Annotated in this window: 51 protein-coding genes and 2 pseudogenes (1 of these 53 only partly in view); 28 read left to right on the plus strand and 25 right to left on the minus strand. The window is 62.6% G+C overall.

Annotated features, from left to right (window positions below; translation table 11 throughout):
• Positions 1-84: 84 nt before the first annotated feature.
• Both istA and istB read left to right on the plus strand, forming a co-directional pair.
• Positions 85-1,347 carry an IS21 family transposase gene (gene istA, locus JQC81_RS09650; RefSeq protein WP_203271607.1) on the plus strand — a complete coding sequence of 421 codons (1,263 nt, stop codon included), beginning with the start codon at positions 85-87 and terminating at the stop codon, positions 1,345-1,347.
• Entirely contained in the window at positions 1,344-2,201 is an 858-nt protein-coding gene (gene istB / locus JQC81_RS09655) for an IS21-like element helper ATPase IstB (protein WP_203271608.1), read from the plus strand. Before istA ends, istB begins: the two co-directional genes overlap by 4 nt.
• A 50-nt stretch (positions 2,202-2,251) precedes the next feature.
• On the opposite strand, the gene JQC81_RS09660 is transcribed toward istB, so the two are convergent.
• The 7 genes from JQC81_RS09660 to JQC81_RS09695 form a co-directional block, all read right to left on the minus strand.
• The gene (locus tag JQC81_RS09660) at positions 2,252-2,575 is read right to left on the minus strand and encodes a hypothetical protein (RefSeq protein ID WP_203271609.1); all 324 of its coding nucleotides are present in this window, start codon (positions 2,573-2,575) and stop codon (positions 2,252-2,254) included.
• 730 nt (positions 2,576-3,305) lie between these two features.
• Entirely contained in the window at positions 3,306-3,680 is a 375-nt protein-coding gene (locus tag JQC81_RS09670) for a winged helix domain-containing protein (RefSeq protein ID WP_203271611.1), read from the minus strand.
• A complete protein-coding gene (locus JQC81_RS09675) occupies positions 3,673-3,873 on the minus strand; it encodes a hypothetical protein (protein WP_203271612.1) in 201 nt (66 codons plus the stop codon). Before JQC81_RS09675 ends, JQC81_RS09670 begins: the two co-directional genes overlap by 8 nt.
• A 99-nt stretch (positions 3,874-3,972) precedes the next feature.
• The gene (locus JQC81_RS09680; RefSeq protein ID WP_203271613.1) at positions 3,973-4,224 is read right to left on the minus strand and encodes a helix-turn-helix transcriptional regulator; all 252 of its coding nucleotides are present in this window, start codon (positions 4,222-4,224) and stop codon (positions 3,973-3,975) included.
• Between the two features lie 272 nt (positions 4,225-4,496).
• Positions 4,497-4,706, minus strand: a complete 210-nt coding sequence (locus JQC81_RS09685; RefSeq protein ID WP_203271614.1) for a hypothetical protein — start codon at positions 4,704-4,706, stop codon at positions 4,497-4,499.
• A gap of 189 nt (positions 4,707-4,895) precedes the next feature.
• Positions 4,896-6,095, minus strand: coding sequence for a tyrosine-type recombinase/integrase (locus JQC81_RS09690; protein WP_203271615.1), 1,200 nt, complete (start codon positions 6,093-6,095; stop codon positions 4,896-4,898).
• Between the two features lie 266 nt (positions 6,096-6,361).
• Complete coding sequence (locus JQC81_RS09695) at positions 6,362-6,781, minus strand: hypothetical protein (protein ID WP_203271616.1); 420 nt, start codon at positions 6,779-6,781, stop codon at positions 6,362-6,364.
• 148 nt (positions 6,782-6,929) lie between these two features.
• Between JQC81_RS09695 and JQC81_RS09700 the strand changes: the two genes are divergently transcribed.
• Positions 6,930-7,283: a RidA family protein gene (locus JQC81_RS09700; RefSeq protein WP_203271617.1), complete on the plus strand. Its 354-nt coding sequence runs from the start codon at positions 6,930-6,932 to the stop codon at positions 7,281-7,283.
• 35 nt (positions 7,284-7,318) lie between these two features.
• Here the strand turns inward: JQC81_RS09700 and JQC81_RS09705 are convergent, their stop codons facing one another.
• The 3 genes from JQC81_RS09705 to JQC81_RS09715 all read right to left on the minus strand — a co-directional run bounded on the left by JQC81_RS09705 (position 7,319) and on the right by JQC81_RS09715 (position 9,751).
• On the minus strand, positions 7,319-8,116 hold the full coding sequence (locus JQC81_RS09705; protein ID WP_203271618.1) for a glycosyltransferase family 2 protein: 798 nt from the start codon (positions 8,114-8,116) through the stop codon (positions 7,319-7,321).
• 78 nt (positions 8,117-8,194) lie between these two features.
• Positions 8,195-8,809 (minus strand): glutathione transferase GstA, encoded by a 615-nt coding sequence (gene gstA, locus JQC81_RS09710; protein ID WP_203271619.1) that lies wholly within the window; start codon positions 8,807-8,809, stop codon positions 8,195-8,197.
• A gap of 117 nt (positions 8,810-8,926) precedes the next feature.
• The gene (locus tag JQC81_RS09715) at positions 8,927-9,751 is read right to left on the minus strand and encodes an endonuclease/exonuclease/phosphatase family protein (RefSeq protein WP_203271620.1); all 825 of its coding nucleotides are present in this window, start codon (positions 9,749-9,751) and stop codon (positions 8,927-8,929) included.
• 230 nt (positions 9,752-9,981) lie between these two features.
• Here JQC81_RS09715 and JQC81_RS09720 point away from each other — a divergent pair, with 230 nt between their 5' ends.
• On the plus strand, positions 9,982-12,510 hold the full coding sequence (locus JQC81_RS09720) for a heavy metal translocating P-type ATPase (protein WP_203271621.1): 2,529 nt from the start codon (positions 9,982-9,984) through the stop codon (positions 12,508-12,510).
• The gene (cueR, locus tag JQC81_RS09725; RefSeq protein WP_203271622.1) at positions 12,507-12,968 is read left to right on the plus strand and encodes a Cu(I)-responsive transcriptional regulator; all 462 of its coding nucleotides are present in this window, start codon (positions 12,507-12,509) and stop codon (positions 12,966-12,968) included. Before JQC81_RS09720 ends, cueR begins: the two co-directional genes overlap by 4 nt.
• 15 nt (positions 12,969-12,983) lie before the next feature.
• On the opposite strand, the gene JQC81_RS09730 is transcribed toward cueR, so the two are convergent.
• Entirely contained in the window at positions 12,984-13,562 is a 579-nt protein-coding gene (locus JQC81_RS09730) for a tyrosine phosphatase family protein (RefSeq protein WP_203271623.1), read from the minus strand.
• A gap of 254 nt (positions 13,563-13,816) precedes the next feature.
• Between JQC81_RS09730 and JQC81_RS09735 the strand changes: the two genes are divergently transcribed.
• The 4 genes from JQC81_RS09735 to JQC81_RS09750 all read left to right on the plus strand — a co-directional run bounded on the left by JQC81_RS09735 (position 13,817) and on the right by JQC81_RS09750 (position 16,227).
• Positions 13,817-14,548: a L,D-transpeptidase gene (locus JQC81_RS09735; RefSeq protein WP_203271624.1), complete on the plus strand. Its 732-nt coding sequence runs from the start codon at positions 13,817-13,819 to the stop codon at positions 14,546-14,548.
• 116 nt (positions 14,549-14,664) lie between these two features.
• Complete coding sequence (locus JQC81_RS09740; protein ID WP_203271625.1) at positions 14,665-14,868, plus strand: YgaP family membrane protein; 204 nt, start codon at positions 14,665-14,667, stop codon at positions 14,866-14,868.
• Positions 14,869-14,934: 66 nt separating this feature from the next.
• Complete coding sequence (locus tag JQC81_RS09745) at positions 14,935-15,318, plus strand: DUF1622 domain-containing protein (RefSeq protein ID WP_203271626.1); 384 nt, start codon at positions 14,935-14,937, stop codon at positions 15,316-15,318.
• A gap of 216 nt (positions 15,319-15,534) precedes the next feature.
• Positions 15,535-16,227, plus strand: a complete 693-nt coding sequence (locus JQC81_RS09750; RefSeq protein ID WP_203271627.1) for an EAL domain-containing protein — start codon at positions 15,535-15,537, stop codon at positions 16,225-16,227.
• A gap of 85 nt (positions 16,228-16,312) precedes the next feature.
• On the opposite strand, the gene tyrS is transcribed toward JQC81_RS09750, so the two are convergent.
• From tyrS to galE, 5 genes are all read right to left on the minus strand, one after another.
• A complete protein-coding gene (gene tyrS, locus JQC81_RS09755; RefSeq protein ID WP_203271628.1) occupies positions 16,313-17,566 on the minus strand; it encodes a tyrosine--tRNA ligase in 1,254 nt (417 codons plus the stop codon).
• Positions 17,567-17,771: 205 nt separating this feature from the next.
• Complete coding sequence (locus JQC81_RS09760; protein ID WP_203271629.1) at positions 17,772-18,746, minus strand: phosphoribosylaminoimidazolesuccinocarboxamide synthase; 975 nt, start codon at positions 18,744-18,746, stop codon at positions 17,772-17,774.
• Between the two features lie 121 nt (positions 18,747-18,867).
• Positions 18,868-19,938, minus strand: a complete 1,071-nt coding sequence (locus JQC81_RS33815) for a LolA family protein (protein ID WP_203271630.1) — start codon at positions 19,936-19,938, stop codon at positions 18,868-18,870.
• Positions 19,939-20,071: 133 nt separating this feature from the next.
• On the minus strand, positions 20,072-20,608 hold the full coding sequence (locus tag JQC81_RS09770; RefSeq protein ID WP_203271631.1) for a DoxX family protein: 537 nt from the start codon (positions 20,606-20,608) through the stop codon (positions 20,072-20,074).
• A 107-nt stretch (positions 20,609-20,715) separates the two neighbouring features.
• Positions 20,716-21,708, minus strand: a complete 993-nt coding sequence (gene galE / locus JQC81_RS09775) for a UDP-glucose 4-epimerase GalE (protein WP_203271632.1) — start codon at positions 21,706-21,708, stop codon at positions 20,716-20,718.
• Between the two features lie 121 nt (positions 21,709-21,829).
• Between galE and JQC81_RS09780 the strand changes: the two genes are divergently transcribed.
• From JQC81_RS09780 to JQC81_RS09800, 6 genes and pseudogenes are all read left to right on the plus strand, one after another.
• Positions 21,830-22,141: a hypothetical protein gene (locus JQC81_RS09780; protein WP_203271633.1), complete on the plus strand. Its 312-nt coding sequence runs from the start codon at positions 21,830-21,832 to the stop codon at positions 22,139-22,141.
• Positions 22,142-22,165: 24 nt separating this feature from the next.
• Positions 22,166-22,222: pseudogene (locus JQC81_RS33820) on the plus strand (hypothetical protein); the annotation flags it as partial.
• Positions 22,223-22,405: 183 nt separating this feature from the next.
• Positions 22,406-23,071, plus strand: a complete 666-nt coding sequence (locus JQC81_RS09785) for a calcium-binding protein (RefSeq protein ID WP_281400249.1) — start codon at positions 22,406-22,408, stop codon at positions 23,069-23,071.
• Between the two features lie 15 nt (positions 23,072-23,086).
• A pseudogene (locus JQC81_RS09790) lies at positions 23,087-23,515 on the plus strand (hypothetical protein); the annotation flags it as partial.
• Between the two features lie 214 nt (positions 23,516-23,729).
• Positions 23,730-25,106: a pyridoxal-phosphate dependent enzyme gene (locus JQC81_RS09795; protein WP_203271635.1), complete on the plus strand. Its 1,377-nt coding sequence runs from the start codon at positions 23,730-23,732 to the stop codon at positions 25,104-25,106.
• Complete coding sequence (locus JQC81_RS09800) at positions 25,103-26,263, plus strand: cystathionine gamma-synthase (RefSeq protein ID WP_203271636.1); 1,161 nt, start codon at positions 25,103-25,105, stop codon at positions 26,261-26,263. The genes JQC81_RS09795 and JQC81_RS09800 overlap by 4 nt, the downstream gene beginning before the upstream one ends.
• A gap of 125 nt (positions 26,264-26,388) precedes the next feature.
• Here JQC81_RS09800 and hutC read toward each other — a convergent pair whose 3' ends face one another.
• Together hutC and JQC81_RS09810 are read right to left on the minus strand one after the other, a co-directional pair.
• On the minus strand, positions 26,389-27,093 hold the full coding sequence (gene hutC, locus JQC81_RS09805; protein ID WP_203271637.1) for a histidine utilization transcriptional repressor HutC: 705 nt from the start codon (positions 27,091-27,093) through the stop codon (positions 26,389-26,391).
• Positions 27,094-27,110: 17 nt separating this feature from the next.
• Positions 27,111-28,469 carry a formimidoylglutamate deiminase gene (locus JQC81_RS09810; protein WP_203271638.1) on the minus strand — a complete coding sequence of 453 codons (1,359 nt, stop codon included), beginning with the start codon at positions 28,467-28,469 and terminating at the stop codon, positions 27,111-27,113.
• Between the two features lie 153 nt (positions 28,470-28,622).
• Between JQC81_RS09810 and hutI the strand changes: the two genes are divergently transcribed.
• From hutI to JQC81_RS09850, 8 genes are all read left to right on the plus strand, one after another.
• Complete coding sequence (gene hutI / locus JQC81_RS09815; protein ID WP_203271639.1) at positions 28,623-29,825, plus strand: imidazolonepropionase; 1,203 nt, start codon at positions 28,623-28,625, stop codon at positions 29,823-29,825.
• The gene (gene hutH / locus JQC81_RS09820) at positions 29,825-31,369 is read left to right on the plus strand and encodes a histidine ammonia-lyase (RefSeq protein WP_203271694.1); all 1,545 of its coding nucleotides are present in this window, start codon (positions 29,825-29,827) and stop codon (positions 31,367-31,369) included. The genes hutI and hutH overlap by 1 nt, the downstream gene beginning before the upstream one ends.
• A complete protein-coding gene (hutG, locus tag JQC81_RS09825) occupies positions 31,369-32,202 on the plus strand; it encodes an N-formylglutamate deformylase (RefSeq protein ID WP_203271640.1) in 834 nt (277 codons plus the stop codon). Before hutH ends, hutG begins: the two co-directional genes overlap by 1 nt.
• A gap of 11 nt (positions 32,203-32,213) precedes the next feature.
• Positions 32,214-33,878, plus strand: a complete 1,665-nt coding sequence (gene hutU, locus JQC81_RS09830; RefSeq protein WP_203271641.1) for a urocanate hydratase — start codon at positions 32,214-32,216, stop codon at positions 33,876-33,878.
• Positions 33,878-34,471 carry a HutD/Ves family protein gene (locus tag JQC81_RS09835; protein WP_203271642.1) on the plus strand — a complete coding sequence of 198 codons (594 nt, stop codon included), beginning with the start codon at positions 33,878-33,880 and terminating at the stop codon, positions 34,469-34,471. The genes hutU and JQC81_RS09835 overlap by 1 nt, the downstream gene beginning before the upstream one ends.
• A gap of 331 nt (positions 34,472-34,802) precedes the next feature.
• Positions 34,803-35,744 (plus strand): ABC transporter substrate-binding protein, encoded by a 942-nt coding sequence (locus JQC81_RS09840; RefSeq protein WP_203271643.1) that lies wholly within the window; start codon positions 34,803-34,805, stop codon positions 35,742-35,744.
• Between the two features lie 95 nt (positions 35,745-35,839).
• Positions 35,840-36,616 (plus strand): ABC transporter permease, encoded by a 777-nt coding sequence (locus JQC81_RS09845; protein ID WP_203271644.1) that lies wholly within the window; start codon positions 35,840-35,842, stop codon positions 36,614-36,616.
• Entirely contained in the window at positions 36,613-37,404 is a 792-nt protein-coding gene (locus JQC81_RS09850; protein ID WP_203271645.1) for an ABC transporter ATP-binding protein, read from the plus strand. Before JQC81_RS09845 ends, JQC81_RS09850 begins: the two co-directional genes overlap by 4 nt.
• A 2-nt stretch (positions 37,405-37,406) precedes the next feature.
• On the opposite strand, the gene JQC81_RS33025 is transcribed toward JQC81_RS09850, so the two are convergent.
• Positions 37,407-37,793 carry a hypothetical protein gene (locus JQC81_RS33025; RefSeq protein WP_246520331.1) on the minus strand — a complete coding sequence of 129 codons (387 nt, stop codon included), beginning with the start codon at positions 37,791-37,793 and terminating at the stop codon, positions 37,407-37,409.
• Between the two features lie 573 nt (positions 37,794-38,366).
• On the opposite strand from JQC81_RS33025, the gene JQC81_RS33030 reads away from it, so the two are divergent.
• The 4 genes from JQC81_RS33030 to JQC81_RS09870 all read left to right on the plus strand — a co-directional run bounded on the left by JQC81_RS33030 (position 38,367) and on the right by JQC81_RS09870 (position 44,214).
• Complete coding sequence (locus JQC81_RS33030; RefSeq protein ID WP_246520332.1) at positions 38,367-38,618, plus strand: hypothetical protein; 252 nt, start codon at positions 38,367-38,369, stop codon at positions 38,616-38,618.
• Between the two features lie 371 nt (positions 38,619-38,989).
• Entirely contained in the window at positions 38,990-40,381 is a 1,392-nt protein-coding gene (locus tag JQC81_RS09860) for a tyrosine-type recombinase/integrase (RefSeq protein WP_203271647.1), read from the plus strand.
• 10 nt (positions 40,382-40,391) lie between these two features.
• Positions 40,392-41,135: a hypothetical protein gene (locus JQC81_RS09865; protein ID WP_203271648.1), complete on the plus strand. Its 744-nt coding sequence runs from the start codon at positions 40,392-40,394 to the stop codon at positions 41,133-41,135.
• A 628-nt stretch (positions 41,136-41,763) separates the two neighbouring features.
• The gene (locus JQC81_RS09870) at positions 41,764-44,214 is read left to right on the plus strand and encodes a DUF3987 domain-containing protein (RefSeq protein WP_203271649.1); all 2,451 of its coding nucleotides are present in this window, start codon (positions 41,764-41,766) and stop codon (positions 44,212-44,214) included.
• 2,930 nt (positions 44,215-47,144) lie between these two features.
• Here JQC81_RS09870 and JQC81_RS09875 read toward each other — a convergent pair.
• The 3 genes from JQC81_RS09875 to JQC81_RS09885 form a co-directional block, all read right to left on the minus strand.
• Positions 47,145-49,361, minus strand: a complete 2,217-nt coding sequence (locus JQC81_RS09875) for a VCBS domain-containing protein (protein ID WP_203271650.1) — start codon at positions 49,359-49,361, stop codon at positions 47,145-47,147.
• A 382-nt stretch (positions 49,362-49,743) separates the two neighbouring features.
• On the minus strand, positions 49,744-51,012 hold the full coding sequence (locus JQC81_RS09880; RefSeq protein WP_203271651.1) for a glycosyltransferase: 1,269 nt from the start codon (positions 51,010-51,012) through the stop codon (positions 49,744-49,746).
• Between the two features lie 9 nt (positions 51,013-51,021).
• On the minus strand, positions 51,022-52,680 hold the full coding sequence (locus JQC81_RS09885) for a glycosyltransferase (RefSeq protein ID WP_203271652.1): 1,659 nt from the start codon (positions 52,678-52,680) through the stop codon (positions 51,022-51,024).
• Between the two features lie 656 nt (positions 52,681-53,336).
• Here JQC81_RS09885 and JQC81_RS09890 point away from each other — a divergent pair.
• The gene (locus tag JQC81_RS09890; RefSeq protein ID WP_203271653.1) at positions 53,337-54,470 is read left to right on the plus strand and encodes a glycosyltransferase; all 1,134 of its coding nucleotides are present in this window, start codon (positions 53,337-53,339) and stop codon (positions 54,468-54,470) included.
• A 26-nt stretch (positions 54,471-54,496) separates the two neighbouring features.
• On the opposite strand, the gene JQC81_RS09895 is transcribed toward JQC81_RS09890, so the two are convergent.
• The 3 genes in view from JQC81_RS09895 to JQC81_RS09905 are tightly spaced (at most 9 nt apart) and all read right to left on the minus strand, a layout consistent with a single transcriptional unit that may run on beyond the window.
• Positions 54,497-54,835 (minus strand): hypothetical protein, encoded by a 339-nt coding sequence (locus JQC81_RS09895; protein ID WP_203271654.1) that lies wholly within the window; start codon positions 54,833-54,835, stop codon positions 54,497-54,499.
• 9 nt (positions 54,836-54,844) lie between these two features.
• The gene (locus tag JQC81_RS09900; RefSeq protein ID WP_203271655.1) at positions 54,845-56,185 is read right to left on the minus strand and encodes an HlyD family type I secretion periplasmic adaptor subunit; all 1,341 of its coding nucleotides are present in this window, start codon (positions 56,183-56,185) and stop codon (positions 54,845-54,847) included.
• On the minus strand, positions 56,178-57,039 hold the 3' portion of the coding sequence (locus JQC81_RS09905) for a type I secretion system permease/ATPase (protein WP_203271656.1). Its footprint extends 860 nt past the window's final position; the window shows 862 of its 1,722 coding nt (coding positions 861-1,722); its start codon lies beyond the right edge, outside the window; it ends in the stop codon at positions 56,178-56,180. The genes JQC81_RS09900 and JQC81_RS09905 overlap by 8 nt, the downstream gene beginning before the upstream one ends.

The following is a 57,039-nucleotide window of genomic DNA, read 5'->3' on the forward strand; positions in this document are numbered from 1 at the left end:
GGCCTGAGGCACGCTCTGGCCGTGCAGGCGCTCCCGCCGTCACCGATGATCCTCTCCGTGTGAGAACGGACGGGAGCGGCGACGGTGATCCAGCTTGGAGAAGTGCTTATGATCCTGGACCTTCATCGTCAGGGATTGTCCATCTCAGCCATCGCCCGCCGCACCGGCCGCGATCCCAAGACCATCCGCAAGTACATCGCCCGCGGCCTCGAGCCGCCCGTCTACGGCCCACGTCGGGTGGGACGCCTCGGCAAGCTGACGCCTTACCACGACTACCTGCGCGAGCGCATCACGGCCTTTCCCGACCTGAGTGCGGTTCGGCTCACCCGCGAGATCCGTGACCGAGGCTATCAGGGCGCCTACACGGCCGTGAAGCGCTTTCTCGCCAGCGTCCGTCCCGCTGATCAGCCCAGGCCCTTCGAAATCCGCTTCGAGACGCCGCCCGGCCAACAGGCGCAAGTCGACTTTGCTCGCTTCGTCATCACCTTCACCGACGAGCCGGAGATCACCCGCATCGTCTGGCTGTTCTCCCTGGTGCTCGGCCACTCGCGTTACATCTTCGCGCGCTTCGTCCTGCACCAGGATCTGCAAACCCTGCTGCGCTGTCACATGCTGGCCTTTGACAGCATCGGCGGCGTGCCGCTCGAGATCCTCTATGACCGCATGAAGACCGCCGTGACCGGTGAGGACGGCGAAGGCCACATCATCTACAACCGGGCCCTGCTCGCCCTGGCCCAGCACTACGGCTTCCAGCCCAAAGCCTGCCGGCCGTATCGAGCCAAGACAAAAGGCAAGGTCGAACGGCCCTTCAGCTATATCCGGCAGGACTTCTTCCTGGCGCGCTCCTTCTGCAATCTCGACGACCTCAATGCTCAATTGCGCGACTGGCTGGACACGGTGGCCAATGCCCGCCTGCACGGCACAACGCAACGGATCGTTGCGGAGGATTTTGCGGCTGAGCAGCCGGAGTTGCAGCCCCTGCCGGCCGCGCCCTTCGATGCCCTTCTCAAGCTCGAACGGCGGGTTAGTCACGAGGGGCTCGTGTCGGTGGGCGGCAACACCTACAGCGTTCCGGACCGCACCCGGCGCATCGTCGAGGTGCATCAACTGCCCGATCAGATCCGTATTCTCGATCAGGGCCGGCTGGTAGCCGTGCATCCGGTGCTCGAAGGCCGGCGCCAGTCCCGGGTCGATCCGGCGCACCGGCAGGGGCTGACCGCAAAGACGTCCTGCACTTCGTCCGAGCAGATTGTGGTCGGACGCCTGGGGGATCGGGTCGCGCGCCGTTCGCTGGACTTCTACCAAGCGGTGGCGGACTGCCTGGCAGCTGCGGGAGGGCGGTCATGACAGGCCATGCACACCCCACTCTCGAGAGCATCAGAAAGAGTCTGGTCGGCCTGCGGATGCCCCGCGCCCTGGAGATGCTCGACGCGACGCTGCGGCGCATCGAGCAGGGCGAGATCAACAGCATTGAGGCCCTCGATCACCTGCTGTTGGAAGAGCTGACCTTGCGCGAGAGCCGGCGCATCAAGGCGGCCCTGATGATGGCGCGGCTGACCACGGTCAAGACGCTGGCGAGCTTTGACTTTGCCTTCCAGCCCTCACTCGACCGCAATCGCATTCTGGCGCTGGCGGAGCTCAAGTTCATCGACCGGGCCGAGGCGGTGCATCTTCTGGGGCCACCCGGCACGGGCAAAAGCCACCTGGCGACAGCGTTGGCGGTGGAGGCGGTGAAAGCCGGCAAGAGCGTGTACTTTGCGACCCTGGCCGAGATCATTGCCACCCTGGCCAAGGCCGAGCGGGAGGGGCAACTACGCGAGCGCATCCGCTTCCTGTCCCGAGCTTCCCTGCTGGTGGTTGATGAGATCGGCTATCTGCCGGTCACGCCCGAAGGCGGCAATCTGTTCTTCCAACTCGTCAATGCCCGCTATGAGAAAGGCGCGATGATCCTGACCTCCAATCGCGGCTTTGCGGAATGGGGCGAGGTCTTTGGCGATCCTGTGGTGGCCACGGCTTTGTTGGATCGCCTTCTGCATCATGCGGTGGTAATCCAGATCGAAGGCTCGAGCTACCGCTTGCGCCAGCATGCCGAACTGGTTCCCGAGCACGTGCGCTCGAAAGCCCTGATCACCCCGCCACCAGCACCGAGGCGCCGTGGCCGCCCTCCAGGAGGCAAAGCAAACGATCATCCGACCGGCTGATCACCGGGCCCATCCCCACCCGTCAGGTCGGGAAAATTGAAAGCCCATATTTACGGGAGGTTCAACGCCCATTGACACCTGTAGAGCACCTGAACCCGCCGTCCTGTCCTTGGGCAGATGGCGTACCATTGCCAACCGCCAAAGTGCCTCGGCTCTGAAACAAGAGAGAATGCCTGCTGCTGTCCCTGAAAGGATAACCCCAGCAGACCACCATAGTACGACAGCTTCAGAATGGCCGTGATGGTCTCGCCCGAGCCATAGGTGAGCACGCATTGGATATGGCTGCCCGGCTTGCCCGCGCCACTCGGGATGAGCCTTGCCAGATCCAGCTTGGGTCCGCTTTCCAAGGTGAAACGCTGCCGGTCACGAGGCATGGCGACGTCCTCCTGGCCGCAGGTTCACCACGACTGCTGACGGCTCTCTCGCCTCGTCTACCCCAGACCCCATCTGGTAGATTATATGTGTACCTGTGGTGGGACCGCTGAGTGGTTCCAAACGGCGTTTGCGGTCACATGAGAGGGACAGTTCCCGGCAATTTTCTTTCGTGACGCTGGTTACTGTCTCTGTGGTGACACCGGCTGTCCCTCTGAGGGGACCAGCTACAGATTTCGACTGGTCAGGATGCCAACTCATGAACCTCTTGGACGAGCGCTCTCCTGTGCGGTCGCAGGGATGGAGTGTCAGACGATACTCTGCGGCATGCGGTGTCTTGCGGTCGAAATGGCCGCGAGAGCAAAGGTCGATGAAGCCCTTCTGTGTCAGCTCAGCGAATGCCCGTGCGGCGGTGTTCTTGGAGCATCTGGCGCGCTCCGCAGCATCTCGGGCAGAAAGAGCGATGCGACCATTGTTGCTGCCGTTGTAGATGGCAGCCAATTCAATGAAGACGCTACGAGCTACTGGCGAAAGCGAGCGCCAGGCAGGTGACCGGAGCATCCAATGTGGGAGGGACACGAAGCGCTCTGTTGTGCTTCGGCCCTTGTGGTTGTGACGTCTGGGCATGAGTTGCCTCACAGCGGCCCTGAGAAGCTCAAGGACGCCCGTTCTGAATGTTGATAAGGAAGAGTGCAGCCGAGGCATAAACCCCGGCTGCTGGGCTTCTCAGAGTCAGGAAGCAGGATCCGGCGTGTGGCCTAGGATTTGCGCGTAGGCAGCTCTCACCACATCGGAGAAGCCACGGGAGCGCTTGTCTTCGGCAAAGACCGTCTTGAGCACTTTGAGGGTTGTACGCAAAACGTAGCGCCCATGCGTTCCGGAATAAGGACCGGCGTGAGGCTTATCAATGGTGTCAATCGTGAGCCCGCGCTTCCGCAACGAGTGAACGTATGCGGACCAGCGCGGGGCGGGTCTCTCCAGAGGAATGACACCGCTCTGCCCAGCTTCCAGCAGGCAGCTGAGGGTCCATGCTTCACGCCCTTTCACACGCAAAATCTCGCCCGTGTCCAGCCGCTGCACGAGGAGTTCAACAACATCCTTAGGCATTGCGCGCCTCCGTGCTGAAGCCCGCCAGCTCTGCGACGGTGAGTGCGAGTGCCGGAGACAAACCGAACCGCGTGGAGAGGCTCTTCACCACACGAGGATGGGAGCGGAGTGGCTGCGATGCTGCCCAGGCAAAGAGCGGAAGCAGGCACAGGTTCTCATTGCGACGCAAGCGCCGCTTGTGTAGGTTATTCATAGTTTTCTACTTTCCTGCCCCGTGCGAGAGGCCCTCGTGCGGGGCCTTCTTTTGCACGGTCATGAGTGGGATGAGTTCAGAAGCTTGAAGCTTCGGACATCAGCAGTCGTTCGCAGCCCCGGCGATGAGGGCGCGGATATCCTCCACGCGCCATGCGGTGATGCGTGGGCCGAGTTTCACCGGTTTGGGATAGCGCCCGTCTTTAATGCCAGCCCACCATGTGGATCTGCTGACGGGAATAGGCCCAACTGGGGCAAGGATGCCGGGGAGCCGGACAAAGCCGGTCGGCGGGAGTTGAGTTGGTGCTGAAGAGTCTGTCTTCAGGCGTAAGTTATCACTCTGCAAAGCCATGTGCCTTGCGTCCTTTCATTGCTCGATTGTGAATGAAACGACGGACAGGGCTGACGAGAGAAATGATTGACTCACCTCGCAAGCCCCCAGTAGGCTTAACCCGCTCCCTTCCATGAGCGCAGGCTTCGGCCTACCAGGACTGTCCCCTGATTGGCGTCGGGGGGCAGCCCTTTTTTCACGTCGCTGACCTCTCTTTCGAGAAGCCAATCCTCAGCGGATCGTTTTGACCTGCATCGGACAGTTAATATTGTCTAAGCCTTGTTACGGAATTCTCAATCGCTTTCATCAGGCTCGTCGCGGAAGGCGTGCCAGGCCAGGGTGATGCGAGCCAGCGCGCTCATCACAGTCAATCCGGCGAAGGCATAGGCCAGGACAGCGAAGTTCTGTGGAAACAGGATCATGGCGACGAAGAACAGGATCGTCACCGTGCCCTCCATGGGTTCTACCGAGAAGAAGAGAAGGATTGATTGGTTGCCCTGCATGTTGTTGGCCTTTCCTGCAGAAGGCCGGTCTGCAGCGAATCAATCTGACCCGCATGAGACAAACATAAACCGTTAACGGTGTCCTAAAGGTTGCCGGATCGACACGAGGCGGGACTCGGCAGAACCTGTCCTCGCTATCCTCAATTCCCACACGTTTCCATACTTGGCCTATTTTGGCGTAGTTTGCTTTCAGCCGTGGGCAGAACCTAGGCGCACCACATTGCCGTGGGATTTCTGCTCAAGGAAGTTGGCCCAAGCGTCCATCAGCTTGCGGCGCTTCTCCAGAGCATCACCTCGCCGGTATGCCCGCTCGACCGCATCGCCCACCAAGTGAGCCAGAGCGGCCTCTGCCACCTCACGCGGGAAATGGGTCCGCTCGCCTGCCCAGTCGCGGAAGGCGCTGCGGAAGCCGTGGACCGTCACATCAAGCTTCATCCGCCGCAGCACCATCTCCAGTGCCATGACCGACAGCGGACGCCCCGGCTTCGTGCCAGGGAATACAAGGTCGCTGAGCCGCTTCCTCTGCATCTCCTGCAGGATCTCGACCGCTCGGGCTGACAGCGGCACGCGATGCACTCGCCCTGCCTTCATGCGAGCCGCAGGCACGGTCCAAACCCGCGCCTCCAGGTCGAACTCATCCCATGAAGCACCAAATACCTCCCCAGACCGAGCGGCAGTGAGGATGGCGAACTCCAAGGCACGTGGAGCAACACCCTCCCGCTCCCGCAGAGCCGCTATAAACACGGGCACCTCATCGAAGGGCATGGCCTTGTGGTGCCCGCGTGTGAGCCTCGCCCGCTTGGGCAGAACGGCATCGAGGTGCCCGCGCCACCGGGCCGGGTTCTCACCCATCCCCTGCCCTCGTGCACGGGCAAAGTCGAACACTCGCTCCATGCGCCCGCGCAGGCGGGAGGCCGTCTCAGGCTTAGCGGTCCAGAGCGGTTGGAGGACCTTCAGGACATCTTCTGTGCCAATCTCCGTCACCGGCTTGGCTCGGAGCGGCTCGCAGTAAGCCGTGAGGGTCATCTTCCACTGGGCGCGGTGCTTCTCGTTGCGCCAGGAGGAGGACATGCTCTCAATCAAGGCATCGGCAGCCTCGCCAAAGGTCATCACCTTGGGCTTGCTGTCCCGTGCCGCGATGGGGTCGAGCCCATCGGCCAGCTTCTGGCGAACCTCGGCAGCCCGCTCTCGGGCTTTGGCGAGTGGGACGTCCCGCAGAGGACGAAGCCCCATCTCCCGGCGCTTGCCGTCCGCCTTCCACATGAACACCCACGAGCGAGCGCCGCTGGCTGTGATGTTCAGGTACAGCCCGCCGCCGTCAGAGTGCCGTCCCGGCTTTGTGAGTGTTGCGACCGTCCTGGCGCTCAACGTGTGCAGCTGTCGTGCCATCTGCCCCTATCCTTCCCCACCTTCTTCCCCACCTTTGAGGCTGGATTGTAGCGGATGAAACTGGACTGCGTAAGACATACGCCAGGGCAAAAGCCTTGATTTCTAGGAGAATTTCGGATGCAGCTAGATGCGGCTGGACACTAGTATGGCGGACTCCGTCTCCGCCATCTGCTTTCTGAAGCCCTCGAGCATCCTGGCGAAACAAGGGTTTTGGAGAACCTCAGCAACCCTGACGTTGGACGTTTGAGGTTGATGCCAAGGTACGTTCAGCCCTTCACGCTCACAACGCCGGTCGCCACGCCCGGGCAGGCCAGAACGAATTCTGAATGCAGGCGGGTGTGCTCGATTCCGCTGACGACCGTGCAGCCCTTCAGGTGCGGGCTCGTAGCGATGTACTCGACCGCAGCTTCCTCATGCCTGACACCGGTCGCCCGCACCGGCACGACCCAGCGGCGCTGCTCGCAGAGGGTCTGGGCCACCTCGGACACCGCGTAGGCAGCCACTAGGATCGTCGGCTCGCCGGGTCTCTGGAAGACCTGATATCCGCCGCCGCATCGCGTCTCGACCTTGGCAGCAGGCGTTGCCACGTAGTAGGAGAGCGATCCGGGAGCCGTCCCACGGGCGCAGCCTGAGACGGATACGGCAAGGGCCGCAGCGAGAATCAAGGGCAGAGTCCGGGCGAGCATCGGTTCCTCGGGATGGGAGCAGGTTCAGCCGTCCTAGCAGCAATTGTTGAGCTTGTCTTGGGGTCCCTGGGGTGCTCTCCACTCCCGGCAGCCAAGGGGCTGTGCTAATCCAGCGCGCAATATGCAAGGGACCAGCAAGGATAAGGGCATGACGAACATTCGGCGCATCGGCGTGGCCGCGCGGTACAGCGACCTCGTGATCCTCGGCAATACGGCCTATTTCTCGGGCTATGTCCCTGAGACGACGCTCGATGGGTCCGTTGCGGAGCAGACCCGGGACATTCTCGGGCAGATTGAGCAGTCCGTGGCCGAGATCGGCAGCGACAGGTCGAAGCTGCTGCAGGCGACGATCTGGCTCGCCGAAATGGGTTCCTACGACGAGATGAACGCGGTCTGGGATGCCTGGGTCGTCCCCGGGCAGGCCCCGGCCCGGGTCTGCGTGGAATCCAAGCTGGCGGATCCCGACTACAAGCTCGAAATCCAGGTCACCGCTGCCCTTTGAAACGGCGAACCGGAGCCACTTCGCCGGAAAATGCTCTAGGCCCGTTCAGCCTTCGAACCGGTCTTGGCCAGCGCATTCATGCGCTTGCGCTCGTAGTGCTTCGCCAGGCGCAGGTGACGCCAGGTGGCGTAGTTCATGGCGATCAGGAAGCCGTAGGTGCCGCGCAGAACATGCAGCCGTCCGAAATAGGCTTTTAGGAAGGCGATGGGGAACTCGAAATAGACCCGCCATGTCGGGATCGAGATGCCCCTCACCTCGAAGTCGATGGCCTGCTGATCGGTATAGCTGTTGAGCTTGGCCAGCTGATCCCCGAGGGATCGCACGGACCGATGATGCACAAGACCCTTCAGCTTGCCGGTCTTAGTGCCGGGCTTCAGGTCAACCCGGTCATGAACGAGCGAGGAGGAATAGCGGCCGGCATCCCGACGGTAGAGCCGGACGGGCGTGACCCGATAGGCCAAAGGATGCGGAGCCGCTTCCCCCGGAAAGGTCTCGGCGATGCTGATGCCATAGGCCTGGCAGGGGGGCTCCCCATCGGCGAACAAGGCCCGGATCTCTGCAAGGAGCTCCGGCGACATCACTTCGTCCGCATCGAGATTCAGGAGCCAGGGGTGCCGGCACTGGTCCTCGGCGAAGCGCTTCTGAAGCCCGTAGCCCGCCCAGGGATTGTGGATCACGCGGGCGCCGAGCCCTTCGGCGATGGCTTGCGTCCCATCGGTGGATCCTGAATCGACAACCACCAAATCGTCCGTCAGGCCGTGGATGGCGCGGATGGTCGCGCCGATCCGGTCGGCTTCATTCTTGGTAATGATGAAGACGGAAACAGGAAGCATGGCAACGGGTGCCTAGCGGCCCTGCTGGTTCGTGGCAAGGGCTTTGAATCAACAGGCAGAATGGGTCAGTCGGATTGTTCAGGGCTGTGTCGCCAATCCCTCAGCCTCCAGGGCGCACTTCACCATCGGGCGGGCGGAGACCCGTGTCATGTAGGCGGTGACGGCCGGATGAGCCGAGAGGTCGATCCGATGAAAGCGGCTCCAGCTGAGCACGGTGAAACAATAGGCATCGGCAACGGTGAAATGCTCGCCGGCCAGATAGGACCGCTCCTGCAGGCACTGGTCGAGATAGGCGAAGCGGCGCTGGAGGTGGCTGACGGCCAGTTGCCTGGCTTTCGGCGGCATGGGAGCGGTCCAGAGCGGATCGAACCCCTTGTGAAGCTCCGCGCCGGTGAAGTCGAGCCATTCCTTGACCCGGTAGCGCTCCAGGGATCCCAGCTTCGGCAGGAGGCGGGCAGTGGGCACCTGATCCGCCATGTACTCGAGGATCACCGGCACTTCCGCCAGCACGTCCCCGCTATGAAGGGCAAGCGCCGGAACGTAACACTTGGGATTGATCCTGATGTAGTCCCGGCCGGAAGCCGTCGTCTGGGTTTTCAGGTCGACCTTGTCGTACTCGATCTGCAGGCCGGCTTCGCAGGCAATGATCCGCGGCGCGAGAGAGCAGGCTCCAGGGGTGTAGTACAGCTTCATCGTGACCCTTCTTCCCGAGCCCCCGCGGGAATTTAAAATTATAACGTAACACGATGCGTAATTCCTACGTCATACGATGGCGCTTTCAAGGCACCTTAGACTAATTGAAACAATATTTCACAAACGGTTTGTGAACTCACCGGCAAGCTCCCCTTCGCGGACTCGACCCGCAGCCTTGGGGTGCTTCCGGACGCGGAGCTGCGCCAAAAGAGGGAAGTGGTCCGATGCGACGCGGGTCAGAGGGGTCCGCACAGGTCCGGCGTCAACCACCTCGATCGATTTGGTGACGAAGACATGGTCGAGGCGCAGCACCGGCGCGCGGGTATGAAAGGTCGGCTGCGGCTCACCGAAGGAATTGGACAACTGCGCATCTTGCAGCCTGTCGGCGATCATCCGGTAGGAACGTGAAAGAGGCGGCGCATTGAAATCCCCCAGCAGCACCGCCGGCTCGGCGCAGTCGGGATGCCCGATCCAGTCCGGCCCGACCAGGGCTGAGGCCTGTGTTCGTCTTTCCCCGGAGCGGAGGGAGAGATGGGCATTGACCACCTGGATTGTCTGCCCGTCGATCTCCACGGCCACCCAAAGCGCGCTGCGCTTCTCGAAGGAGGGCCTGGTCGACTGGGTTGGGAGCCGTCCCGATTTTACCACCTGCGAGGAATGGCGCGTCAGAACCGCAATGCCGTACTGCTCGCCCAGGATGCGGATCGTGGGCTGGAAGTGCAGGTCCATGCCGAGAGCCGAGGCCACGGTTGCAGCCTGATCCACCTCCCCGGCCCTCACCCGCCCGACGCGGACTTCCTGCAGGGCCACGATGTCGGGCTGGCAGGATGCGATCACCTCCGCGATCCGGGTCGGGGAAATCTTCCTGTCCGTGCCGAGCCAGCGGTGGACGTTGTAGGTGAGGATCCGAAGGGTCTGCCCGGGGCTCTCGCTGTGCTTCAAAGGTTCGGTCCGGCTCAATTGTCGTTACAGGTAAAGGCACCGCCCCGCTTGGCACAAGCCAAGAGGCCTCCTTGTGCGGCGTATGGAGCAAACGTGTCGGATCAATGACTCTGCTTCAAGGCCGGTTCCAAGGCTTGGCAGTATCGTGAAGCCACATTTCCCGAGCGCTTGACCTTCCCATCATTGGAAGGACTAAACCTGCTCCCCATATCAGGATCAGGAGATCTCTCATGGCCACCGGCAAACCTGCCTCCACTGCTGCGATCGACATTTTCATCCAGGGCATGACCTGCGCCTCGTGCGTGAACCGGGTCGAGAAGGCCATCCGGTCGGTCGAGGGCGTCACGGCCGCCAACGTCAATCTGGCGACGGAGCAGGCCCATGTGGAACTCGGGTCCGCCGGAGCCGACCCCGCCGCCGTCGCCGAGGCGATCCGCACGGCGGGCTATGAGCCCTCCGACAGCATCGTCGAGCTGAAGATCGATGGCATGACCTGCGCGTCCTGCGTCGGCCGCGTCGAGAAGGCACTGAGCCGCGTCCCCGGCGTGCTGGAGGCCAATGTCAACCTTGCCACCGAGCGCGCCTCGGTTCGCTATCTGGGCGGACCGGACATGGTGGGCCGCCTCATCGACGCCGTCGGGCAGACAGGCTACGAGGCCGAGGCGTTGCGGCAGGACGATGATCGCACCGACCGAGAGCGGGCTGCCCGGGAGGCGGAGATTTCCGGCCTCCGGCGCGCGCTCGCCATTGCAGCCATTCTCACTCTGCCCGTGTTCGCGCTCGAAATGGGCTCGCACTTCATCCTGGCTATTCATGACTGGGTGATGGGGACCCTTGGACACCGCACGAGCTGGTATCTGCAATTCGCGCTCACCACCCTCGTGCTGTTCGGGCCGGGCCTGCGCTTCTTTAGCAAGGGAATCCCTGCCCTCCTGCGCCGGTCGCCGGACATGAACTCCCTCGTGGTGCTCGGCACGAGCGCGGCTTATGCCTATTCGGTGGTGGCCACCTTCCTGCCCGGGCTTCTGCCCGCCGGCATGGCCAATGTCTATTACGAGGCCGCGGCCGTCATCGTGACGCTTATCCTCCTGGGGCGCTACCTGGAGGCCAAGGCGAAGGGGCGCACCTCCGAGGCGATCAAGCACCTCATGGGCCTGCAGGCCAAGACCGCCCGTGTGATGCGCGATGGCCAGCTCCTGGAGATCCCGCTCGATCAGGTGCTCGCCGGCGACATGGTGCAGGTGCGTCCGGGCGAAAAGATCCCGGTCGATGGTGAGGTCGTGGAGGGCTCGTCCTTCGTCGACGAGTCCATGATCACCGGCGAGCCGGTGCCGGTGCAGAAGGCGGAAGGCGCCGAGGTTGTGGGCGGGACCATCAACAAGACTGGCAGCTTCACCTTCCGCGCCACCCGCATAGGGTCCGACACGGTGCTGGCCCAGATCATCCGCATGGTGGAGCAGGCGCAGGGCTCCAAGCTGCCGATCCAGGCGCTGGTCGACCGGGTGACGGCGTGGTTCGTGCCGGCCGTGATGGCCGCGGCCGCCCTCACCTTCCTGGTCTGGCTCGCCCTCGGCCCTGACCCGGCGCTCACCTTCGCGCTGGTGAACGCGGTGGCCGTGCTGATCATTGCCTGCCCCTGCGCCATGGGATTGGCCACGCCCACGTCCATCATGGTCGGCACAGGCCGGGCGGCGGAACTCGGTGTGCTTTTCCGCCAGGGCGAGGCCCTGCAGAGCCTGAAGGAGGTCGGCGTCGTCGCCCTCGACAAGACCGGCACCCTGACGCAAGGGCGCCCGGAGCTGACCGATTTCGTGACCGCACCCGGTGTCTCGGAGACGGATGCGCTGAGGCTGGTCGCCGCCGTGGAAGCCCGCTCGGAGCACCCGATCGCTCAGGCCATCGTCGCAGCCGCCGAAAATCGCGGCCTCTCCCTGTCTTCGACCGACAGCTTCGAGGCCGTGCCGGGCTTCGGCGTCTCGGCCATGGTCGAGGGACGGAAGGTCGATGTGGGGGCAGACCGTTTCATGACGAAGCTCGGACTCTCGATTGCGGAGTTCGGCGATACAGCCGCCCGCCTTGGCGCCGAGGGCAAGAGCCCGCTCTATGCGGCTGTCGATGGCCGGCTTGCCGCCATCATCGCGGTTGCCGACCCGATCAAGTCGTCGACGCCCGAAGCCATCGCGGCGCTGCATGCCCTTGGACTGAAAGTCGCGATGATCACCGGCGACAACCGCAGGACGGCCGAGGCCATCGCCCGGCGGATCGGCATCGATGAGGTGTTGGCGGAGGTGCTGCCCGACGGCAAGGTCGAGGTGGTGAAGCGGCTGCGCGCAACCCACGGCAGGATTGCCTTCGTGGGCGACGGCATCAACGATGCGCCGGCGCTGGCTGAGGCCGATATCGGCATCGCCATCGGCACGGGCACGGATATCGCCATCGAGAGCGCCGACGTGGTACTCATGTCGGGCGACGTGCGCGGCGTGGTGAACGCCATCGCCCTGTCGAAGGCGACGATCCGCAACATCGGCCAGAACCTGTTCTGGGCCTTCGCCTACAACGTGCTGCTGATCCCGGTCGCGGCGGGCGTGCTGTATCCGGTCTACGGCATCCTGCTCTCGCCGATTTTTGCCGCGGGCGCCATGGCGCTCTCCAGCGTCTTCGTCCTCGGCAATGCCCTGAGGCTGCGCGGCTTCAAGGCTCCCGTTCCGTCCGCGCAGGGCAACGCCCCTGCCGCTCAAACTGCCGAAGGTGTCGCATGAATATCGGTCAGGCCGCTCAAGCCTCCGGCGTCTCCGCCAAGATGATCCGCTACTACGAATCCATCGGGCTGATCCCGAAGACGGTGCGCACGGAGGCCGGCTACCGGGTCTATTCGGATCATGACGTGCATACCCTGCGCTTCATCCGCCGATCGCGCGATCTCGGCTTCTCGGTCGAGCAGATCGCCGATCTCGTGTCGCTCTGGCAGGATCGCGAGCGGGCGAGCAAGGACGTGAAGACCATCGCGCTGGAGCATGTGAGCGTGCTCGAGCACAAGATCCGCGAATTGCAGGAGATGGCCTCGACCCTGACGCATCTCGCCAGGAACTGCCATGGCGACACGCGCCCGCATTGCCCGATCCTAGAGGAACTGGCGAACGACGAAGCTGGAGCAGTGCACCTCAAGCCGGATGCAAAGTTCGGCGCGTTGGGCAAGGCACCGGCGCGACAGGCCTGATGCGGATGGCGACCGTTAGGCCGCCATCTCCACCTCGCGGCCGCGGCCCAGATCGCGCATGAGTTGCTCATAACGGGGCATCCGACGAATCTGGCGTCCGTAATGCCGACGCAAGGCATCAACAAGCCGCCCATCGCGGGACAGAAGCCCATCGGCGAACTCGACCATGCGGGAGTTCGGCCATGCCTGAGGGCGGATTTCGGTCAGTCGCTCGTAGAGCCTGTCCTCGCTCTCCTTCGGATCCGCCTGGGCCATGAGCGTCAGCATCGCGGCCGTCGAGCGCGACACGCCCATATGGCAGTGAACGAGCAGATGCCCTTCCGCCCCTCCGCCATGGTTCTTCGCAACCTCCTCGCCGAAGCGCAGCACCGCCTCCACATGCTCAGGCGCAGGGAGAATCATGCCCGCGATGGGGTTGATGATGTCATGGAAGCGCAGGATCGTCCTGTGATGCGGATCATAAGCCTCGAAGGCCTCGGGGTCCGGGTGGTCCGGATCAAGAATCGACAGCACATGGGTCACGGACCGCTCGCGCTGATCGGGCAGTTCCGAGATGCCGCAGATCGTAAGCATCTGGATGGGAGGGGATTGCATCGAGGCACTCGCTTGAAAGCTGAATCGGGACAAAGACCTTACCGGACCTTGTCGGGAGGTTAACTCGTGCCTCGGGAATTGGATCGTCCTGTTCAAAAGACTGTGTCTTGCAAACCACAGGCGCCCTCTGCCACATTCCGGCCACTGAAGATTCACCTTCTCGTCACTCCTGGGACTATGTCTCTTGAGGAGTACCGCTGCCCACCAGGGTCGCGGATGATGCCAATAACCAGAAACTGCAGGTTGCCCCACTGATGTTTGCTGCACTGGCCCCGAGCCGATCCTTGTTGCGCAGAGCCGTTCGCGCCTTTGTCCTGCTTCTTCCCATAGCCCTGGCGGCTTGCGTCTCCACCCAGCCTCCCCCGCAGCAGGCCGTGCGCCGCATCGACCCTGCCTATGCGGCGATGTATGGGCCACGTCCCGACGAGCCTCATCCGCTCCCAGCCACCGACATTTCCGAGGTCGACCCTCGCTTCCTGCGCCGCGAGGTTGCCTATTACGGCCGCGAGGAGCCCGGCACCATCGTGGTCGATACGCAATCCCGCTATCTCTACCTGGTGCGCGAAGGTGGCCGCGCGATTCGCTACGGCATCGGCGTCGGCAAGGAAGGCCTCGCCTGGAGCGGCCGCGCCCGCATCGGCCGCAAGGCCACTTGGCCGCGGTGGACGCCGACCGCAGCGATGATCAAGCGTGAGCCGGAGCGAAACGCCCGCTGGGCCGGCGGCATGGAAGGCGGCCTGAACAATCCGCTCGGTGCACGCGCTCTCTACCTCTACGACAACGGCCGCGATACCATGTATCGCATCCATGGCACTACCGAGCCGTGGTCCATCGGCGAATCCGTGTCGAGCGGCTGCATCCGCCTCTTCAACCAAGACATCATCGACCTCTACAACCGCGTGCCCGTGGGCTCACCCGTGGTCGTGATGCAGGGGCAGCGCCTCTTCGACGTCGAGGACGAGATGCGGGTGTCGTCGGCCTTCTGATGGTGCCTGAGAAATACCAGACAGAGCAAAGGGCTGGCCGCTGGCTAGCCCTTTTTCTTCAGTGACCTGTCGCACCCAAGGTGTAGGATCGCCCTGTCTCTGCTGGAGGCATGGTCATGACAGTGGAACGCGCAATCCTTCTGACCGTCGGCGGGCTCATCATCCTCAGCGTCCTGCTCGCCGTCTATGTGAACATGAATTGGCTTTGGCTCACGGGCATTCTGGGCGCCCATCTGGTGCAGGCTTCATTTACGGGTATGTGCCCGGTGGTGATGATGTTCAAGCGCATGGGGCTGCCGAGCAAGGCCGGTTTCACCTGAGACCTACCACTGGAGGCTTCCGCGGGCTGTCCTATGAATCTCTAGGACAGAGGCACAGGAGCTTTCATGGACGAATGGTTCTCTCCGGCGCTGAAGCTCATGACGCGTGCCATCGAGATCGGCGGGATCGCGGTCATCGTCCTCGGGCTTCTGGGCGCCACCATCGGGGTCATCTGGCAGGTGCTGCGGGGGCGCTCCGGGTCGGACGCCTTCAGCCTCTATCGTTCAAACCTCGGGCGCGCCATCCTGCTCGGCCTCGAGTTCCTTGTCGCGGCCGACATCATCAACACCGTCGCCATCGATCCAACGCTCCAGAGCCTGCTCGTCCTCGGCGGCATCGTGCTGATCCGAACCTTCCTGAGCTTCTCCCTCGAAGTGGAAATCGAAGGACGCTGGCCCTGGGATCGCCACAAGGCCGAGGGCGAGCGCTCCTCACGCCGCGCGACCTAAGGCTGGAAGGCAGGCCTCGCAGATCGCCGCGATGCGGCGGTGATCCGCCACAGGGCATCACAGCCTCCCTTGTGATGACGTTAGGGCAATCTCAAGAAACATTGCCCATAATGGCTTGTGCAATTCTTCAGCAACCGCACGGAAGCGCCTGTGAACGACACAAGACTAGGATGCCAGGGATGCCGGAACGGTGAGCCGCTTCCATTCGACTTCACAATGGCCTTCCACCCGATCGTCGATCTCGCGCGAGGAATTGTCTGGGGTTACGAGGCGCTTGTGCGCGGCACCAAAGGCGAGTCCGCCGGAGCCATCCTGAGCCAGGTGGATGAGGAGCGGCAGTACAAGTTCGACCAGGCCTGCCGGGTGAAGGCCATCGAATTGGCGGGACGGCTCTTTCCGGCAACGGAAGACACGAAGCTCTCCATCAACTTCATGCCGAATGCCGTCTATGAGCCTGCCGCCTGCATCAGGACGTCGTTGGAGACGGCGCGCCGCGTCGGTTTCGACATGAAGCGGATCATGTTCGAATTCACCGAGAACGAGCGCATGACGGATACGAAGCACGTTGCCAGGATCATCGCGGAATACCGGCGTCTCGGCTTCATCACGGCCATCGACGATTTCGGTGCCGGCCACGCGGGCCTGAACCTTCTCGCCAACTTCCAGACCGACCTCATCAAGATCGACATGGAACTGATCCGCGGGATTGCGGATTCCGCAGCACGCCAAGCCATCGTTGCCGGCATCCTGGTGATGGCCCGAGCGCTCGACATCACGATCATCGCCGAAGGGATCGAGACTGAGGCGGAGCTCTCGAGCCTGCGCAGCGCCGGCGTCAACCTGTTCCAGGGTTTCCTCTTCGCCCGTCCGGCCGTCGAAAGCCTGCCTACGGTTTCACTGAACGCTTGAAGGTTTGCAGGCCACAACTCGTGCCAGCCCGGCCAATGATATTGAATGGCGGCCCGGTCCTTGGGCCGCCAATCCTGTTGAGGCATCATTCGCTGACATGCACCAGAACATGCCGTTTCTTGCCGGCCGTCAGCTTCAAGGCGCCCTCGGTCAGATCGGATGCCGTGACACGGGCATCAGCATCCTGCACGAGCGCGCCGTTCAGCCTTGCCCCGTTGTTGAGCACGAGACGACGGGCTTCACTCTTGGAAGTGGACAGCCCTGCCTGAACCAGAAGCTGCGCGAGGGTCACACCGGAGTCGAGTGCGGCCCGTGGCAGATCGATGCGCGGAAGCCCGGCGGCATGCTCCCCTGCCTCGAAGGCTCGTCGAGCCGTCTCCGCAGCCTCGCGAGCAGCATCCTCCCCATGAGCTAGCTTTGTCGCCTCCTTGGCGAGCACCTGCTTCGCCTCGTTGATCTCGGCGCCTTTCAGCTGGCCGAGCCGTTGCACCTCATCGAGCGGCAGCTCGGTGAAGAGACGCAGGAAGCGGGCGACATCGTCGTCCTCGACGTTGCGCCAGAACTGCCAGAACGCGTAGGGGCTGAGTTTCTCCGCATTGAGCCACACGGCGCCACTTGCCGTCTTGCCCATCTTGGCTCCGGCCGAGGTGGTGAGCAGTGGCGTCGTCAGGCCGAAGAGCTGACGCTGGTCGATGCGGCGGGCCAACTCGATTCCGTTGACGATGTTGCCCCACTGGTCCGAGCCGCCCATCTGCAGCACGCAGGCATGATGGCGCGACAGCTCCAGGAAATCGAAAGCCTGCAGCACCATGTAGTTGAACTCGAGCAGCGTGAGCGGCTGCTCGCGCTCCAACCGCTGGCGTACGCTGTCGAAGCTCAGCATCCGGTTGATCGTGAAATGCGTGCCGAAATCGCGCAGGAACGGCAGGTAGCGCAGCGGGTCGAGCCAGTCGGCATTGTCCACCATCACCGCATCGGTCGGCCCGTCGCCGAATGTGAGGTAACGGGAGAAGACCTGCTTCAACCCCGCAGCATTCCGGGCGATCTGCTCCCCGTCGAGCAGCGGCCGGCTCGCATCGCGGAAGCTCGGATCACCGATCTGCGATGTGCCGCCGCCGATGAGCACGACCGGCTTGTGGCCGCACTTCTGCAGCCAGCGCAGGGTCATGATCTGCACGAGGCTTCCCACATGAAGGCTGTCCGCCGTGGCGTCGAAGCCGACGTAGGCCGCAACCGGCCCGGCCGCGAGCCTCTCGTCGAGGGCTGCCAGATCGGTGCATTGATGAATGAAGCCGCGCTCAGTAAGCGTCTTCAGGAATTCGGATTTCGGGATGCTCATGTCTGTCTCCTGGGATTGAGCGGGAGCCGCTGCCCGGAGACCTGATCACCAAATGAAGATGCCGCCGGAGAGCGGCGGCATCGAACGTTTGGTCGCAACCGAACGGAGCCGCCCTATGGGGACGGCGTAAAATAGTTCGTGAAATTGGTGCGACCGGTGATCATGGGCGCAAGCTACTGTCAGGAGACCAGATCGTCAACCGGTTTCAGAAATACGCTTTCAGATTCCCGCGCACCCGCTCCAGCACCGGCACGTTCGGATCCGGCAGAGCGAAATTCTGCCCGGTGATGCGCTCAAAGGCGTCGATGTAGACCCGCGAGGTTTCCAGAACCACGTCCTGCGGGATCTCCGGGACATCGTCCTTGTAGGGATCGCAGCGCGCCACCACCCAGTTCCGGACGAAATCCTTGTCGAAGCTCTCGGGCCGCTCGCCCGCCTCAAACCGCTGCCCGTAGCTTTCCAGGAACCAGTAGCGGCTCGAGTCCGGGGTGTGGATCTCGTCGGCGATCATGATCGTGCCGTTCTCGTCGATGCCGAACTCGTATTTCGTGTCGACGAGGATGAGGCCGCGCTCGCGCGCCATCTCCCGGCCCTTCGCGAAGAGCGCGAGGGCATAGTCCGAAACTGTTTGCCACTGCTCCCGAGTCAGCAGGTTCTGTTCGACGATCTCGGCCGGCGTCAGCGGCTCGTCGTGGCCGCCGTGGAAGGCCTTGCTGGTCGGCGTGATGATGGTCTGCGGCAGCTTCTCGTTGTCACGCATGCCATCCGGCAGGCGGATGCCGTACATCTCGCGCTCGCCCTTCTTGTAGAGGGAGAGAATCGACGTGCCCGTGGTGCCGGCAAGATAGTCGCGCACCACGATCTCGACAGGCAGGATGGTGAGCCTGCGCCCGATCAGCACGTTCGGATCCGGATATTCGATCACGTGGTTGGGGCAGATGTCGGCGGTGGCCTCGAACCAGAACTTCGCCGTCTGGGTCAGAACCTGGCCTTTGAGCGGAATGGCCGCGAGGTTGCGGTCGAAGGCGCTCAGGCGGTCGGACGCGATGATGATCCGGCGCCCGTCCGGCAGATCGTAGTTGTCGCGCACCTTGCCGCGGTAGTGGTTCGGCAGCTCGGGGATGGTCGCGTCCTCTAGGACATAGCCCGCATAGGCTCCAAGGGCTGCTCTATCCACCATGCTCACCTGCCAAGGGTTTCCACGCGCCGCACTGCGGTGGCGGCAGGCGGAGTTCTAGCCGGAAATCGCGTCCGTGCTAGACCCCGGGGGCCAAAAACCTGCCCTGTCCACCAGAACGGGCTTACTGGCCGGCCCGCGCGTCCCGGCGATAGGTCGCATTGAGGCCGGACAAGGTCACGGTGGTCTCGTAGCCCTGGGCATCGACGATGGTCCACGCTTTGAGCGCATTCGCACGGGTGTCGAAGCGAAGCGTGATCTTGGAAGTTCCGCCGAGGGTGGCGCTGTCGTCGAAGCGGACGGTCACCACGCCGTCGCGGCCCACCTGCACGTCGCGGACCTTGGTGTCCCGCAACAGGTCAATATTGTCCTGCACGAGGAACTTCAGGGGTGTCTGGCCGACCGGATAGACATCGTTGGTGCCGAGCTTCTTGTCGCGGATCGCCACGTTTTTCCCGTCGGAGACCACCTCGAGGGTGCTCGGCGGGGCATAGGCGAAGTGGAACTGTCCGGGGCGGCGCATGGAGAGGTTGCCCTCCGCCTGCTGCCCGTTGGGGTTCTTCTGCACGAAATAGGCCGACAGCTGGTCGAGGCTGTTGAAATAGGCGTTCACCCGGTCGAGGGCCTCCTCGGGCGATTTCGGCCCGGGGGGCGAGGTCGGCGTCGGGGCCGACGCGGGTGCCGCCACGGCGGTCACGGCTGGAGCGGCCTGAACCGGGGTCGAGCGCGCAGGCTTCGGCGGCTCGGCAACCTTGGCCGGAGGCGGTGCCTCAACGGGCTTGGGCGGTTCCGCCGTCTGGACGGGCGGTGGGGCGGCCGCCTTCTGGGGCTCGGGCGGCTGAGCGCTCGGCTTTTCGGTGACGGCGGCAGGAGCCTGGGGCTTCGGCTGCGGTTTCGCGGCTGTCTGAGGGGCAGGCTGCGGTTTTGGCTGGGCCGCCCTTTGCGGCGCCGGGGCCTGCGGCTTCGCAGCGGCCGCCCTCGGCTGGGGGCGGGGCTGGGCCTGCGGGCGGGCGGGTGCCGGTGCGGACTCGGCCTGCGGCGCAGCCTGCGGGGCGCTCGCGGGAGGGGCCGGCTTCTTGAAGACGCCATCCAGGAATCGGGTCAGTGGATCGGAGGGCTGCTGAGCAGCGGCCGGGGACACGCACGCCAGGGCAAGAACAAGACCGAGAATGCAACGCGAGGACGAATGGAGCATGACGCCACTGCTAATCTGGAAAGACACGACGGCCGGTGCGCAAAAGCACGGCCCGTCAAGGCTTTATGGCCTGGATAAGAGGCTGAATGAAGGCAGGAACCCTGACGGGATAAGCGATTCTTGTCCAGGGCAGTCAGGCCGCATCGGCCATTTCGTCCTCGTCCATGGCCTGACGGACGGGAGTCGAACGCGGCTTCGGATTGCGCGGGCGGGAAGGCTGCCGCTTCGTGGCCTTGGCCGGCTTCGAGGGGCTGACGGTGCCCTTCCACCAAGCTTGCCAGCTCCAGGCACCGGGTCCTGTCAGGGTGTAGAAGAGGAGCCCCGCGAGCACCCCAAGATGGGACAGGAACACGGCCTGCTCGGCCTGCCGCGTCAGCCCGCCGTAATCCCAGAAGCGGTGCAGGGTTCCGGTGGTCACCACGAGGGCGGCGATCAGCACGGAAGCGCTCAGGCGCGGCGCCAGTCCCAGAACCAGGGCGAGCGGCCCGAAGACCTCCGCCATGACCACGACGGTCGCCACCACATCCCCATAGGGCATACCCTTCATGGTCAGCGTCGCGGCGAAGCCGGAGATGTTCATGGCCCGACCAACGGCACCCGGCAGGAAGCAGCCCGCCAGCAGCAGGCGGTTCAGCAGCAGAACTCCATTGACGCCTGCACCTCTGTCCATGCCCTGACCTCCGCCTCGTGCCGGCCGGGAATCGGCTGGCGCTCGGTGAGCATTTGACGGAAAGGTTCTTAACCTGTTCTTAGCGCCGCCGGTGGTTTTGCCCTTCTCTACAGCTTGAGATTTCTTTCCCGGAGCATGCTTTCCCAGCGCAGGGAATGGTCCACGATGCTGGCGAGATCGTCATGGCGCGGCTGCCAGCCCAGGCGGGAGCGGATGCGCGTCGAATCCGCCACAATCGTCACCGGATCCCCGGCCCTGCGCGGCCCGAAGCGCGCCTCGACGGGCTTTCCGGAGACTTTTCGGACCGTCTCGATCACGTCGGACACCGAGTAACCGTGCCCGTAGCCGCAATTCACCACAAGGCTCTCCCCTCCCTGGTCGAGATGGTTCAGGGCGCGCATATGGGCTGCGATCAGGTCGGTCACGTGGATGTAGTCGCGAATGCAGGTTCCGTCCGGCGTCGGGTAGTCCGAGCCGAAGATCTCCATGTGGGAGCGCATACCGAGAGCCGTCTGGATTGCCACCTTGATGAGGTGCGTGGCATTCGCCGTCGACTGGCCATGGCGCATGGCGGGGTCGGACCCGGCCACATTGAAGTAGCGCAGGATCACATAGCGCATGTCGTGGGCGGCCGCGACGTCGCGCAGCATCACTTCGGTCAGTTGCTTGGAACTGCCATAGGGGGAGAGCGGCGCGAGCGGCGCGTCCTCGCCGATGGGCTTGTCAGAGGTGTTGCCGTAGACCGCAGCCGTCGACGAGAAAACGAACTTCTTCACCCCGGCGGCTACGGCGGCCGCCATGAGGGAGCGGCTCTTGACGGTGTTGTTGAGATAATAACCGAGAGGATCGGTCACGGATTCAGGCACCACCAGCTTGGCGGCGAAATGGGCGATGGCGTCAATCTGGTAGGTCTGCAGGGTGCGCAAAACCAGCTCGAAATCGCCGATGTCGCCCACCACGAGCGGCACGCCCTCCGGCACGGACCAGCGGAAGCCGGTCGACAGATTGTCGAACACGATGGGCTTGTGGCCGGCATCGAGCAGGGCCAGGACCATGTGGCCGCCGATATATCCAGCCCCGCCGGTGACGAGAACGTTCATGAAATCTCCTGAAACCGCATGCTCACCTTTTTGTCATGGTGGCTCTATTGCAGCTGGATTTCCAGATCAAGCCGATGCGGCTAAGCGTTAGAATAGCCTGTCAGACGTGGACGGATGCAGAATGGACGATCGCAAGGAATACTGGTGGGTTCGCCACGAGGCCGTGGTTCAGCCGGCCGAGGTCGGATTTGTGGGCGGCATACCCGTGAGCTTTCGGTTCATCGGAACGGCCGGCAGCATCCCGGCCGCGTCGGCCGAACTGATCGAGCGCCTGCCCTCTCCTCCCGTGCCGATCATCAGGCCCCATGTTGAGCCATCACCGCACCCGCAGGTTCAGCCCCAGCGGCGCGGTTCGTGGCTATGGTTTATCGGAGTTCTTCTCTTGATCCTCGTCGCCCAGTGCTCAGGGCAGCTCTTCGACATGATCAAGTGAAGAAGAGTTTAATGCAATGCAGGCAACAACATCATCGACGGCGGCAGGGGCAGCGATGTCATGACCGGCGGCCTGGGTGACGACACCTACTACGTCGATCATACGGGTGATGTCGTGGTTGAGAAGCCGGGTGAAGGCACCGACCGCGTCAACAGCTACATCTCGTATACTCTCAGAGAGAATGTTGAGCACCTCACCCTGCTCGATCCTGTTATCGCCGGGGTAGGACCAGCCATCATCGGCACCGGAAACGAACTGAACAACATGATTGTCGGCAACAGCTTGGCCAACAAGCTGAATGGCGGCGCCGGTGACGACACCCTTCTGGGCGGAGCCGGGAACGATACGCTGGACGGCGGCGCAGGAAACGATACGGCCGTGTTTTCCGGCAACTATGCGAACTACGCCATCGGCGGAACCCTCGCGAGCCGCACCGTCGCCGGCACGACGGAAGGCACGGACACCCTGCTCAATATCGAGGTTCTGCAGTTCGCGGACGGCAAGCTTGTGGGCGACACCTGGGTGCCGAACCCGATTGCCCCTCCTCCGGTGACTCCGCCGGCTCCCCCTCCTCCGGTAGCCACCGGCAATGACGTCGTCGCCCGCGACGGAACGGCCCGCTCCAATACCCTTACCGGCAGGGACAACATCGACGACGTGATGAGGGGCTTGGGCGGCAACGACACGATCAGGGGACGCGGCGGCAATGACAGCCTCAGCGGCGGGTCCGGCAACGACAAGGTCTACGGCGACGGCGGCGACGACCGTGTCCAAGGCGACGGCGGCAATGATCGGGTCTACGGCGGTTCCGGCAATGACCGGGCTTACGGCGGCGCCGGCAACGACAAGGTTTACGGCAGCGCCGGGCATGACCGGGTCTATGGCGGCTCCGGTCACGACACCGTCGACGGTGGATCGGGCAATGACTGAGTCTATGGCGACTCAGGCAACGACCGGGTCTATGGCGGCACCGGTGATGACGTGATCAACGGTGGATCCGGCAACGATCGGCTCTACGGCGGTGCCGGCAGCGATGCCTTCGTGTTCAACTCGAGGCTCGGAACTGCCTCGACGGATCGCAAGGTGAACTTCGACACCGTCGTCGATTTCAAGGTCAGGGATGACAGCTTCCTGCTCGACAACGCCGTGTTCAAGAAGCTCGGCAGCGGATCGCTGTCCAGCCCGACGGAGTTGAACCAGGAGTTCTTCGTGGTCGGCACCAAGGCACGGGAGCGGGACGACTACCTGATCTACAACAAGAAGACAGGCGTGCTCTCCTACGATGCAGACGGCTCCGGCTCGAGGGAGGCGGTGGAATTTGCTCAGCTGAGCAAGAACCTCAAGCTCACCTACAAGGACTTCTTCGTCATCTGACGATGCACCACCCGAAGAGCCCCGGCCGAAAGGTCCGGGGCTCTTTGTGTTTTCGCATCTAAAAGTCAGCCGCCGGCTTCTGCCACCAAACCGGCAGATCGCAGTTGAGTGATTGGAAGGATAGGTGACAACCGCCATTGACCTCTGTAAAGACGAGGTAGTTTCACATCGAAATGAAACGCAATATTTTATTTCACATCTGAAAGATGATAATATGGCTGCGCGCGGCGCTCTGGACCTCATCGGCCGGACCCCTCTCGTCGAGGTGACAGGTCTCGGCACAGGTTCCTGCAGGCTCTTCCTGAAGCTGGAAAGCGCCAATCCCAGCGGCTCCATCAAGGACCGGCCGGCCCGCGCCATGATCGAGGCGGCGGAAGCCGAAGAGCGCCTGAAGCCCGGCGGCACCATCATCGAGGCCACGGCCGGCAATACCGGAGTCGGTCTCGCGCTGGTCGGCGCCAGCAAGGGATATCGCACCCTCCTCGTCGTGCCGGACAAGATGTCCCGCGAGAAGGTGCTGCATGCCAAGGCGCTCGGCGCCGAGGTCGTCATCACCCGCTCGGACGTGGGCAAGGGCCACCCGGACTATTACCAGGACCTCGCTCAGGCGATCACCGCCAGGACGCCCGGCGCCGTCTACATTAACCAGTTCGAGAACCCGGCCAATCCCGCCGCCCACGAGGCGAGCACAGGGCCCGAGATCCTGGAGGGTATGGACGGCGACGTGGATGCGGTCGTGGTCGGCGTCGGCTCCGGCGGCACGCTCACCGGGGTCGGGCGCTTTCTCAGTAAAACATCGCCGAAAACCGCCATGGTGCTGGCCGATCCCGCTGGCTCGATCCTCGCGCCGCTGGTCGAGACCGGCGAAATGCTTGAGGCCGGCTCCTGGGCCGTCGAGGGCATCGGCGAGGATTTCGTGCCGCCGAACTGTGATCTCTCCCTGGTGAAGAAGGCCTATTCCATCACCGACAAGGAAAGTTTCTCGGCGGCGCGGGAGCTCCTGCGCAAGGAAGGCATCCTGGCGGGCTCCTCCTCCGGCACGCTGCTGGCAGCAGCCTTGCGCTATTGTCGCGAACAGACCGAGCCGAAGCGTGTCGTCACCCTCGTCTGCGATACGGGCGCCAAATACCTGTCGAAGGTGTTCAACGATGCCTTCATTGCGCAGGAAGGCTGGCTCGATCGCAAGGTGACAGGCACGGTCCGCGACGTGGTGATCAATCCTTTCGGAGAGGGCGCCACTATCTTCGTCTCGCCCAGCGAGACCCTGCGCTCGGCTTTCGCCCGCATGCGATCCTCCGACGTGTCGCAATTGCCTGTGATCGACGACGGCCGCGTGGTTGGGCTGATCGATGAGAGCGACATTCTCGACGCGCTGGTGGCCAACGAGGCCGCGCCGCAAAACGTGTTCGACAGGCCGGTGCGCGACGTGATGGTGACGCGCCTGCAGACCATCGCGGCCGATGCTCCCGTGCGGGAGCTTCTGCCCCTCTTCGCCGCCGGTCTCGTGCCGATGATCATGGATGGCGACGCTTTTGTGGGCCTCGCCACCCGCATCGACCTCATTAACTTCTTCCGGATCCAGCCCCAATGACCACCCGCAACCAGCTCGATTTCGCCACCCGCTGCATCCATGCAGGCCAGTCGCCGGATCCCACCACTGGCGCCGTGATGATGCCGATCTACGCCACCTCAACTTTTGCGCAGGAGAGCCCGGGCGTTCACAAGGGTTTCGAATATGCCCGCTCGCAAAACCCGACCCGCATGGCCTTCGAGCGCTGCATCGCGGATCTTGAGGGTGGGTCGGCAGCCTTCGCGTTCTCCTCAGGGCTCGCCGCGAGCGCGACAGTCCTCGACATGCTGGAGCATGGCTCGCACATCGTCGCCTCGGACGATCTCTATGGCGGCACGCGCCGCCTCTTCGAACGTGTGCGCCGGAAATCGGCTGGTCTCGACATCACTTACGTGGATCTCGGCGATGCGGATGCCGTGAAGGCGGCGCTTCGCCCCAACACCAAGCTCGTTTGGGTCGAGACACCGACCAACCCGCTCCTGAAGCTCGCCGATCTCGAAGCCACTGCGGCGGCCACGCGCGGACACGGCACCTGGCTTGTGGCCGACAACACCTTCGCCAGCCCTTGGGTGCAGCGCCCACTCGAGTTCGGCTTCGACATCGTGGTGCATTCCACTACGAAATACCTCAACGGCCATTCTGACATGGTGGGCGGCGTGGTGATCGTCGGCCAGAACCAGGAGATCCGTGAGAAGATCGCGTTCCTGCAGAATGCGGTCGGCTCCGTGTCTGGCCCCTTCGACAGCTTCCTGGCCCTGCGCGGCCTGAAGACCCTGTCGCTGCGCATGGAGCGGCACTGCACTTCGGCGCTCAAGATTGCGCAATTCCTTGAGGCGCATCCTGGCGTCGATGGCGTCATTTACCCGGGCCTCGCCTCGCATCCGCAGCATGAACTCGCCAAGCGCCAGATGCGTGGCTTCGGCGGCATCATCACCGCCCGCATCAAGGGTGGGCTCGACGGAGCGACGCGTTTCCTGGAGCGCTGCCAGCTCTTCACCCTGGCCGAGAGCCTAGGCGGCGTGGAAAGCCTCATCGAGCATCCGGCGATCATGACCCATGCCTCCGTGCCCCCGGAAGTGCGGGCCGAACTCGGCATCGACGACGGCCTCGTGCGCCTGTCGGTCGGCATCGAGGATGCGGACGATTTGATCGAGGATCTGCGCTCAGCTTTGGGGTAAACGTCAAACGCTCTCTGTCCTATTCGTCATCACCGGCCTTGTGCCGGTGATCTCGACTAAGAAAGGCGCCTTTCTGATCGGGATGGCCGGGACAAGCCCGGCCATGACGTTGAGGAGTATTTTGATCACGCAACCGGCGAGAAGCGTCCCACGAGCTGATGCCTGTCGCCCGGATAAGTGATCCGTGCCTCGGTCACAAAGGCTCCCGCCTGCCAGGTCCGCCGCTCCAGCATGAGACAGGCTGTTCCCGTCTGGATCTGCAGTTGCTTCGCCAGCGTACCATTCGCATTCACAGCACGCACGATGTGCTCCGCATCCGTCCACGGCACGCGCCGCAACAGCCAGGTGCCGGGCGGGTCTTCCTTGAACGGCTCCTCGCCGGCTTCAGGCACAGTCGCAAGGTTGATCAGGCGCTGCTCGAAGGCTTGCGGCACGTCATCCATCACATGGAGCGTCGAGACACAGAGCATCTCCGTACCCGCCGGCAGGCCGGTGCGTTGCGCGGCGGCGGCATCGATGGGCTCGATGGAACGGTGCAGGATCTTGAAGCGGTACTCGACACCGGCGCGTGCCGCCTCAAGGGCGAAATCCTGGATCTGCAGCACTGCCTGCTGGTTGCTCGGCTCCGCCACCACCGTTCCCGCGCGGCGCCGGCGTGTGATGAGGCCATTGGCGGCGAGCGTCGAGAGCACCTTGTTCACGGTCATGCGTGAGCAGCCGTATTCCGCCATCAGCTCGTGCTCGAAGGGAATACGGTGCCCCGGCGCCCATTCGCCGGACATGATCTTGGCCTCGATGTCGTCGCGGATGCGCTGGTGCAGGTGTTTCATGCCGCTTCAATCTTCTCTCAGGCCAGGATACGGGCCATGGCCTGCGCATAGCGGGCGCGGATCGCGTCGCGGTTCACATGCCGGCCACTCGTGACCACGGGCTTGCCCGCGACAAACACCGTATCGATGGCGGCCTTGCCGGTCACGAACACATACGAATCCAGCCAGCGATCCCCTGAGACGGCGGCGAGATCGGGATGATCCGCATCGAGCACGACGAGGTCGGCGCGATGCCCCTCGGCGATGGCGCCGATCCGCCGCCCGAGCGCCTGCGCTCCACCCGCCAGCGCTTTCTCGTAGAGGCTGCGCCCCGTCGACTGCCCCTCGCGCTCGGCCAGAACATTGCGGGCACGGTGCTTGAGGCGCTGGCTGTACTCGAATTGCTTGAGCTCTCCCGGAGCCGAAATCTCGATGTTGGAATCCGACCCGACGCCGAAGCGACCTCCAGCGGCGAAATAGTCAACGCCCTCAAAGATGCCGTCGCCGAGATTAGCCTCGGTGATCGGGCACAGGCCTGCCACCGCGCCGCTCGATGCGATGCCCTTCACCTCCTGCGGGTCGAGATGCGTGGCGTGGATCAGGCACCAGCGCCGGTCAACAGGGGCATGATCGAGCAGCCACGCGACCGGGCGCTGCCCTGACCATGCAAGGCAATCCTCCACCTCCTTCACCTGCTCGGCGATGTGGATGTGGACAGGCCCCTCGCCTGCCATCGCGACGACCTCGCGAAGGCTCTCCGGCGTGACGGCGCGCAGGCTATGGGGCGCGATGCCGACGACCGCATCTTCGAGACTAGTGACGGCCTTGCGCGCGCCTTCCAGCAGACGGGCGTAACTCTCGACATCGTTGATGAAGCGCCGCTGCCCTTCCGTTGGCGCGGCACCGCCGAAGCCGCCTTGCGCATAAAAGACCGGCAGGAGCGTCAGGCCCATGCCGGTCTCGTGCGCCGCAGCGGCGATCCGCCCGGAGAGTTCCGCGATGTCTGTGTAGGTGCGGCCCTCGGCATCGTGGTGCAGGTAGTGGAACTCAGCGAGCGCGGTGAAGCCGCCTTCCAGCATCTCCATCATGGCGAAGGCCGCCACGGCCTCCACATCGTCCGACGTGAGGGAGCCGAGGAAGCGGTACATCACCTGGCGCCAAGTCCAGAAGCTGTCCCCTTCTGGCCCGCGCGTTTCGCCGAGGCCCGCCATGCCACGCTGGAAGGTGTGGCTGTGCAGGTTGGGCAGTCCGGGCAGCGCGATGCCAGCAACGCGCTCACGGCCCTCGGCGAACGCATTGGGCTCGACGGCGGCAATCGTCCCGCCCTCAATGTTGAGGCCGACATTCCGGGCCCAGCCGGCGGGCAGGAGAGCGTGATCGAGAATGAGCCTGCGCATCGCTGATACCCTTGCTGCAAAACAACCTGACCTTGGCAGCCGCCAAAAAGCCATGCCGCCGCCCGACGATCAGAGCCGATTGAATACGTCTAGACAATACCGATTGTCTGCAGTTATGTATAGACATAATCGCAAACGCACCGGAGCAGGAACATGCGCTTCGACCGAGTCTGGCTCAACGCTCGTCTTGCTACGCTCAAAGGTGACGGTCTCGGGATCGTCGCGAGCGGCGCCGTTGCCGCTAAGGACGGCCGCATCGCCTTTGCCGGGCCTATGCAGGACATGGCCGTAGGCTGGGATGCGGTCGAGCGAATCGACTGCGAGGGCCGCTGGATCACCCCAGGCCTCGTCGACTGCCACACGCACCTCGTCTATGGCGGCGACCGCGCCCACGAGTTCGAGCTGCGCCTTAAGGGCGCGAGCTATGAGGAGATCGCCCGTGCCGGCGGCGGCATCGTGTCCACCGTGAAGGCGACCCGCGCGGCAAGCGAGGACGCGCTCGTAGCGAGCGCCCTGCCCCGGCTCGATCATCTCATCGCTGAGGGCTGCACGACTATCGAGATCAAGTCGGGCTACGGGCTCGATCTTGAGACGGAGGCACGCTCCCTGCGGGCCGCGCGCCGTTTGAGAGAAGAGCGCCCCATCTCCGTCACCACCACATTCCTCGGTGCCCATGCGCTGCCGCCGGAGGCGAACGGCGACAAAGATGCGTTCATCGACAAGGTCTGCCGGGAGATGCTGCCAGCGCTCGCCCGCGAAGGATTGGCCGATGCTGTGGATGCGTTCTGCGAAGGCATCGCGTTTTCACCCGAGCAGACCGCGCGCGTGTTTGAGGCCGCCAAGGCATATGGCATGAAGATCAAGCTCCATGCCGATCAGCTCTCCAACCTCCATGGAGCGAAGCTCGCGGCCGATCACGGCGCGCTCTCGGCCGATCATCTCGAATACACGGACGAGGAAGGCGCCGCCGCCATGGCGAAGGTCGGCACGGTGGCGGTGCTGCTGCCGGGTGCCTTCTACATGCTGCGCGAAACGAAGCTTCCGCCGGTTGCTGCCTTCCGTGACGCTGGCACCCGCATGGCGCTTGCGACCGATTGCAATCCCGGCACCTCGCCGCTCACCTCGCTGCTCCTCACCATGAACATGGGCGCCACCCTGTTTCGCCTGACCGTCGAGGAATGCATCGCCGGCGTGACGCGCGAGGCCGCGCGCGCTCTTGGAAAGCTCGATGAGATCGGCACGCTCGAGCCCGGCAAGAGCTGCGATCTCGCGATCTGGAACATCGAACAGCCGGCGGAGCTCGTCTACCGCATCGGCTTCAACCCGCTTAACGCCCGTGTCTGGAGGGGACAGTGATACAACCCATCAAGCTTCACCCCGGCTCCGTTTCTCTGGCCGATTGGCGCAGCGTCTATTTCAGCGCCGATATCGCCCTGGATCAGGATTGCCGCAGGGCCATCGAGGCCAGCGCGAAGACAATCGAGACCATCGTCACGAAGGGCGATCCGGTCTACGGCATCAACACGGGCTTCGGAAAGCTCGCCAGCGTGCGCATCGGCGCTGCCGACCTTGCGACGCTCCAGCGTAATATCGTGCTCTCGCACGCCGCCGGCGTCGGCGAGCCGCTGCCTGTTTCCGTAGTTCGTCTGGTGATGGCGCTGAAGCTCGCGAGCCTCGCACAAGGCGCATCCGGTGTGCGCTGGTCCACTATCGAGCATCTCACGGCCTGCCTGAAGGAGAATTTGGTTCCGGTTATTCCAGGCCAGGGCTCGGTCGGTGCCTCGGGCGACCTCGCCCCGCTCGCCCACATGACGGCGGCCCTCATGGGCGTCGGCGAGTTCTTCGTCGATGGCGTGCGGGTGAAAGCGGAGGCTGCCCTCGCACGGGCCGGTCTCACCCCGCTGATCCTGGGACCCAAGGAAGGCTTGGCGCTTCTCAATGGAACGCAAGTGTCGACCGCGTTGGCACTCGCAGGGCTCTTCGAGGCTGAGCGGGTGTTCCAAGCCGCTCTAGTGACGGGCGCGCTCGCGACCGATGCGGCGAAAGGATCCGACGGCCCGTTCGACGAGCGCATCCAGAAGCTGCGGCGCCATCGCGGGCAGATCGAGGTTGCGGCCTCCCTGCGTGCCCTGATGGAAGGAAGCGCGATCCGCGCCTCGCACCTCACCAACGACGACCGCGTGCAGGACCCGTACTGCCTGCGCTGCCAGCCGCAGGTAATGGGCGCGGTGCTCGACCTGCTGCGTCAGGCAGCCGAGACGCTCGGCACGGAAGCGAACGGCGTCTCCGACAATCCGCTCGTCTTCTCGGATACGGGCGAGGTCATCTCTGGCGGCAACTTTCATGCCGAGCCTGTGGCATTTGCCGCCGACATGATCGCCATGGCGCTCTGCGAGATCGGATCGCTGGCGGAGCGGCGCATCGCCATGCTGGTCGACCCCACCCTCTCGGGGCTTCCCGCCTTCCTCACGCCGAAGCCGGGCCTCAACTCCGGCTTCATGATCCCGCAGGTGACGGCCGCAGCCCTCGTGTCGGAAAACAAGCAGCGCGCCTATCCGGCGAGCGTCGACTCGATCCCGACCTCCGCCAACCAGGAGGACCACGTGTCCATGGCAACCCATGGCGCACGTCGTCTCCTGCCGATGGCGATGAACACCGCCAACGTCATCGGCATCGAATACCTGGCCGCCGTCCAGGGCTGCGACTTCCACGCGCCGATGCAATCCAGCGAGCGCCTGGAGCGCGCCCGTGCCCTGCTGCGTGCCCAGATTCCGCATCTTGATGATGACAGGCACATGGCGCCCGAGATGGAGGTAGCCACGGCTCTCGTCGCCTCCGGTGCCCTCGCTGATGCGGTCGGCGGCGACGTGCTGCCGCTCGTCGCGGACGAGGCAGAGTGATGAGCACGGAGTTTCCGGACTGGCTCACCGTCACCTGTGGCGAAGCGCCCCTCGTGGTGAGCCTGCCGCACACCGGCACGGACATCCCGGCGGAGTACGAACGCGGCCTCGTCTCGCCCTGGCTTGCGCGCAAGGATGCGGATTGGTGGATCGAGCGGCTCTACGACTTCGCGGTAGAACTCGGTGCGACCGTGATCCGCACGACGATCTCCCGCACCGTGATCGACGTGAATCGCGATCCATCCGGCGTGTCGCTCTATCCGGGTCAAGCAACAACAGAGCTGTGCCCCACCACGACCTTCGACGGCGAGCCGCTCTACAAGGCTGGAACGGAGCCGACAACGGAGGAGATCGCCGAGCGCCGCGCCCGCTACTTCGATTCCTATCACGCGACGCTGCGCAGCGAGATCGAGCGCTTGCGTTCAAATCATGCCAATGTGGTGGTCTATGATTGCCACTCGATCCGCTCGGTGATCCCGCGCCTCTTCGACGGCACCCTGCCCCACTTCAACATCGGCACCAATAACGGCACCACCTGTGCGCCTGCCCTGAGCAATGCCATCGAGAAGATCTGCATCAGCAGCGGCTTCAGCCACGTGGTCAATGGCCGCTTCAAGGGCGGTTACATCACGCGAAGTCTCGGAAACCCCGAAGCCGGTGTTCACGCCGTCCAGATGGAGCTCGCCTGCCGCGGCTACATGCGCGAGCCCCTCGGCTCCGTCACCGAAGGCGAGTGGCCGACGCCTTATGATGAGGCTTATGCCGCGCCCATGCGTTCAGCGCTCACGCTCATTCTCCAGACCTGTCTCACCTTCGCCCAATCCAAAGCCTGAGGATCCGTCCTATGACCCGCATCGACAACGCCCGCGTGATCCGCGCTCCGCACGGCACAGACCTTTCCGCCAAGAGCTGGCTGACGGAAGCGCCCCTGCGCATGCTGATGAACAATCTCGATCCGATGGTCGCCGAGAAGCCCGGCGAGCTCGTGGTCTATGGCGGCATCGGCCGCGCAGCCCGCGACTGGGACAGTTTTGATCGCATTGTCGCTGCGCTGAAGAACCTCAACGATGACGAGACGCTGCTCGTGCAGTCAGGCAAGCCCGTGGGCGTGTTCCGCACCCACGCGGACGCGCCACGTGTGCTGATCGCCAATTCCAATCTCGTGCCGCACTGGGCCACCTGGGACAAGTTCCACGAGCTCGACCGCAAGGGACTCATGATGTACGGCCAGATGACGGCCGGCTCCTGGATCTATATCGGCACGCAGGGCATCGTGCAGGGCACTTACGAGACCTTCGTGGAGGTGGGCCGCCAGCACTACAACGGCGATCTCTCCGGCCGCTGGATCCTCACCGGCGGTCTCGGCGGCATGGGCGGCGCACAGCCGCTTGCCGCCACCATGGCCGGCGCCTCGTGCCTTGCGGTCGAGTGCCAGCCGAGCCGCATCGAGATGCGCCTGCGCACCGGCTATGTGGACCAACGCGCCGACACCCTCGACGAGGCTCTCGCCATCATCGAGCAATCCTGCCGCGACAAGAGCCCGGTTTCAGTTGGCCTCCTCGGCAACGCCGCCGAAATCTTCCCGGAGATCTACCGGCGCGGCATCCGCCCCGATGCGGTGACGGACCAGACTTCGGCGCATGACCCCATCAACGGCTATCTGCCGAAGGGCTGGACGCTCGCAGAGTGGGAGGCCAAGCGCGAGACCGATCCGAAGGCCGTGGAGCATGCCGCGAAGCAATCCATGGCCGAGCACGTGCGCGCCATGCTGGACTTCCACAAGGCCGGCGTACCGACCCTCGATTACGGCAACAACATCCGCCAGATGGCGAAAGAAGAGGGCGTCGACAACGCCTTCGACTTCCCGGGCTTCGTGCCGGCCTATATCCGGCCCCTCTTCTGCCGTGGCATCGGCCCGTTCCGCTGGTGCGCACTCTCGGGCGATCCGGAGGACATCTACAAGACCGACGCCAAGGTGAAGGAGCTGCTCCCGGACAACAAGCACCTGCACAACTGGCTCGACATGGCCAAGGAGCGCATCAAGTTCCAGGGGCTGCCGGCGCGCATCTGCTGGGTCGGCCTCGGCGACCGTCACCGTCTGGGACTCGCCTTCAACGAGATGGTAGCCAAGGGCGAGCTGAAGGCTCCGATCGTGATCGGCCGCGACCATCTCGATTCCGGTTCGGTGGCCAGCCCGAACCGCGAGACGGAGGCCATGAAGGACGGCTCGGACGCGGTCTCCGACTGGCCGCTGCTGAATGCCCTCCTCAACTGCGCCTCCGGCGCCACTTGGGTGTCGCTGCACCATGGCGGTGGCGTTGGCATGGGCTTCTCGCAGCATTCGGGCATGGTGATCGTCTGCGACGGCACGCCGGAAGCGGCCAAGCGCGTCGAGCGCGTGCTCTGGAACGATCCCGCCACCGGCGTGATGCGCCATGCGGATGCAGGCTACGACATCGCAATCGACTGCGCCCGCGAGCACGGTCTTAACCTCCCGAGCCTGCGCTGATGAAAGCACGCATCATCCGCAACGAGGATCTCGTTCGCGTTCCCTGGAAGAACGGCGGCGGCACCACGGCGGAGATCGCCGCCTTTCCGGAGGGCTCGGGCTTCGACACGTTCAGATGGCGCATCAGCATGGCGGATGTCGCCTCCGACGGGCCGTTCTCGGTCTTTCCAGGCATCGACCGAACGCTGATCGTGGTCGAGGGCGAAGGCATCGAGATCGATGTGGAGGGCATCGCCTATACGCTCGACAGGGCTTCTCCGAAGCTCTCCTTCTCCGGCGATGACATCACCACAGGGCGGCTCCTCTCAGGGCCGATACGCGATCTGAACGTCATGACCCGGCGCGGCCAGTTCCGGCACCGGACGCGGTTCGTGGAGTCCGGTGTGGCGCTGCTCTCCGAGGAGACCTGTGCGGCCGTCCTCGTGCCGCTCGATGGCCCGTTCGACGTGACGCTTGGACCAGCGATCCATTCGCTGCAGGTGCTCGACACGCTGATGCTGGAGGCGACGCAGGATCTTATCCTGCTCCCCGGGACGGGCCGGGGGTTTCTCGTCGAGATCGCGCCGGACAAACCTGAGAAGGCTGGCTCATAAATCTCCAACCTCATCCTGAGGAGCAGCCGTGAGGCTGAGTCTCGAAGGAGGATCCAGTGCTCTCTGAAGGCGCCCTCGTCCTTCGAGACGCTACGCTCCTCAGGATGGGGGCTCAGGTAAGGCATCGCATATGGTGAGACTTTTAGGGGTGCCCTTTAGGCGAACGATGCCCAAAACAACGGCAGGACATAATGTCTATACATTTGACATTGCCGCTTCGTCATGGTGCCATTCGTCCGCTCGGACAAGCATGCACGGTATGAGAAGCGCAAACCTTCCAGAGGGTGCGGTCGGCAGAACGAGCCAGGGAACTTGAAAAGCGGAGGCTGCAATGAAGGCGGTATTGGGTGGTTTGGCCGTGTTGGCGCTGGCGGCAGGATCCGTCTCGGCGCAAGAGACGAAGGTGGCTGTCGGCATTTCGGGCTGGACGGGCTTCGCACCCCTGACGCTTGCCAAGGAAGCCGGCATCTTCAAGAAGAACGGCCTCGACGTCACGATCAAGAAGGTCCCTCAGGCGAGCCGCCACCTTGCCATCCAGTCCGGCGACATCCAGTGCGCCGCCACCACGGTGGAAACCTGGATCGTGTGGAACGCCAACGGCGTGCCGACCAAGCAGATCTTCCAGCTCGATAAGAGCTTCGGCGCGGACGGCATGGTGGTGAGAAACGACGTCGGCTCCATCAAGGACATCAAGGGCAAGCAGGTGGCGGCCTCTGCGCCCGGCACATCGCCCTATTTCGTGCTGGCCTGGATGCTGAAGAAGAACGGGCTTTCCGTGAAGGACGTGACCGTGGTCAACATGGAACCGGGCCCAGCCGCGCAAGCCTTCATCGCCGGACAGAACGACGTGGCCATGACCTATGAGCCGTATCTCTCCTCTGTGCGCGCCGCGCCTCAATCCGGCAAGATCATCGCCACCACGCTCGATTACCCGGCCGTGATGGACACCTTCGGCTGCACGCCGAAGTTCCTCGCCGACAATCCGAAAGCCGCCAAAGCTCTGGCCGACAGCTATTTCGAGGCGCTCGACATGATCGCTAAGGATCAGGCCAAGGCTTACGAGATCATGGGCGCGGACGTGAAGCAGACCGGCGAGGCCTTCGGCAAGTCGGCCCAGTTCCTGCGCTGGCAGGACCGCGAGGCCAACAAGAAGTTCTTCGCAGGCGAGTTCAAGACCTTCTCGGCCGAGGCCGCCGACCTGCTGCTCGAGACCGGCATCATCAAGCAGAAGCCGGACATGGAAGCCCTGGCGGATACGAGCTTCATCCAGTAACGCAGTCTTCAGGCGGCTCGCTTCCTTGGGCCGCCTGATCATTTCAGCATCCTGGCGGCCCGAACTTGCGTTCCGGATCGCAGAGCAAATCCCTTATGCCTCGTCCTCTCGAACCGGTCAGCCAGGGCACGCGCGTCACCCTCGGCATCTCCTTCTTCGTCCTCTTCGTTGCTGCCTGGGCCTTCGCGACGCTCGGCGGCTTCGTGTCGCGCACCTTCCTGGCCGATCCCATCACGATGCTGCAGGACGGCTGGCTGCTGCTCACGCGCTTCGGCTTCCTGGGCGACATCGGCATCACGGTCTGGCGCGTGGTCGGCGGGTTCATCCTCGCGGCCCTGATCGCCGTGCCGCTCGGCATCATGATGGGAGCGTACAAATCCTTCGAAGCGTTCCTAGAACCGTTCGTATCGTTCGCCCGCTACCTGCCGGCCTCCGCCTTCGTGCCGCTTCTCATTCTCTGGGCCGGCATCGGCGAGATGCAGAAGCTGCTGGTCATCTTCATCGGTTCGGTGTTCCAGATCATCCTCATGGTGGCCGTGGCCGTCGGCAACACGCGACGTGATCTCGTTGAGGCCGCCTACACGCTGGGCTCATCCGACCAAGGCGTAGTGAAGCGCGTGCTCATTCCGGCCAATGCGCCAGAGATTGCCGAGATCCTGCGCCTCGTGCTCGGCTGGGCCTGGACCTACGTGATCGTCGCGGAACTCATCGGATCCTCGTCGGGCATCGGCCACATGATCATCGACAGCCAGGCGCTCCTCGCCACGGGTCAGATGATCTTCGGCATCATCATCATCGGCGTCATCGGTCTCATTTCCGACTTCCTGTTCAAAGCGGTGAACCGCAAGCTCTTCCCGTGGAGGCTCGCATGAGCAACACGATCCTCCAGATCGACAACGTCTCGCGTGTGTTTCCCGGCGTGCGCGGCGGCGCGCCGGTGCGGGCACTCGAACCCACCAACCTGCAGGTGGCGCAGAACGACTTCATCACCATTCTCGGCCCGTCCGGCTGCGGAAAGTCCACGCTCCTGCGCATCGTGGCGGGCCTCGACCGTCCGACGGACGGGCGCGTGCTGCTCAACGGCCGCGAGATCAAGGGACCGGGTGCCGATCGCGGCATGGTGTTCCAATCCTACACCCTGTTCCCCTGGCTGACGATCGCCGAGAACATCGCCTATGGCCTGCGCGAAAAGGGCATTCCGAAAGCGCAGCGCCAGGAGATCGTCGCCTCCTACACGGAGAAGGTGGGCCTGCGCGGCTTCGAGAACCATTATCCCAAGCAGCTCTCCGGCGGCATGCAGCAGCGCACCGCCATTGCCCGCGCCCTCGCGAACGATCCGGAAATCCTGCTCCTCGACGAGCCTTTCGGTGCCCTCGACAACCAGACCCGCGGGTTGATGCAGGAACTGCTGCTCGGTATCTGGGAGCGCGAGCGCAAGACCGTGCTCTTCGTTACCCACGATATCGAGGAGGCGATCTTCCTCGCCTCCCGTGTCATCGTCATGTCGGCACGCCCCGGCCGCATCAAAGCCGACATCCCCGTCGACCTGCCGCATCCGCGCCACTACCGGATGAAGACGACGCCGGAGTTCTCGGATCTAAAGGCGCAACTGACGGAAGAAATTCGCCTCGAGGCCATGCAGGCGGAAGGCGTGCATTGAAATCATTCTCCGGTGCGGCGCGCATCGGAGATATCCCTTCCGGATGAATTGACCCATTGCCCCCGTTCAGGAGACGCTTCGATCTTCTGAGCGGGGAAGGCACGATGCTCAAACGTCTGTTGGTCGCTTCCATCTTCATCACGAGCTTGTCTCCCGCCATGGCCGACATTCTGATCGATCAGGCGATGATCACGGGTGGGGAGTTGCGCGTGGTCGGCCGGTTGAGCAAGCCGCGCCAGGCACCGATCACGCTCGACGAACAGCACCAGACGAGAACGGATGCCAACGGACGCTTCACCTTCCGCCTCGTCTATCACCCCGCCACCTGCATCGTGAATATCCAGGCCGAGGACGAGCAGCGTCAGGTGGTGGTTGGCTTCTGCGGACAAAGAGGCCCCGCCGATACAGCCAGTGCCGCTGCTCCCGCCCAACCTGGTCCGGCTGGGCCGGCAGGTCCGCAGGGCGAGCCCGGACGCGACGGTGCCCCAGGCCCGCAGGGACCCGTCGGCCCTGAAGGTCCTATAGGGCAGCAGGGTGTCGCCGGCATTCCCGGTCCCCAGGGGGAACCCGGACGGGACGGCCCTCCGGGTCCAGCCGGCCCTGTTGGCCCACAGGGTCCTGCTGGACCGCCTGGACCGCCTGTCAGTCTAGAGACACGAACAATGGCCGAGGGACAACCCGGACCGGCGGGTCCGATCGGGCCCGAAGGACAGCCGGGCCCTCCCGGTCCCCAAGGTCCGCAAGGGTTGGCAGGACATCAGGGTCCTCAAGGACCTCAAGGCGTTCCTGGACCAAGGGGAGAATCTGGCCCAGCCGGTCCCTCAGGTCCTCCAGGACCTCCGGGGCCTGTTGGAGCCATAGGCATGATAGGCCCCGCTGGACCTCCTGGACCGCAGGGCGTTGCCGGTGAGATTGGTCCTATCGGGCCTCCCGGCCCTATAGGTCCGATCGGTCCCGCTGGCTTGACAGGACCGATTGGCCCTCCTGGTCCCGAGGGCAAAGCGGGTTCGGCCGGAACGGTTCTGCGGGTCTTCGTGCAGGAATGCGCCTCTCAGGCGCGTTGCACGGCACGCTGTGACCAGAACGAGTATCCGGTCAACGGCACCTGCAACCGCGGCGACCGCTTCGATATGGATGAAGCGGGGGTGTATTGCTTCTCTACAACCGAAAGCCCCAAGGGCATGATCGCCCGGGCGATCTGTGCGAGGAAGTAAGCAGCATCAGCATCTCGAAGAGCCTCGGGATCGACACGGCGAAGCCGAGCCATGACACGTCGCCCGAAACAGATGGAACGTCCGAATAACCGCTCCGCACCGCAGGTGCCGTCGGGTTTCAAACCTATGATGTATAAGGATAAATGAGTGGTGCCCAGGGACGGAGTCGAACCGCCGACACTGCGATTTTCAGTCGCGTAACCCCAGATGTCGATGGACAGACCCGGACGTTGCGGACCGATTAAGTTGTTGCATTTTGGGGCCTTTTCGTACTCTACTGTTCAAGCCTGTTCGCAGGCATCCAGCGAATTCGTGCCCCCAGCGTGTCCCCGAAGAGCCAAGGCTGGATAACCGCCCATTTGGAGACGCTCGTGCAGAAGATCCTCACCGATACCCTCGTGCGCTCGATCAATCCTCCCGAGACTGGCCGCTTAGAGATCACGGATGCTCGCTGTCGTGGCTTGGCGCTTCGCGTCACAAGTTCCGGAGCAAAATCTTGGTCCTTCCGTTTTCGCGACCCTCTGACGGGTGAGGTTCAACGCATGACGCTCGGGACCTATCCGGACGTGACGCTCGCCATGGCGCGCGAGGGCGCCGACGATCTGCGCCGAGTCGTCGCGTCGGGACGAAACCCGATTGCAGAGAAAAAGAAAGAGCGAGAGGCGGCCGAGACGAGAACCTTCGGAGCACTAGCGAGCCGGTATCTTCAAGAACACGCCTACCGCTTCAAACGCTCGGCGTTCCGCGACGATCGAAATCTCGAGCTCCACGTTCTCCCCCACTGGCGCGATCGCCGATTTGACGAGATCAGGCGGAGTGACGTGATCGCGCTCCTCGAGGGGATGGTCTCAGGAGGTTTGGGGACTCAGGCAAACAGAATTCAGGCGCTTATAAGTAAGGTCTTTAGCTTCGCAGTCGACTGCGAACTTCTGGGCGCAAACCCTTGTACCCGCCTTCGGAAAAGGGGCGTTGAGAAGGTAAACGAACGTGTCCTTTCCGACGCTGAGCTTCGGCTGTTTTGGGCGGGAATTGTCCTCCCGCCGGTCTCGCACCAAGCCGGCCTAGCACTCCGGATCGCGGCCACGACAGCCGCTCGGGTCAGCGAGATTGCGGAAGCGGCAAGAGACGAGTTCCAGTACCTTGACGACCCAGCCCGGTCGGCTTGGATCCTCCCGGCCGCGAGGTCAAAGAACGGCCGCGCTCACTATGTACCTCTCGTTGGACTAGCTCGAGAGGCGGTTCTCGAGGCGTTCAAGCTCGCTGGCGAGTACACCTGGCTATTCCCCTCCTCCACCGTCGCCGACGCTCCGATCAAAGGCCATGCCTTGAGCGTTGCGATGATGCGCTTTCGGGCAGGCCTTGAGTTAGAGAAAAATCCGGCGCTGGGAGGCCGCAAGAAGGCACCGGAGGAGCGTCTACAGCGGAGGGAAGCTAAGGCTACCCTCTTGGCCTCTGCCACACACGCGAGGGCAATCGAAAGCTGGCGCAAGGTGCCGCCGACCCCTCACGATCTTCGGCGTACACTTAACACCCGGCTCTCCGAGCTCGGCGTGGTTCGTGAGGACCGCGAGGCTGTTCTGAACCACACCCCGAAAGGAGTGAACGCAGTTCATTACGATCTTTATGATCGCGCACGCGAGAAGCGTCGCGCGCTTTCTCTTTGGGACGATGCGTTAAGCTCGATCCTTGAGGAGTGCCGTACCAGGGCAGAGGTAAATTCCCCTGAGGGCCAACTACTAAAGATCGCAATCGGCAGCAATTGAGGTAAGCCTGATGCCGAAGAAAAATAAGTTTCGAGTCGAAACGCGACACGGATCAATAGAACTTTCCACGATAACTCTAGACGACATTATGTCATATATCGCGCCATGGTGGCGCCCAGAAGTAGACTACGCCCTTTGGGAGAGGCGTTTGCGCGACGCAGTAGTAAAAGAGTCTCTCAAACGCATAGATCAAGTCGCAGAGTTCTATTGCCGAGGACAGGAATTCTCGTCCAACGAAATGCGTTGGTTCTCTGTGGCATACTGTTTAGCCGTAGACGGGATCCAGGTAATCAGATTTGATTGGGACCAAGATCTCCGAGGAAGGCCTAAAAGCCGGCTCTGGACGTCCGATCTAAGGCTAATGATTCGGCTACAAGTAATCAAGGATAGCAATAAAGATGTTGAGAGGGATGCTGACGCATTGCACATCTACCTCAAAGCCAATCCGAGATATCTTGACGCAAATGTAAGTAAGAAACGGGATCAAACCAGAAAGTCGCAGATAAGCACGCTTCTTACTCGTCTCTCTAAGCTCAAATCTGAACTTTCAAGCCGCCCTCTGACAATGAGTGAGTTAGAAGAGATTGTTACTGTATCAAAATCTGAGATCTCCGACATGCCGAGCTGGTCGGCAGTCTTGACAGTCACATCTAGTTTTTTCCCGAATGACACCGTTGATGATGACCGAGAGCAGCAGCGAGAGGCCGCTGCGGTGTCCTTGCGAAAAATGTTTCCTGATTATTATCGCAAGTGAGACTGCTCCACGTTGGGTCCGCCGCTATTCAGCAGGATACAGGTGGACGATGCCATCAACGGAACGAACCCCACTAGCCTACAGTGTAGAAAGCTTTTCTGAAGAAGCTTGCACAGGACGAACTAAGATTTATGAGGAGATCGCTGCAGGCCGTTTGGTAGCACGTAAGCTCGGCAGCAGAACCATCATTCTCCGGGAGGATGGAGAAGAGTGGCTCCGCTCACTTCCACTCTTGCAGCCATCTTCTCCCGACAACCAGGGCAAAGGCGTTTCCAATCCCGGACGTTCCCAAAGAACGAGCAAAAAGTAAGGGCCGCCTCCAGCGGGAGGACGGCCCTGGCGCCTGCCGAGGCAAGCTGTACTCACAATTCAACTTACCACGGCCATTGCCTGATGTCACGATCCTCTCACTAGAGCGGCTCTCCATAGAGAGAGCTAAACATGCTAATCCTTGAGCCCTATGGTTCTACATCTACTCAGCGACACCACATCGGTGGCTTGATCTCCCGCCTGGCCCTGAGTCAAAGCGGAAATACTATCGCGATCCTAGCCTCCAGGTACTATCTCACAGCTGCAAGACTTAGCGGGTTGAACACCTTTGCTTACCTCGCCTCAGCGGAGGTGAGCCATGGATAGGTTGCTCAAAGCCGCTAACTTGGAGGCTGCTTTAGGTTTGGTACATGCAGGCTTACCCATTCTGCCTGCCACGGCCACTTGCAACCCACGATCTGGACTCTGGACTAAGAAGCCGTGCATCTCTGGTTGGAAGGAGCGCGCAATCACCGACGAAGACAACGTGAGGGCGCACTGGAAGAGGTACCCTCATGCTGTTCCGGGTATCGCTCTCGGCTTGGCCAAGCTCGTGGTTATTGACGCAGACCGTCATGGTGGCCCCGATGGTGTTCAAGCCCTTCAGGAACTTATCGACAGGTACGGCCTACCGGATGGTGTTGTTCGAACAATCACCCCAGGTCACGGCGAGCATTACTATTTTCGCAACCTCGCCGAGGAGCCGCTTGGAAACAGCGAGGGGGCCCTTCCAGCTGGGATTAACATGCGTGGGCATGGCGGCTTCATCATAGCGCCAGGCGCATTTCGTCCTGATGGTGCGCCTTGGCGCGAAAAGGAAGGGAGCCCACATCTCACCAAGGCCTTCATAGGCGGCACCATCCCCGAAGTTCCAATCTGGCTCGTTGAGCTGATCCGGCCGAAACGTCGTGGAACTACGGCAGCGTTTGACGGGAAGACCACACCAAGCCGCTTATTCGCGCGCGAGCAGGCATACGCCGAGCAGGCGCTCCGCAATGCTTGCAATGAGGTGGCGAGTGCAACACGAGGCAAGCGAAATGACCAACTCAACAGCGCCGCATTCCAACTAGGGAGGATAGTCGCTGCCGGATGGATATCGGCAGATCTCGTCCGCTCTGCCTTGTTTGATGCAGCTGTACGCTGCGGTCACGTTCGGGACGACGGCGAAAAGCCGGCTCGCGCTACGATCGAGAGCGGCCTTAGAGGTGGTTCCGCGAGCCCCCAGCCTCCCCTTCCGAACAGGACTTCTGGCACCATTGGCACCTTTGGCACAGCAACCCATGAGTTGAGTGACAGTGAATGGGCGGAGCCAGACCTCTCTTCCCTTGGCTCTGGTCGTTCCACACCGCCACATTTCCCGGTCGATACACTGGGACCGTTCTGGGGTCCGTGGTGCAAGGCCCATGCCGAAGCCAGATGTGTGCCAGTAGATTACGTAGCCGCAGGGCTGCTTGGTGGTGCGGCAGCCCTAATCGGCAATGCACGGCAAGTTCTAGCCTCTCCAGAATGGAAGGAGCCCACTGTGCTGTGGCTCTCCGCTGTCGGTGATCCGAGCGCCGGAAAAGGCCCTGCACTGGACCCATGTACCGAGATGTTACGAACCCTGGAGCAAGAAGCGATTGAGGCCACCCGCCAAGAGCGGCTTGATCACGAAGAACTGGTCCAGAAGGCGCGTGCTGCCAAGGAGCATTGGCAGCAGCAAGTGAAGACCGCAGTTCAGAGGGATGAACCGCCCCCACCCCGGCCATCGGACGCGCTTGAACCAGAACCCATTTCAATGCCACGGGTTCTTGTGGGAGATACCACCCCCGAAGCTTTAGCAGTGCTCCTCAAAGTCAATCCAAAAGGCCTGTTACTTCACCGGGATGAGCTTGCCGGATGGTTCGGTTCGTTTGGGCGCTACTCGGCGTCCGGCAATGGCGAACGGGAGTTCTGGATCGAGGCGTATGGGGGGCGGCCGTACACAATCGATCGCAAGAACAGCCCAGAGCCGGTAATAATCCCACGTCTCTCTGTATCGGTCCTCGGCGGTATCCAGCCCGAGAAGCTCGCGCTGATAACGGGCGGGTTCAATGATGGCTTTGCGGCGCGTTACCTCTGGTTCTGGCCTGAGCGCGTGACCAGTTTTCGTCTACAACGCCAATGTGTGGGGAATTCGGACCAACTCACCGCCCTCCGAAGCCTTCAACTGCTTCCCATGTCCCGAACTGAGGAGGGGCTGCTGGAACCGAACTTTGTTCCCCTAGCGGAGGCAGCCGCTACTCTTTTCGAAAGCTACACGGCAGAACTGAAGGCGCGTGACGTTTACGGACCGATGCAGGGCACGCTCGGTAAGGCGCCCGGTCATGTGCTCCGACTGGCCTTAACCCGGGAGTATCTGGCCTGGTCACAGGCCTCCGGCCTTCGTCCAGAGCCTGAGGAGATCAGCAAGGAGGCTATGGAAGATGCGATTTACCTGGTGGAGCACTATTTCCTGCTAATGGCTCAGCGGGTATTCGGGGAAGCCGCTATTCCGGAGCAGGACCGACTTGGGATGGAGCTAGCGCGCTGGATCGGTCAAGAGCGACCTCAGCGTTTCAATGCTCGCACGACGCGCCGCAAGATCAACAGAGGCCTGCGCGAGCCAAAAGCCATGAAGATAGCTTGTGAAGCGTTGACGGAAGCGAACTGGATACGTCCGTTGGAGAAGCCTGGAGGGCCTGGAATGGGACGGCCACCTACTGAATTCGTCGTCAACCCGATACTTCTACGCAGGCTCGAGACCGAGTAAGCGGACATAGTCGTGTGCCAATAGTGCCATTAGTGCCAAAATTGGTTGGGGCACCTGCTTCTTTGCGGTCGTCAAAGCCCCTTAGCAAGAGGCGACCTAAGACGAGACGCCGCAAGTACGCTGAGGTTCAGCCGTTGGGGTGTCTTGGTTGACTCGTAAGACAGGGGGTGACTCATCTCAAGAGAGGGGCCTGTCTTCCTGTCTTGTGGGGCGCTTCTTCAAGCAAACGTTGACGTACGCTAAGGCTGCGTCAGCCAAAAGGAACTTTGGAGCTGTTTTAGGCTGTCCTGGGGGCTGTCTTCCCCCTGTCTCATGAGGTGCCTCAACTGACTCGCCTGTCTCGATATCCCGGAAAACGGAGTGCATAGCCCACAGCAGCTCAAATCAGTTGTCTCAGCCTCGAAAGAATGGAACGACTGCACGCTTGGACTGTGCGTTAACGAGTTGACGTAGACTTAAGCGACGGCAACCCCTGAGTAGAGTCTCAGCTTGAATTCGCTCCGCAGGCACGGCGGCGATCCCACTTCTGCCGTTGAGGCCCTCCGAATTGACAAGGGTCCGTTCGTTACTGAGGATGCCAGCTCTCCCTGCGGGCGCATCATATCACGGTTCAAGAGGTCGTCTCACTATCGGACGAACGCGAACGGCACCACGTTCCCGGTGCGGGAGCACGACGTGTCTCGGGACGAGTCGGGACCGTCCCAAAGGGTTGCTGTGGTGTCGCGGGAGTAGGTCATGGGGAGGCTATAGCGGGGCGGGCCATTCAGGAATGACTATGGGCTGCTGGCCCAACTGACCACTGCTGTCTCGGGGTTGTTGCCTGGGGGCCTCGCAGCAACAACGGAGGCCGGCGGCGTAGCTCTTGTCATGCAAAACCGCATATGGTCTCTGCGAGCCTCCTTGATCATGGCCCTGAAATCTTCCGTGGATCTGTTGCGGGTCCTGTGGATCAACCTTGTCTCTTTGTAGCAGGAAAGCCACCGGGCCTTTCCTTCAGGCGTTGAGGCCCAGCCTCCTTCCTGAGCAGAAACACCTGCAGAAAAAGCCGCCACACCCGCAAAGGCAATAAGAGCTAAAACACGCATTCCGATATCCTCGCCGAGAAGATACTGAGAAGATACGCTCATCTCGCGAATAGATAACCGCGCAAATGCTTGGGCGTGGCATAGAAGCCCTGGGTTAAATGTATAGCCACTTTCGTTTTAGCTAAGGGCGCTCGTCTCTATCTTGGGGAGAGCGGCGGGTCGTTGTGGGTACTCTCATCGACTGAACGTCAGATGACTGCGGGGAGCATCCATTGCTGAGTAAAAGGAACGAGAGGTAGCGGTATTGATCCGGCTCCAACCTTCAGGCGCAGCGTCCCACTTCAACACCTGCAGCAACTGCAATTCTTGGGGACAATGCTCCTGGGCATAGGAGCCGCCCCTACAGCTACGTTGCGCAATGCGGGTGCAAAGTGCCATGGCCATGATGCTCCTTGGCTGCAGAACGGACAGGGATTCTTGCATCGAAAGTTCAGGTGTCCCATGTGGCGTTCGCTGCTGTGTTCTATGGTGTGTATCTTTGCGCTTTCAACCCCGTTGGCGTCGTCATACGCAGCCGGCTTGGCTACCAACGTGCGCGGTCGTATGCCTGCCGTGGGGCGGCAGTGCGCACCTGCCGCGTCGAACCGATCGATCCACACGAAGTGTCGGGTTGCCACCGCCCGCGGCCGTCGCATGTGCCGCTGTGCTGTTGCTCTCCGAGCCAAGCCTGTCCGCCGTTCAGCCTCTACGGCAAGAGTGCTTCCCCTCGTGCACCCCCGACATTACGAGAGCGACGGCTGGATCAATCCCGCGACAGGCATCGCCGCTAGAGGCTGGGATGGAGCCGATCGTTCACAAGGCCAGGCCGGTGCGAGCATGAGCAGCGCAGGTGCCCCAGCCCATGCCGGTGCGGGAGGCAAGAGCAATCCGGGCTCGACCCCGAGTAGCCCCAGCCCAGCAGGCCAGCCAGCTGCATCGCCCGCCGCTCCCTCTGGAGGTGGTTCGCAAAGTCAGCCAACCGCATCACCTGCCGCTTCCTCTGGAGGAGGCACGCAGAACCCTCCTAATGCAGGAGGTGGAAGCAGCGAGAACCCAGCAACAGGTGGTCCCAGGCACAGTGATGGGATCCCGGCGCCTGCCCAACGTTGAAGGGCACTGGTCCCACGGGATCACCATGCTCCCATCAGGGCTCTCATCAGGCAGCGGCTAGCTCTTTAGGCTCAAGATCCGGGATGGCTGCGGAAGCATTGAGTGAGGATGTCATCCTTCTGTTATGCAGAACAGCGAAGGTCCTCAGCATTCCGGTAGCGAGTAACTATAACTCACCAAAGGCATTCGTATGCCCCGCTGGCTCAGGCTGGTGGGGGCTTTTATTCGCGTTGGGCATAGAGAGGCTTCGGTCTCCGGGATCTCTATTATGGGATGAGTTGGACGATCGATGGGAACACGAGCAGAGCAACGCAAACAAGCGCCAGAATGACAAAGGTAAAAAGGCCTGGGATATTGCCGTTCATTGGGATTTCGCCTCCTGCGACGGTTGCCAGCACTCTCGCAGAGTTCCGATTGCTTTGACACCGTGAATAGCGGTGGTGTCACCGGAGTAGTTCACAGGAGCGCTACGGAAGGGAGGGGTGAAGTTTTTGATCTAGCCCAGTTCGTCTTGGTTTCCGTGGTAATCTTGGGCCTGTTCTCGATTACCCGGTCTTTGATCACCGTACCCTGGTTCAAATTGACCCAGTCAGGTCACTCCCTTCCTATGGCTTGTGAGCTTATGGAAAGCGGCTCGTCACAAAGGCGAAACGAATTGATCGGCTGATCGCCGTTTAAACCGAAATTAAACACACGAGAGGCCCGCCCTGATAGTCAGGGCGGGCCTCTCGTGTGAACGCTCAATAGAGATCTGGCTCACCAGATGATGTTGTCGGCGAAGGCTGATCGGCCTTCGTAGATGCCGTACTTCAGGTAGTGCTCAAGCGGGTTGATGTTGGCCTGCGCCACATCCGCATAGGTGGCCAGGTAGCTCGAGGTGTCGAAGGAGCCTGACGGATCGCGTCCTTCCTTCCAGCCATAGGTGTTGTAGTGCTCGAGCGGGTTGACGCCAGCAGCCGCCACATCGGCATAAGCGGCCAGGTACGCGCTGGTGTCGAAGAAGGCGCTGGGGTCCCGTCCTTCTCGCCAGCCATGATTGGCAAAGTGGAAGGCGGCATCCACATCCGCCAGCCCCACATCCGGGTTGGCCAACAGGTAGTACTCGGCATCAAACGTGCCCTGCACGTTCAGCCCCACCGCCGTGTACGCCTGCCGGCCCTCGAAGCGGCCATGGGCGAGGAAGTGCTCGAGCGGGTCGATGCCGGCATTCCTCACGTCAGCGTTGTTGATCAGGTACAGGGTGGTGTCGAAGGAGACAGACGCGTCACGCCCATCCTTCCAGCCGTTCTGGTGGTAGTGGTCGAGCGGGTTGATGTTGGCCGCGTCCACGTCCTGGTTGGCCGACAGGTAGGCATTGGTGTTGAAGAAGGCATTCGGGTTGCGGCCCTCCTGCCAGCCGAAGGCGGCATAGTGCTGGTCGGCATCGACATGAGCGTTCCACACGTCATGGTTATGGACGTAGTAGAACAGGTCACTCACCACCGCCTTGCCGTCCGCCTCGTTGACCGTGCCGTCCGTGAACTGGAACTGATCGAAGTCCGAGGAGAGGACGAAGTGCTGTCCCCCGGGTCCGTTGATGGTGACCGTGGACTCGGCGAAGGTGAAGGCAGCCTCGGTGAGCTTGAAGTTGAAGACGGCCCTATCTTCCTTCACGTCCGTGATGGCCAGGGTGAAGGGGACTGAGGTGACCTCTCCTTTGCCTTCGCTGTCGGTGGCTTTGACCTGGACGGCGTAGGAGGTCTTGGTGGTCTCGAAGTCGGCCCCGCCCTTGAACCACAGCGCGCTGCCGCGGATCTCGAACCGGGCGGCATCGGCGCCGACCAGCGACAGGGTATTGGTGCCGCGCCCATCGTCCGCCACCGCGATGTCCGCCACCTTCAGGGTGGCCCCATTCTCAGCCGTTTGGGTCACCCGGTTAATCAGGCTCACCGCTGTCGGAGCATCATTCCCATCCGAGACGTTAAGCGTGAACGCCTGCTGCTTCGACAGACCACCCGTGTCGGTCGAGGTCACGGTCAAATCGACGGTCGGCTCGTTCTCGAAGTCGAGGATGACGCCCGCCTTCAGCTTGAGTTCGCTGTTGATGACCTCGAAGCGGTCGTCACTCACCGCGTAGGTGAAGCTGTCGCTCACATCCACGTCGCTGGTTGAGAGATTTCCGACCACCGCACCGGCTTCATTCTCAGCTACCGTGGTGGCCGACAAAGCCACCGCCACCGGCGCATCGTTAGCGCCGACCAGGGTGACGGTCACCTCCTTCTCAACTTTGGCGCCAGCATTGTCGGTTAGGGCGAGCGTGTAGCTGAGCGTGCGCTTCTCACCGGCCGCCAGGCTGTTGAGCACCGCCGGATCGACATCCAGCGTCCAGCTGATCTGTCCGGGCTGGCCGTCCGCCGGCTCATCGCCGATCACAGGAGTGAAGGTCACGCCGGTCTGATTGCCGGTCTGGTCGATCACCTCAACGTCGTGTGCGTCCGCAATGTCAGCATCCGTGAAGGCGATCGCGCCCTCATACGACTGCAGCCCCTGCAGCCCCGCCGACAGGTTGATCGTCTTCGACAGATCACCCACCGTGATCACCGGCGCATCGTTAGCGCCGACCAGGGTGACGGTCACCTCCTTCTCAACTTTGGCGCCAGCATTGTCGGTTAGGGCGAGCGTGTAGCTGAGCGTGCGCTTCTCACCGGCCGCCAGGCTGTTGAGCACCGCCGGATCGACATCCAGCGTCCAGCTGATCTGTCCGGGCTGGCCGTCCGCCGGCTCATCGCCGATCACAGGAGTGAAGGTCACGCCGGTCTGATTGCCGGTCTGGTCGATCACCTCAACGTCGTGTGCGTCCGCAATGTCAGCATCCGTGAAGGCGATCGCGCCCTCATACGACTGCAGCCCCTGCAGCCCCGCCGACAGGTTGATCGTCTTCGACAGATCACCCACCGTGATCACCGGGGCGTTGTTTTCGTCCAGACTGGCCATGTTCTCGTTCCTCGTCGTCAGAATCGGCGCCCATCCCAAAGCATTCCGATTCAGCCTCGTTGAAATTTGGGGGTATATCGGATGGGTTAGCTCAAAGCCGTCACGGATGAATCACAGGCCGACCCATCTGGGGCAGATTTTGGTTGCTGCGCGACCGTGTTGTGCCATTGCCACGATAGTCCGAGCACCGAACGCGAGGAGCCCTAGCTTATTCGGCGAGAGCCTCCGATATCGATCGGCAAGAGAACGCACGTATTGGCAGTATTCTCGCGGCTCACTGTCTAAGTTCGTTCGATGCCTCGCGGGCTGCTGCAGTTTGCCGCTCCCCCTGAACAACGAGCTTTTCAAAGCCTGCCGCTCCCGCATCCCGTTGGCGAAGCCATTATCGACCCAAAAGCTCATCGTACAGAGCACGATGGCGTCGTAAATGGATCGCGTCTGCCTCGATCCGCGCCTGAGCCAATGTCGTCAAATATTTGCCGTTCGCCTGCCTCTTGTTCCCGACAATGTCGCTGATCAGGTTGGCGAGGCCCCCTGGGCTTCTCGCGGGAAACAGATAGTCTGCACTTGGATCGGTTTTCTCAGCCACTCCACCAATATTCGAGCCGATCAAAGGCCGCGCCGCCAAGCGCGCTTCCTGCATCACAATGGGCGAATTCTCCCACCAGATCGAGGGAACGACGATCCAATCGCAAGCCGCCATCAGGTCAATCACCTCTTCGCTGCGATAGCTCCCCATGAGTGAAACCACATCTTTGGCGTTCTGCAGGAGGACCTGTGTCCGTTCATGAAACTCCGTATTGAGGTAATGGCGGTTTTCGCCATGGATCCGAATGATGACCTGCCTGCGAATGTGATCAGGAAGGAGCGAAACCGCCTCAAGGAGGACGTCGAAGCCTTTGAAGGGGTTGATCTGTGCAAAATATCCAAACACCCACTTGGCCTTCTGCCGGCCGCTCTTGCCGGCTTGGGTCAAGCGCGCCCGCGACTGGGCCATTACTGACGCATCGAGCAGATTTTCGATCACCGTAATCCGCTCCTCCGGAAGACCCCACGCTACGTAGCGTTCCTTCAGGAACTGGCTCGGCGCCACAAAGTGATCAACCTGGTTGAACAGCGTCTTGAGGATTGTCGTGCGAATGAAGAATTTTCCCGCTCCCGTGGACGGGAAGCACTGCCCGCATTCGCCCGGTGATGAGACATGGCACAGCCGTCCATCCGGCTTTGCCATCTGGCCGAAATGCGCACAGATTGCCGCGTATTCGTGAAGGGTGAAGACGACGCGCACGCCGGCCCGCCGGAAAAGCTCAAAGAGCTCGGCACCCCAGAAGATGAAGTGGTGGATGTGGACAAGATCAGGCTTTACGGCGTGAATGAGGTCGTTCACGAGGTGCTTGAGCGCGTCATAGCCCACGCTCTGGAACGTGAAGCCGTCGACAGGCGGTGTGGCCACCAAGATTTCATCGGGGCGCCCGCGAAAACTGCCGAAAGGGGCATCGTGCCCGATGGCGCCGGAGTTATCAGCGGCAGCGAAGACCGCCTTGGTGACTCCCGGACTCTGCTTCAGGCGCTGAAACAGCGAATAGGCCGCTCTCTCGCCGCCCCCTGTGCTCAGGTCGGGATGCCCATGGGCAAGAATCAGGATTCGCATCGCACGAACTCAGGGCGAATGGTGACGCACGGCCTGCGGGGCTTTCAGTGACGCCTCCGCCGGGTTGCGCTTGCGTACGCTGATCGGCCGGCGGGCCGGCCGGACGAGAGTCTGGGGCGCAACGCGCGGTTCGGACTGCTCCGACAGATGGGTGCCCCACCGGGCATTGAACGCAACGCAATTCAGGTGGGTGATCATCTCCCGAAAGCTCTCATCGCCCATGCCCCGGATCGATTGCCGCTCGAGGTGGTAGAGACCAGGCCTGACATGAAGCCAGACCTCGGCGCCGATCTGCTGCGCCCGCAGGCACAGATCGGCATCCTCGAAATCGCCCCGCTCATAGCGCGGGTCAAAGCCCCCGAGCTGCCGGTAGAGATGCGACGACAGGGCCATCAGGGCTCCGGTGACCGCTGGAACGCGCCGCGTGTTTTCGCCCTCGTACAAGGCCATGGGCAGTCCCTTCATGGGATGGTCAGCAATCCGCAGGTGTCCCACGAGAGGCGAACGCGGAAACTCCATGCCGATGTGTTGGATGGTGTGGTCCTCATACAGCAGCGAGAAGCCAATGATCGCCTCCGGCTCACGGGCCTTGTGTCGCGTGCGGATGGCGTCTGCCGCCTCCGTCAAGCCCGTCGGATCCAAGATCAGGACATCGGAATTCATCAGAAAAATAACGTCGCCCCGGGCTGCCCTGAACGCAACGTTGTTGGCCCGGGCATAGCCATAGTTCTCGTTACCCTGCAGCAGAACCGTCGGAATCGAAATGGAGGATTGGCGAGCACTCAAACGGCCATAGACTTCAGGCCAGATCCTTGGATCGTCGACCATGAGAACGAGTTCAAAGCCAGGCCCCAACACGCGCTGCAGGTGGTACACGCAGTTGAGGAAAAACGCGTCACCATAAAAGGGAATGATGATGGAGGAGAGTGGAGTCGCACCATCGGGCGCCGGCCCAAACTCAAAGCGCCGCGCGCGCGCCTCGGAGGCAGGCAGCGCGAGTACAGGCCGGTAGATTTGGTCGATGAGCGGCTGAGGCAGCGACTGAATGGGGCCAAAGGCCTTGCGAACAAGGCGCGCAGCCTCCTGCTCATCCTTTGGTCCTGTGGCGGTCAGCGGCCCGGTGAAAACAGTGCCCTCCCCGGTGGCGGCAATCCTCACAATATAAAACGCTCCGGTGGCATGGCTCGCCGACGTAGCCAGGACGGCTGTGAAGTTGAAACCAGCGGTCCGGCCATCCTCGCCTTGGCCGTCCTCCCGACCTTCGCTTGGCCGGGCGCGCAGGACGACCTGAGACGGCATCGTCCCGCACCGAAGATCTGCGGACACGATGCGGATGTCTGGTTGCGCCATGCCGTCAATGGATCCATCGAGCACGACACCGGCGCCGGTGCGAACAGCGCGCCTGATGTGAAGGGAACCACCCTTGTCAAACGGTTCAATCCGAACCGGGGCGCTCACGATCGACGCAACCTCCGAAGCGCCCGAGGCTCGGAGCGCCTGACAAAGCGCCATTCGAAGGGCCTCGTCCTGCAAGCGGGTGACATCCAACGCTGTCACCTCGATGGTCCGCGCCGTCACTGTGGCAGGACCAACTGACAGGGTGATGGTTACAGGATGCTGGAGGCTGAGCGGCTGAGCGGCCGCAAAGCCGACCAGATAAGGCTGCATGGCCGACTGTTTTGTCCGCACGGGGGACACCCGACGGCCGGTGCGTTGCTTTGTCTCGGTCGGGGCGTCCCGCTCTGCCCCAACTGAAATCCACTGATCTCTTGTCGCAGAGAGAGCCTTGCCATCGTTTTCAAGACGACCTGACCAGGACCGCGTCTCAGAGAACCGCTCATCCACGCGCACCAGCGCCAACAACGTCCCACACACGTCGAACAGTTCGTCTATTTGAGCCTGCATGGTCCGTTACCAACGATTGCTTGTGCTTCAAAGCCCGAACCGAGCGAGGGCCATTGGACCTCTCCTCTTCTCGATTGCTCAATTAAGCTGTTGTGTGGTTAAAGGTGCACGATCCAACCGGGTCGTGCTGTGGTGCTATCAGGAACCTGTTTTGCAAGACAAGGGGCAGAGTGTCTCGGGCGCATCCTTCGATTGGACATAATCTGAGGAGGGTGCGCAATTTTCGCACATTCCTCCAAATCGACAGGTGCACGGTGCTGCGACGGCCGCGCTGCTGGCGGTGCGGTTGAACTTATGAACACTGATCTGACAGGCCCGCGATGACGTGCAACGTTCTGTTCCTTCACCAGAACTTTCCGGGACAATACAAACGCCTCTCCCGCGAAATGGGAGAGCGTGAAGCCTATAAAGTTGTGGCGATGGGGCAGAAATCGCCGTTTGGAGACGATTTCGGACCCATTCACTACGAGGGCTACACATCGGGTCCGGGACAGCCGACCGACCTCTTCCCGCCCCTCAGCTTCTTCTCGGAACAGGTCCGCCGCGGCGACACGGTGCGCTGGCGGCTCTTGGACCTGAAGCAACGCGGCTTTTCGCCTGACGTGTGCTTTGTTCATCCCAGCTGGGGTGAGGCGATGTTCCTGCGGGATGTATTTCCCAAGGCCAAACAGGTCTCCTTTCTCGAGTATTACTACCGCAGTCAGGCGAGCGATCTGGACTTTGATCCCGAGTTTCAGACGCCCTCGCTGGATCTACAATATGTGTCGCTGCGCAATCTGACGGTGCTGCAGGCGTCCGCTCTGTCTGATGTGCTGGTGTCACCCACACAGTGGCAGGCGCAAACCTTTCCGGCTCCTTTGGGGGATCGGATCAAGGTGATCCATGAGGGCATCGACACGAACGTCGCGCAGCCTGCCCCGGCGCAGCCCCTCTCCCTGGGGTCGCGCGGCGTGATCGCGCCGGGTGAGACGCTCATCACTTTTGTCTCGCGCTCTCTCGAGCCCTACCGGGGGTTTCATACCTTCATGCGCGCCCTGCCGGCTCTGCAGAAGCTGCTGCCGCACGCCCACATTGCCATTGTGGGCAAGGATGAGCCAAGTTACGGGCGCAAGCCCGGCAGGGGACAAAGCTGGCGGCAGGTGATGCTCGACGAGGTCGGGCCTCACATCGACCGACGGCGGGTGCATTTTCTGGGTACCCTGCCCTACGCCGACCTGATCAACCTGTTTCGCCTGTCAACGGTGCACGTCTATCTGACCTACCCGTTCGTGCTGTCCTGGTCACTGCTGGAGGCGATGGCCGCTGGATGTGCCGTGGTGGGCTCGGACACCGCGCCGGTGCAGGAGGTGATCGAGGATGGCCACAATGGCGTGCTCACGGGCTTTTTCGATCATCAGGCGCTGGCTGAGACCATCGCATCGGTCGCCGACGATCGCGACCTGCGCCAGAGACTGTCCGTGAACGCCCGGCAGACTGCGGTCGACCGGTATGATTTTCACACCGTCTCGTGGCCTGCCTACGAGCGTTTGATGCACGAAGCGCTGGCGCGCTAAAGCCGCCAGCGCTTCGTGCGCGAGGCTTAGCGCTTGGATCCGCGGCCGGAGGCCGCGGTCTTGCTGGCGCGTCCTGACGCCGGCACTTTGGATTCAGGAGCTGGCGCCGCGTCCAGCTCGGCCGCGACCGGGCGGTTGCCCTTCACTGTGTCGAGGCAATCGGCGTAGGCGTTGAGGAGCCACTCGCGATCGAACACAATGCCGGTCTCATGGGCGCGGGTCTGCTCGAGTTGGGCAAGATAGCGCAGCAGGGCAAACGCCACGATTTCCGGGCTGTCGCCCTCCAGATTGACCGGCCGGCTGCCGGCGGTTTCACCTTTCTGCTGTCCCGCGAGGGGAAGGGATCCTGAACGTCCCGCTGTCATGCTCATCTCCTATTGTTCCTTGAGAGCAAAGTCGTAAATCTTGAATACCGGATCCAGGAAGTACGCCAAAATCGTGCGCTGGCCGGTTTCGATCGTCACTTGGGCCGGCATGCCTGGGGTCAACTCCACCTCGGCCGCCTCAAGCGCCTTGGGCTCCACCCGGACGACGCCTTTGTAGTAGACCCTGTTGGTGGTCTTGTCATCGAAGCGGTCCGCGGAGACCTTTTCGAGCGTGCCCTCGATCGCCTTGTTGTAGCGCTGACGATAGGGCAGGAAGTGAATGCTGGCGCTCTGGCCCGGCCGGATCCGGTTGATGTCGGTGGGGTCGATTTCCACCGCCACGACCAGCGGATCGTCCTTGGGCACGATCTCGAGCGCGACCTGCCCGGCACCCAGCGCCGCCCCTGGCCCGAACACTGCCAAGCCATACACGTAGCCGCTTTCCGGGGCGACGATCACCGCCTGCTCGAGCCGGCGCTGTGCCGAGATCAGACGCGGCTCAATTTCCGCCAGTTTGGCATCGTTGTCGGCGCTTTCCTTCGCAATCAGCTCGAGGCGCTCCTTGGTGAGCTGATCGATCTGGATCCCAGCCGCGCGGATCCTGTCCTCCTCGGCCGTGATCAGGCCGGCGATGGACGAGAGATCGCCCTGCAACGAGGCCGCCGAGCGCTCGAGAGTCAGCACGCGCGGACGGGCAATCAGGCCTTTGTCGTACAACGGCCGCAACGAAACGAGCTCGTCGTCGATACTCTTGAGCTGCAACTGCGCGGCCTCGGCGCGGCCACGCAGGGCGCGGATCTGCCCTTGGCTGCCGTCGATCTGCTGCTTGAGCAAACTGACCTGACCGAGATAGGCCGCGCGGCGCGTGGTCAGCAAGCTCTGCTCCTGCTGAAACAGCATCTGCACTTGGGGATCACTCTGGTTCGCCGCCAGAGCGTCCGGAAACGTGAGGGTCGCGGCATCGGCGCGCTCCGCCTGCAGGCGCGCCGCACGCAGGAGGGCTGCCATGCGGCTGCTGCGCAACACGGTGGCCTCGGCCTTGGCGTCCGCCAGTTCGAGCTGAATGAGCTTCTGGCCTTGGGCGACCAACTGCCCCTCGCGCACGAAGACGGCGCCGATCTCGCCCCCCGTCGGGTGTTGCACGGCCTTCCGATTGCCCTCTGCGGCCACCTTGCCCGGTGAGATCGCAGCACTCGCCACCGACATGGTCGAGGACCAAGCCGTTACCGTGGCGAGAAGGGCCAGCGCCGCGACACCGCCGAACAGGACAGGCCCAAATGCAGAATCCTTGAACGGCAGGGGTGGGGCTGCCTGGGAGGCGGCTGCATGGGAAATGGTGCGATTAGTCACGGGCGTGCTCCACACGTTTGACCACCGTCGGCCGTCCCAGCTGTTTGAACACATCCTGGGTGGTGCCGAAGCTGACCAACATCCCGTCGCGCAACACGGCGGCATGGTCGAGGTGGACCACAAGATTGGGCCGGTGGGTGATGAGAATAACGGTCGTGCCCCGCTCCTTCAGGCTCTCAAGACAGGCGACCAGGGCCGCCTCGCCCGGTCCATCGAGGTTGGCGTTGGGCTCGTCGAGAATCACGAGAGCCGGATCCCCGATGATCGCACGCGCCAAGGCGATCAACTGCCGCTGGCCTCCCGAGAGCATGGAGCTGTCGTCGAGTGAGGTCTCGTAGCCTTTGGGCAGACGCACGATCAGGTCATGGACGCGGGCGCGCTGGGCGGCATCAATGATGTCGTCATCGGAGAAACGGCCGAAGCGGCCGATGTTGTCGGCGATCGTGCCCGGCAGAAGGCTGACGGACTGTGGCAGGTAGCCCACGAACGCTCCAAACTCGTGGTTGCTCCACTGATGGAGTTCCGCCCCATCGAGGCGAACGGTCCCCGCGCTCGGGCGAAGGCTGCCGGTCAGCAGGCGGGCCAGCGTCGTCTTGCCGGATCCATTCAAGCCCACAAGCCCCAGGCTCTCGCCGGCGGCAAGATGAAAGTTGATCCGCTTCAAGACGGGACGATCGCCCCCGGGCGGAATGAAGGTGACGTCCTGGCAGCTGATGGCCCCGGACGGACGCGGCAGCTGCAGGTTGATCTCAGGCCGGGGTGACCGGGACAGGGCCTCATCAATGCGCCCCATTGCCTCTTTCACAGGGTGGTAGGCTTCCCACGCGCCGATCACCTGATCGATCGGCCTCATG

It is taken from the genome of Microvirga arabica (assembly GCF_016811235.1).
GTDB lineage: Bacteria > Pseudomonadota > Alphaproteobacteria > Rhizobiales > Beijerinckiaceae > Microvirga > Microvirga arabica.

What these genes read in the sequence shown, in the direction of transcription:
- istB (WP_203271608.1), top strand. Translation starts at nt 1,344, where the DNA reads ATGACAGGCCATGCACACCCCACTCTCGAGAGCATCAGAAAGAGTCTG.
- JQC81_RS09660 (WP_203271609.1), bottom strand. Translation starts at nt 2,575, where the DNA reads ATGCCTCGTGACCGGCAGCGTTTCACCTTGGAAAGCGGACCCAAGCTG.
- JQC81_RS09670 (WP_203271611.1), bottom strand. Translation starts at nt 3,680, where the DNA reads ATGCCTAAGGATGTTGTTGAACTCCTCGTGCAGCGGCTGGACACGGGC.
- JQC81_RS09675 (WP_203271612.1), bottom strand. Translation starts at nt 3,873, where the DNA reads ATGAATAACCTACACAAGCGGCGCTTGCGTCGCAATGAGAACCTGTGC.
- JQC81_RS09680 (WP_203271613.1), bottom strand. Translation starts at nt 4,224, where the DNA reads ATGGCTTTGCAGAGTGATAACTTACGCCTGAAGACAGACTCTTCAGCA.
- JQC81_RS09685 (WP_203271614.1), bottom strand. Translation starts at nt 4,706, where the DNA reads ATGCAGGGCAACCAATCAATCCTTCTCTTCTTCTCGGTAGAACCCATG.
- JQC81_RS09690 (WP_203271615.1), bottom strand. Translation starts at nt 6,095, where the DNA reads ATGGCACGACAGCTGCACACGTTGAGCGCCAGGACGGTCGCAACACTC.
- JQC81_RS09695 (WP_203271616.1), bottom strand. Translation starts at nt 6,781, where the DNA reads ATGCTCGCCCGGACTCTGCCCTTGATTCTCGCTGCGGCCCTTGCCGTA.
- JQC81_RS09700 (WP_203271617.1), top strand. Translation starts at nt 6,930, where the DNA reads ATGACGAACATTCGGCGCATCGGCGTGGCCGCGCGGTACAGCGACCTC.
- JQC81_RS09705 (WP_203271618.1), bottom strand. Translation starts at nt 8,116, where the DNA reads ATGCTTCCTGTTTCCGTCTTCATCATTACCAAGAATGAAGCCGACCGG.
- gstA (WP_203271619.1), bottom strand. Translation starts at nt 8,809, where the DNA reads ATGAAGCTGTACTACACCCCTGGAGCCTGCTCTCTCGCGCCGCGGATC.
- JQC81_RS09720 (WP_203271621.1), top strand. Translation starts at nt 9,982, where the DNA reads ATGGCCACCGGCAAACCTGCCTCCACTGCTGCGATCGACATTTTCATC.
- cueR (WP_203271622.1), top strand. Translation starts at nt 12,507, where the DNA reads ATGAATATCGGTCAGGCCGCTCAAGCCTCCGGCGTCTCCGCCAAGATG.
- JQC81_RS09730 (WP_203271623.1), bottom strand. Translation starts at nt 13,562, where the DNA reads ATGCAATCCCCTCCCATCCAGATGCTTACGATCTGCGGCATCTCGGAA.
- JQC81_RS09735 (WP_203271624.1), top strand. Translation starts at nt 13,817, where the DNA reads ATGTTTGCTGCACTGGCCCCGAGCCGATCCTTGTTGCGCAGAGCCGTT.
- JQC81_RS09740 (WP_203271625.1), top strand. Translation starts at nt 14,665, where the DNA reads ATGACAGTGGAACGCGCAATCCTTCTGACCGTCGGCGGGCTCATCATC.
- JQC81_RS09745 (WP_203271626.1), top strand. Translation starts at nt 14,935, where the DNA reads ATGGACGAATGGTTCTCTCCGGCGCTGAAGCTCATGACGCGTGCCATC.
- JQC81_RS09750 (WP_203271627.1), top strand. Translation starts at nt 15,535, where the DNA reads ATGGCCTTCCACCCGATCGTCGATCTCGCGCGAGGAATTGTCTGGGGT.
- tyrS (WP_203271628.1), bottom strand. Translation starts at nt 17,566, where the DNA reads ATGAGCATCCCGAAATCCGAATTCCTGAAGACGCTTACTGAGCGCGGC.
- JQC81_RS09760 (WP_203271629.1), bottom strand. Translation starts at nt 18,746, where the DNA reads ATGGTGGATAGAGCAGCCCTTGGAGCCTATGCGGGCTATGTCCTAGAG.
- JQC81_RS33815 (WP_203271630.1), bottom strand. Translation starts at nt 19,938, where the DNA reads ATGCTCCATTCGTCCTCGCGTTGCATTCTCGGTCTTGTTCTTGCCCTG.
- JQC81_RS09770 (WP_203271631.1), bottom strand. Translation starts at nt 20,608, where the DNA reads ATGGACAGAGGTGCAGGCGTCAATGGAGTTCTGCTGCTGAACCGCCTG.
- galE (WP_203271632.1), bottom strand. Translation starts at nt 21,708, where the DNA reads ATGAACGTTCTCGTCACCGGCGGGGCTGGATATATCGGCGGCCACATG.
- JQC81_RS09780 (WP_203271633.1), top strand. Translation starts at nt 21,830, where the DNA reads ATGGACGATCGCAAGGAATACTGGTGGGTTCGCCACGAGGCCGTGGTT.
- JQC81_RS09785 (WP_281400249.1), top strand. Translation starts at nt 22,406, where the DNA reads ATGATTGTCGGCAACAGCTTGGCCAACAAGCTGAATGGCGGCGCCGGT.
- JQC81_RS09795 (WP_203271635.1), top strand. Translation starts at nt 23,730, where the DNA reads ATGGCTGCGCGCGGCGCTCTGGACCTCATCGGCCGGACCCCTCTCGTC.
- JQC81_RS09800 (WP_203271636.1), top strand. Translation starts at nt 25,103, where the DNA reads ATGACCACCCGCAACCAGCTCGATTTCGCCACCCGCTGCATCCATGCA.
- hutC (WP_203271637.1), bottom strand. Translation starts at nt 27,093, where the DNA reads ATGAAACACCTGCACCAGCGCATCCGCGACGACATCGAGGCCAAGATC.
- JQC81_RS09810 (WP_203271638.1), bottom strand. Translation starts at nt 28,469, where the DNA reads ATGCGCAGGCTCATTCTCGATCACGCTCTCCTGCCCGCCGGCTGGGCC.
- hutI (WP_203271639.1), top strand. Translation starts at nt 28,623, where the DNA reads ATGCGCTTCGACCGAGTCTGGCTCAACGCTCGTCTTGCTACGCTCAAA.
- hutG (WP_203271640.1), top strand. Translation starts at nt 31,369, where the DNA reads ATGAGCACGGAGTTTCCGGACTGGCTCACCGTCACCTGTGGCGAAGCG.
- hutU (WP_203271641.1), top strand. Translation starts at nt 32,214, where the DNA reads ATGACCCGCATCGACAACGCCCGCGTGATCCGCGCTCCGCACGGCACA.
- JQC81_RS09835 (WP_203271642.1), top strand. Translation starts at nt 33,878, where the DNA reads ATGAAAGCACGCATCATCCGCAACGAGGATCTCGTTCGCGTTCCCTGG.
- JQC81_RS09840 (WP_203271643.1), top strand. Translation starts at nt 34,803, where the DNA reads ATGAAGGCGGTATTGGGTGGTTTGGCCGTGTTGGCGCTGGCGGCAGGA.
- JQC81_RS09845 (WP_203271644.1), top strand. Translation starts at nt 35,840, where the DNA reads ATGCCTCGTCCTCTCGAACCGGTCAGCCAGGGCACGCGCGTCACCCTC.
- JQC81_RS09850 (WP_203271645.1), top strand. Translation starts at nt 36,613, where the DNA reads ATGAGCAACACGATCCTCCAGATCGACAACGTCTCGCGTGTGTTTCCC.
- JQC81_RS09865 (WP_203271648.1), top strand. Translation starts at nt 40,392, where the DNA reads ATGCCGAAGAAAAATAAGTTTCGAGTCGAAACGCGACACGGATCAATA.
- JQC81_RS09870 (WP_203271649.1), top strand. Translation starts at nt 41,764, where the DNA reads ATGGATAGGTTGCTCAAAGCCGCTAACTTGGAGGCTGCTTTAGGTTTG.
- JQC81_RS09875 (WP_203271650.1), bottom strand. Translation starts at nt 49,361, where the DNA reads ATGGCCAGTCTGGACGAAAACAACGCCCCGGTGATCACGGTGGGTGAT.
- JQC81_RS09880 (WP_203271651.1), bottom strand. Translation starts at nt 51,012, where the DNA reads ATGCGAATCCTGATTCTTGCCCATGGGCATCCCGACCTGAGCACAGGG.
- JQC81_RS09885 (WP_203271652.1), bottom strand. Translation starts at nt 52,680, where the DNA reads ATGCAGCCTTATCTGGTCGGCTTTGCGGCCGCTCAGCCGCTCAGCCTC.
- JQC81_RS09890 (WP_203271653.1), top strand. Translation starts at nt 53,337, where the DNA reads ATGGGGCAGAAATCGCCGTTTGGAGACGATTTCGGACCCATTCACTAC.
- JQC81_RS09895 (WP_203271654.1), bottom strand. Translation starts at nt 54,835, where the DNA reads ATGACAGCGGGACGTTCAGGATCCCTTCCCCTCGCGGGACAGCAGAAA.